This window comes from Burkholderia sp. Bp9015, from assembly GCF_003853505.1.
Taxonomy (GTDB): Bacteria; Pseudomonadota; Gammaproteobacteria; order Burkholderiales; family Burkholderiaceae; genus Burkholderia.
This window is the reverse complement of the sequence record NZ_QTPZ01000020.1, coordinates 57232-114902: the sequence shown is the minus strand read 5'-3', so window position 1 is coordinate 114902 and position 57671 is coordinate 57232. Positions and strand designations below refer to the sequence as shown.

Sequence of the window (57671 nt, the reverse complement as noted above, 5' to 3'; positions counted from 1 at the left end):
GTAAACGCCACGATTGGCAGAGCATATTGGTGTGCGCCGAACGCCGTATATAACACCAATACACCCACCGTAAACATCATAGGCTCCACGAATATCCACATGAACCCGATATTGTGTCGCCCATAACGAGTGAGAATTTCGCGCATCAGTAGCGCCCCGACAATGCGAGCCTGAATTTTCAGGGACCGACGAATGTCGACCATGCGCAGATCTGTGTTGTTCATGGACGTTCTTAATCCACATGTTCCTTGACGGCAGCCATTGTCAAGGACAAGACACCCCAAACAATCATGCCGAGCAGAAACGTCGCAACAACGCCTCTCAGCCGATGAGGCTCGTTCGTTGAGTCCGGCTTGCTGGGCTGGGCGATCCGCTCGAGGTAGAGTTGCTTGCGCTGCGCTTCGCTTCTCGCCTGCTCGAGCGTGGTCATGGCGCTTGCCAACAATTTGTCCGCGAACTCCTTCTCGAGCGCCAACCGCTGATACTCAGGCGCCTTGCTGGCAAGCGACCGATCACCGCCGCCCGCTACATGCCGACTCTCTTGCTCGACTTCTTTTTCGAGCAGAGCAATCTGAGCGTTCAGGGACGGAATTCGCGGGTTGTCTTTCGCCAAAGTGAGCATTTGATTCAGTTGCACCTTGGCGGCAATCAACTGATTCTGCAGTTCGGCCACCTGCTGAAGCGGAATGACCGACTGCTTCTCCGGATCGATCACTCCCTTCTGGTTGCGGTAAGCCGCAAGCGCTACTGCCGCAGCCTTGACCCGTTGCTCGGAACTCGCCACTTCCTGGTTGGCAAACTGGATCGTATCCGACTGTGCACGCTGGTTCAGCTCATTGACGCGATCCTCGGCCAGTTCGAGAAGGCGCTCATTGATGAGATGCGCGTCCGTGGCGGTATAGGCACGAACGGTCAGAGTGGAAATCGAAGACAGCGAGTCAATCTGAAGATCGAGACGCTTTTGAAAATATCGATAAAAGGTCTCAAAACTTTTATCCCAGTCCAGCGTCCCGAAGCGCGCAAATATATCGATATTCGGGTTGCTGTACGATTCCATCACGCGATCTTTCTTCTCCAATGACTGCAGCGCGTCGCGCGAGAGAATATAGTCCTGCACCACATAGGCATCGTCCTGCCCTCTTACCAGGCCCGTACCGCTCAGAATCTGTCCAAGGGGGGATGCCACCTGCCGCGCCGGGCTGCGCACGACAAACAGCGATTCCGAAACATATATATCGGACGCGACCAGTCCGAAATATACCGCCGAAACCAATGTTGGAATGACAACGGTTCCAGCAAATAATTTGTTGATCTTCTTGGGAAAATTCATCGTTAACTAGCCGATATCTGTATCGTTAAAGGCTCAAATGCCACCGCGACGCACATCTCCCTGAAGAGCCGCCAACGCAAAGCTTTTGATGGTTTAACCGCGACAATCCGTTCTCCGTTCCAGGCGGAACCCTGACTCAATATGCACGAATCACGTTCGTCACCGGGAATACAACCGAGAACACGAGATTCAGGAATTTCTGAAGCTCGGCAACAGGTGCATTCGATATGTAGATAAGGTCATGATTATTTACCTGAAATGACTGAGCGACGAAGAAGCTGGCCGGATCCTTCAGGTTCATCCTGTAGATGACCGGAACCTTCCCATCGGCAGTCTCGATAACCGGCTTGTTCGTCCATTCCAGCGCATTGCTCGGCTCAAATCGGAAAATGAATACGCCCTTGGGATCGGACCTGCCGTCATTCAGGCCGCCGCTACGCGCGAGAGCTTGTGAAAGCGTAATCCCCTGAGCCTCGAAATTGATTTCGTCGTTCTTTCCGGACGCGCCAAGGACTGTAAAGCTCGATGGCTGGAACAGCGCGGTAATGACATCGCCGCTTCGCAGCGATACATTTTGTCGGGGGTCTCGAATAATGTTCTGCAAAGGCAACGCTTCGACCTTGTCACCGCGCGTCATCTGAATCGTCGTCTTGTCGACAGGCTGACGTACGCCGCCGGCCGCGGCGAGTGCGTCCAGCACTCGCTCGCCACCTGGACTCAATTCGAGTCGCGTACTGTTGTTCACATCGCCGACAATCGTCGCGTAGGACGTCGCATTCTTGACTCGCCGCGCCACTACCTGTGGCTGGTTGGCCTTGCCTTTCAAGAGATTTGCGACCAATTGCGACAATTCGGTTGTCGTACGCCCTGCTGCCGCGACTGGTCCGACGAATGGAATGTCGATATTGCCATTGACGTCGATCGTCTGCTGCGGTAGTACCGTCGCGCGTGCGCCACCAGAAGAAGTCGAATCACCCGGTAACGCGCTTGCTCCGAACAGCATGGCTGGTGGAGCCTCCCAGATTGAAAGCTCGACCACATCGCCCGGGCCGAGTTCTTGTTGCGCGCCGAGTTGCTGGCCAAATGTGCCTGCAAAATCAACGACCTTGCGCTCCGCGACGAGTTTGCGCGCAACTGAATCGGTAAGATCCACAATCTGGATGCCATGGACATTACCTGCATCCTTCCCCTCCACGACCTGCGACGCCGTTGGCCCCGACGAAGGAACGATCCCACACGAAGCCAGACAACAGAGAACCGGAAAAATTGTCAATTTTGCGGTAATTCGACGTAAATTCATGTATTCGCTGCTCTTGCACGTAATGGTTTCTGATGCGGGCAATCTACCGTATCGCGGGTGACCCTGGCACTCGAGATCCAAGTGGCGTTCCGATTGCCCCAATCGGACACCGCGATGCTCCGGACTAAGCAAAAGCCTATCCGGCCACTCGCGCTAAGTGGGAGTTGAGGGGATGGTCTCTCGCTTCGGCGCAGGAGTGTCTCCTAACAATCCGGACAGCCTGCTAATATACGGGCGCGACAAGCGCGCGCCGTGAATTTTGGCACAATCGTGAACAAGATGTTAGGCTTGGTCGCCAGAATTTTCGCTTCGAGCCGGTTTGACCGTGACATATCGATATTTCACAAATTTACAAGACTCATAAGCGCGTTTGCAGCGCGACTCCAAAATTGTCAGCCATACTCCTCGATGTGTCCCGTTTAATTGGCAGGCTGATCGATCACACTCTGCCGACTGGTGTCGACCGGGTTGGGCTCGAATACATCCGACATTACGGGCATCGGCAGTCTACTCGCGCCGTTATCAGCGCCAACGGCTTCAGCGCCGTGCTTTCGCGCGCCGATTCGCGGCGCGCCTTCGAACTACTCCTAGAACAGGATGTTGCACGCACCCTTCCCACACGCATGCTGATGGCGAAAGCGCTTCTTCGTGCTGCTCGCCGAGAACGCTTTCCACGCGGCATCCTCCTGCATACGAGTCACTCCGGTATTGAAAATGCTCGCTATTTTCGATCCATGGAAAATCGCGGCGTCCGATCGGTAGTCATGATTCACGACATTATTCCGTTGACTCACCCCGAATATTGTCGTCCGACTACCAAGAATATTCATCAATGCCGCATTCGCAATACGATGGCACATGCGGCCGGAGTAGTGGCAAATTCTCAGTTCACGATCGAAACGCTTAAATCCGAAGCAAAATTGTCCGGAACCCCAATGCCTCCGTACACCGTCGCGCATCTCGCTCCCGGTATTTCGGAACGGAGACACAGTGTGCGGCCGATCGAAATGCCATACTTCGTCATGCTTGGCACAATCGAGCCGAGAAAGAATCATTGGTTCATACTGCATGTATGGAGACGGCTCGCGGAAATCATGGGCGACGCCACGCCCCGGTTGGTCATCATCGGCAGACGTGGCTGGGAATGCGAAAACGCTGTCGACATGCTCGAGCGCTGCGATGAATTGAAAGGCATTGTAATCGAAGAGACAGCTTGCACAGACATCCGGCTCCACGCCTATCTTCAGCATGCGCAAGCGTTGCTGTTTCCGTCGTTCGTCGAAGGCTATGGCATGCCGCTTATCGAGGCGCTTAAGGTACATACGCCGGTCATTGCTAGCGGCCTCGGAGTCTTTCGCGAGATAGCTGGTGATATTCCCGAATATCACGATCCGCTGGATGGCCCAAACTGGTTAGCGGCCGTCCAGGAATATGCGCGCAATGACAGCCGCGCTCGTACTGCCCAACTCGCCCGTATCGCGCGCTTTAACCCGCCCAGTTGGGCCGAGCACTTCGAGTGCGTCGACGGATTTCTGGATGATCTACGTTAAATGAACCGGCGCTTGAAATCCCGATGCGGACATTCGGACATCGATGACGATCTTCGCAACGTAAATCATCGCGACTCGAAAGCGGACGCGATCGGCAGTCGGCAAAGCACTTCGTGTATCGCCCGACGGAAGGAAGCAATAGGATTGACGTTCAAGCGGGGCCGCGACGTGTCAGTAAATACCGTTTGGCCCGGCCCGATCTGGTCGGACACGCCATCGGGTGCCCCGGGCCTCTCCTGGTTCAGCCTACCAGCAACCGGTATGGCCGGACCCGGCGCACTCGCAACCGCAATCGATGCAGAGCTCATGCGGGACTCCTCGGCTGGAACATCGAGTGAGATCGACATGCTCATGCAACGGGTGGTCGCCACCGCCGCGACCCGAGCGCGTAACGCCTTCCCGCAATGCCCGCCGGCGTTACTCGAAGCACGTCGCGCTCCAAGGGTTCTCGTTATTGACGAACGCTCTCGCGCCAACGGAGCTTGCCTTTCGGCGACAACGATCAGCTTCGAATTGTTCTCGAACATGGTCGATTCGGCAAAGAGGCGGCATCCGAATGCCGAATTCTGGATTGCACGATCCGGGGATTCCGGTTCCGGCCATTGGCTGTCGTCCCGTTGCCGTAACCTCCCCTCTGACACGAAGCGGATCGGCGCAGAACATTCACTTTGCGCAGCCTTGCCACACATCGATCACGTTTATACGATCAACGCCTCCGAGGGAATGAACGCCCTGCTCTCGGGCGCGAATGTGCATGTTTTCGGCTCACCGTATTACGCAGGATGGGGCCTCACGACAGACAATCTGGACATCGCGGACCGCACGTCACGCCCTTCACTTCGGGCGCTCTTTGACGTCGTTTTCTTACGTCTTACCCGTTACGTGAATCCGGCTACCCACGAATCGGGAACACTCGGCAATCTGCTCGATTGCATCGAACTGCAACGCACCGTGCATCAACGCTTTGCCCACCTGCAGCGAGTCGCAGGCATCCGGTTTCAGCGATGGAAGCGGCCGTTCGCTACACCATTCCTGACGGCTGGCGGGGGGGTGCTGCGGTGGGCCGACAATATTGAATCCGCGGCACCCGGCGAATGGGTCGCTCTTTGGGGAGCGAGAGACGCGCACCGCTCATTCGCTCCTACACCGATCGTTCGCATCGAAGACGGCTTCATTCACTCGACAGGCCTCGGTTCCGACATGATGGCGCCGTACAGCCAGGCGATTGATTGCACCGGAATATATTTCGACGCGTCGAAACCCAACGATTTACTCGCTACTCTGAACGAAGCCGAATTCAGCGAAAGCGAGCTGATCCGGGCCCGCGCTCTGCGGGAATCGATCGCCGCGCTCGGCATTACCAAATACAACCTGGGCCGCCGCCGGCCGACATGGTCCGCGCCCGATGGCCAAAGAATCGTGCTCGTACCCGGCCAGGTCGCCGACGATGCGTCGATCCGATTCGGGACGGGAAAAATCTCGTCGGCGGAAGAGCTTTTGAGGGAAGTACGCGCACGCCGCCCCGAAGCATTTATTGTTTACAAACCACATCCCGATGTACTGTCTGGGAATCGCAACGGCATAGTGAATGTTGATCACGCCGCCGATTTTGTCGACACCGATTCCGACTTACTTTCGCTGATCGAAATTGCTGATGAAGTCCACACTCTGTCTTCCCTTTCCGGCTTCGACGCACTTTTGCGAGGTAAAGCAGTATTTACTTATGGCTTTCCGTTTTATGCGGGCTGGGGACTGACGCACGATGCCCTGGCGCCAATTCGATGGCGCCAGCGCAAACTGTCAATTGATATGCTGACCGCCGGCGTATTATTACGCTATCCGATATATTGGGACTGGCGCATGCGGCTGTATACTACGCCCGAAGCCGTCATTCGACTAATCGCACCTTGCGTGGGCCGTCCGCTCGGGAAAATTCGCGACAGCCGGATGAGACTACTTACCAAGGCGATCCGCTGGAGTCGAAACGTACTTCACTACGCCGCCTGGAAATTGAATCCAAACGCTCGAGGGAAAAAACCTTCTTTTAGACCGGGTATAAAAAGTACGTAATTTATCAGAAGAGAAAGAAAGAGAGAAAGAAATGAATATATATCCAGTCATTCTGTGCGGTGGTAGCGGAACCCGCCTCTGGCCGATGTCTCGAGGCGGCTATCCGAAGCAGTATCTGAAGCTGACCGGTGAAGCGACGCTCGTCCAGCAAACCGCATTGCGGCTTCGCGCGATTCCCGATGTTTCGGCCCCGATCGTCATCACAAATCTCGAACAGCGATTTCTGGTCGCGGAGCAGCTTCGCCAAGTCGGAGTCACACCGTCGTCGATAGTGCTCGAACCGGTCGGCCGAAATACGGCGCCGGCCATCGCGATCGCAGCACTGTTGGCGATGCATGAATGGCCTGATGCTCTGTTACTCGTTCTTCCTTCGGATCACGTCATCCTGAACGAATCCGCCTTCGTGACGGCCAGTCAAAAAGCGGCGGCGATTGCGGCGGATCAATATTTGGTCACGTTTGGCGTCGCTCCGACCGAACCACATACCGGTTACGGCTATATCCGCCGGGGTCCGCGGATTGCCGAAGATCAGGATGTCCATCACGTCGACGCGTTCATCGAGAAACCGGACGCTCAAACGGCCGCAAGCTTCGTGACCGACGGCGGATACTGCTGGAACAGCGGCATGTTCATGCTCAAGGCATCGACATACTTCGAGGAATTGCAGCGCCACGCCCCGGACGTCGCCCACCATGCCGAGCTTTCGCTGAAAGCCGCGCAACGTGACGAAGACTTCATCCGCCTGGACTCGAAGGTGTTCGCGGCCAGTCCCAATATCTCCATCGACTACGCGGTGATGGAGCGGACCGACCGTGCGGCAGTGGTTGCCTCCGCCGACCTTGGATGGAACGACATCGGGTCATGGAGCGCGCTGGCGGAGATCGCGACGACCGACGCTCAACGCAACGCGCTGATCGGTGACGTCTTCACCGAAGGCGTCGAGAATTCGTACATCCGCGCAGAGCATCGCATGGTCGCGGCACTCGGCCTTGACAACGTCGTGATCGTCGAAACCGCCGACGCAGTGCTCGTCGCGCACCGCGACAAGGCACAAGACGTCAAGAAAGTCGTCGAGTGGTTGAACGCCTCGGGCCGCCAGGAATCGGTTACGCACCGACGCGTCGTTCGTCCATGGGGGTCATACGAAGGCATTGATCAGGGCGACAGATTTCAGGTGAAACGGATCATCGTCAGCCCTGGCGAAAAGCTAAGCCTTCAGATGCACCACCATCGCGCCGAGCACTGGATCGTCGTGAAGGGCACGGCGCTCGTCACGAATGGCGACAGGGAAATCATGCTGACGGAAAATCAGTCGACCTACATCCCGCTCGGCGCCACGCATCGCCTGAGCAATCCGGGCAAAATCCCGCTGGAGTTGATCGAGGTTCAATCGGGCGCCTATCTGGGCGAGGACGACATCATCCGATTCGAAGATACCTACGGCCGAGCCCCCGCCAAGTAAGACCTGCGGATCTTCTAGTGCATTCGCACCGTTGTCCCGGCGTCGACATCACGATCAGGGCGTCATGCACGCGCATGACGCCCGAGCGCCACACAATTGTTCCCGCCCTGAAGTTTTCGCTGCGCCAGTGCATCTGGCAATAGCCGCATTCGTGTAGCGAGATGCCGCCGCAATCGTCGGTCGCGCAGCAACGCGACAGCATGTCATCGGTTGCTCAATCGCGCCCGATAAATTTATAAACGCTCAGTCTCAAGTCGCTCGTTTCCCCCTCACTCAGGAGCCCCCATGCTGAACCTGGAATCCACCCAACAATTCCTGATGACCCGCGGCCTCGACTTCGGCCTCAACCTCCTCGCCGCGATCGTCCTGTGGTTCATCGGCCGCTGGGCGATCCGCCTCGGCACGCGCCTGCTGGGCAAGGTGGTACGCCGCAGCGGCAAGGTCGACCCGACGCTCACCGACTACCTGACCTCCGTAGTCAGCGTGCTGCTGACGATCCTGCTGATCCTCGCGATCCTGCAGATCTTCGGTGTTCAGACCACGTCGTTCGCCGCCCTGCTCGCCGGCCTCGGCCTCGCGATCGGCACGGCCTGGGGCGGCCTGCTCGCGCACTTCGCCGCCGGCGTGTTCATGCAGGTACTGCGTCCGTTCAAGATCGGCGACGTGATCAGCGCGGGCGGCGTCACGGGCACGGTGAAGGAACTCGGCCTGTTCGGCACGACGATCATCACCGCCGACAACGTCGTGACGATCGTCGGCAACAACAAGATCTTCTCGGACAACATCGCGAACTACAGCGCGACGCCGCATCGCCGCGTGGACCTGACCGCGAAGATCGCGAACGGCGTCGACGCGGCCGATGCGATCAACCGCCTGAAGACGCAGATCCAGTTGATCCCGAACGTGATGAAGGTGCCTGCGCCGGACGTCGGCGTGCTGCAGTTCACGCCGGAAGGCCCGCTGCTGTTCGTGCGTCCGTCGACGCAGCCGGAGAACTACTGGCAGGTGTACTGCGACACCAACCGCGTGATCCTCGAGACGTTCCGCGACGCGCAATACCCGACGCCCGAAACGCCGATCTTCCATCGCACGACCTGACAGAACGGTGCCACCCAACGGTTCGCAGGATTCCGACTGAAGCTGCCGGCGTCGAGCAGCCGGATCGGCCGATACCGCACATCGGCAATCGATCGGACCGCACGAACCGCACGGACGAAAAAAAAGCGTGGCAACTGCCACGCTTTTCACTGCGCCGAAGCGGAAAACGCGCAGGCTCAGCGGCCGCGCGTGTTCTGCGTACCGCCCGAATGCCGCCCGCGCACCAGCTTCCAGAGCGCGCCGAGCGCGACCGGCACGATCGCCGCGCCGATCCCCGCCAGCACGATCACGTTCAGATACTGGCGGATGAACGGAATATTGCCGAAGAAGTAGCCGAGCAGCACCAGCAGCAGCACCCAGAGCAACGCGCCGATCACGTTGAACAGCTGGAAGCGCGCGACGCTCATCGACGACGCGCCGGCGACGAACGGTGCGAACGTGCGCACGACGGGGATGAAGCGCGCGAGCACGATCGTCTTGCCGCCGTGCTTGTCGTAGAACGAGTGGGTCTTCTGCAGCGCAGCGCGATCGAGGAAGCGCTCGAGCACCGGGATATGCGTATTGAACACCTTGGGCCCGACCCAGCGGCCGATCAGGTAGTTCACGGTATTGCCGGCAATCGCCGCGACCAGCAGCAGCACGATCAGCCCGCCGACGTTCATGTCGCCCGTCGCCGCGAACGCACCGCCGATGAACAGCAGCGAATCGCCCGGCAGGAACGGCAACACGACGAGCCCCGTCTCGCAGAACACGATCAGGAACAGCACCAGATACACCCACGCACCGTACTGCCGGATGAAGTCGCCGAGGAACGCGTCGATATGCAGGACCAGGTTGACGAAATGAAGCAGCGTATCCAAATGCGATTCCTCGAAGGCGAAAGGGCCGGAGTGGCCGAAAAGCGGGAGTGCCCGCCGGACAAGGCGGTGCGCGGAACGCAGTCATCATACCGAAACTACCTTAAGGCTCCGTGAAAAAAACGTAAGCGGCCCCGGCCACGGCATCCGCCGCCGCCTCGCTATAATTCGGCCATGTCCGAAATCACCGAAACGGCCGCAGGCGCCGTGCCCACGCCCGCCGCGCGCCCGCTGCGCGCGATCCAGCCCCTGCCCGACCAGCTGATCAGCCAGATCGCCGCCGGCGAGGTGGTCGAACGCCCGGCGTCGGTCGTCAAGGAATTGCTCGAGAACGCGATGGACGCCGGCGCGACGACGCTGCGCATCGTGCTCGAGGAAGGCGGGGTCAAGCGCATCTCGATCACCGACGACGGCTGCGGGATTCCGCCCGACGAACTGCCACTCGCGCTGATGCGCCACGCGACGAGCAAGATCCGCTCGCTCGAGGAGCTCGAGGCGGTCGCGACGCTGGGTTTCCGCGGCGAAGCGCTCGCGTCGATCGCGTCGGTCGCCGAGATGTCGATCACGAGCCGCACGGCCGAGGTCGCGCATGCGACGAAGATCGACGCGACCACGGGCGCGCTGTCGCCGGCCGCCGGCGCGATCGGCACGACGATCGAGGTGCGCGAGCTGTACTTCAACACGCCCGCGCGCCGCAAATTCCTGAAAAGCGAGCAGACCGAGTTCGGCCACTGCCTCGAAATGATCCGCCGCGCGGCGCTCGCGCGGCCGGACGTCGCGATCTCGGTGCTGCACAACGGCAAGGCCGTCGAGCACTGGAACGCGACCGAACCCGCACAGCGCGTCGCGAAGATCCTCGGCGACGGCTTCGCGACCGCACACCTGCCGCTCGACGAGCAGGCCGGGCCGCTCGCCGTCTACGGCTGCGCGGGCCTGCCGACCGCGAGCCGCGGCCGCGCCGACCAGCAATACTTCTTCGTCAACGGCCGCTTCGTGCGCGACAAGCTGCTCACGCACGCGGTGCGCGCGGCGTACGAGGATGTCCTCCACGGCGACCGTTACCCGTCGTACGTGCTGTTCCTCGATCTGCCGCCCGAAGCCGTCGACGTGAACGTGCACCCGTCGAAGATCGAGGTGCGGTTCCGCGATTCGCGCTCGATCCACCAGTACGTCTTCCACGCGGTGCAGCGCGCGCTCGCGCGCCATGCAGGCGCGTCGCCGGAAACCACCGTGGGCGGCCATGCCGCACAACTCTCACCGGCGCCGAGCGGCCCCGCGTCGTTCCTGAATACGCCGCTCGGCCAGGGCGCGGCCGCCGGCACGGGCGGCAGCGGCTTCTCGTCGCCGTCGTCCTCTTCGTCGTCGGGCAACACGTGGATGCGCCAGGCGCGCATGACGCAGGGCACGCTGCCGGTCGCGCAGCCGCTCGCGCTCTACGACGCGCTGTTCGGCCGCAAGGACACCGGCGCGGGCACGCCGGACGGCACGACGATCGTCGCGCGCGACGCGGCCGATGCAGCGGCTGCGCCGGCCGCGCCGGCCGCGCCGCTGTCGGGCTTCGTCGCGTCGCCGCTCGCCGTCACCGCGCACGACGAGCAGCCGCTCGGCTTCGCGCTCGGCCAGATCCACGGGATCTACGTGCTCGCGCAGAACGCGCACGGCCTCGTGATCGTCGACATGCACGCGGCGCACGAACGGATCCTGTACGAACAGTTCAAGAACGCGCTCGCCGACCGCACGGTCGCCGTGCAGTCGCTGCTGCTGCCGATCTCGATGACGGCGACGCCGGTCGAGATCGGCACGGTCGAGGAAGAACGCGACACGCTCGAATCGCTCGGCTTCGACCTCGCGGTGCTGTCGCCGACGTCGCTCGCGATCCGCGCGGTGCCCGCGCTGCTGAAGGACGCGGACCTGCAGTCGCTCGCGCGCGCGGTGCTCGCCGACCTGCACGCGTTCGGCGGTTCGCGCGTGCTCACCGAACGCCAGCACGAGTTGCTCGGCACGCTTGCGTGTCACCACGCGGTGCGCGCGAACCGGCGCCTGACGCTCGACGAGATGAACGCGCTGCTGCGCCAGATGGAAGCGACCGAACGTGCGGACCAGTGCAATCACGGCCGGCCGACGTGGTATCAGCTCACGCTGAACGATCTCGACCGTCTCTTCATGCGCGGGCAATGAACGCTTCACCGCAGTCCGCTCCGACGACGATCGCCTGCCTGCTCGGCCCCACTGCATCGGGCAAGACGGCCGCGGCGCTGGCGCTCGCCGCGCGCCGTCCGATCGAGATCGTCAGCGTCGATTCGGCGCTCGTCTACCGCGACATGGACATCGGCACCGCGAAACCGACGCGCGACGAGCGCGCGAGCGTGCCGCATCACCTGATCGACATCATCGACCCGGCCGACGCATATTCGGCGGCCGAATTCCGCGCGGACGCGCTGCGCCTGATCGGCGAGATCGCCGCGCGCGGCCGCACGCCGCTGCTCGCGGGCGGCACGATGCTGTACTACAAGGCGCTCACGCAGGGCCTCAACGACCTGCCGACCGCCGATCCCGCCGTGCGCGCGGAGCTCGACGCCGAGGCCGCGCGCGACGGCTGGCCGGCACTCCACGCGCGGCTCGCGCAGGTCGACCCCGCGACGGCCGCGCGGCTCGCACCGAACGATTCGCAGCGGATCCAGCGCGCGCTCGAAGTGTTCCTGCTGAGCGGGCAGCCGATGTCGGTGCTGCTCGCCGCGCCGCGGCGCGCGGACGACGCGGCCGCGGCCTATCGCTTCGTGCCGGTCGCGCTCGAACCGTCGGACCGCGCGGTGCTGCACGCGCGCATCGCGCAACGCTTCGACGCGATGCTCGACGCGGGCTTCATCGACGAAGTCGAACGGCTGCGCCGCCGCGAGGATCTGCATCTCGGCCTGCCGTCGATGCGCTGTGTCGGCTACCGGCAGGCATGGGAATTCCTCGACGGCAACACCGACTACCGGACCATGCGCGACAAAGGCATCTTCGCGACGCGCCAGCTGTGCAAACGGCAGATCACGTGGCTGCGCGCGATGCCGGAGCGGATCGTCGTCGACTGCGTCGCGCCGGATTCGACGGCGCAGGCGCTCGACACGCTCGAACGCGTGCTCGACGGCCGCATCGACGATCAATAACGGGGCAGGATCGCCGCGCATCGATCCTGCTTGCGCGCGATACCCTCGTCTTCGGTCAGCGTCGTTCCTCTTTCGGGCCGCCCGCCAATACGCCAAGCGCCACGCCAGAAAAAAAGCCGCCCGGATCGACTCCGGGCGGCTCTCCTTGCTGCATCCTGCGTGCGCTGCGTCAGACCACGACCGTCTGCGCCTCGCCTTCGCGGCTCGCACGCACGGTGCCGATCTTCCACACCTGTTCGCCGGCGGCCGTCAGGTCGGCGATCGCCGCGTCGGCATCGGCCGCCGAGACGATCACGGCCATCCCGATCCCGCAGTTGAACACGCGGTGCATTTCCGCGTCGGCGACGCCGCCGTGCTCCTGCAGCCACTTGAACAGCGGCGGCAGCGACCACGCGTTCTGGTCGAGCTCGGCCGTGAGGCCTTCGCGCAGCACGCGCGGAATGTTCTCGACGAGGCCACCGCCGGTGATGTGGGCCATGCCCTTCACCGACAGCTTCTGCATCAGCGCGAGCAGCGGCTTCACGTAGATGCGCGTCGGCGCCATCAGCGTGTCGGCCAGCGAGCGGCCGTGGAAATCGGCCGACAGGTCGGGGTTCGCGCGCTCGATGATCTTGCGCACGAGCGAGAAGCCGTTCGAGTGGATGCCGCTCGAGGCAAGGCCGAGCACCACGTCGCCTTCGGCGATCGTGCTGCCGTCGATGATCTTGCTCTTCTCGACCGCGCCGACCGCGAAACCGGCCAGGTCGTATTCGCCGTCCGGGTACATGCCCGGCATTTCGGCCGTTTCACCGCCGATCAGCGCGCAGCCCGACAGTTCGCAACCATGCGCGATGCCCTTGACGACGGTCGCGGCCGTGTCGACGTCGAGCTTGCCGCACGCGAAGTAATCGAGGAAGAACAGCGGCTCGGCGCCCTGCACGAGGATGTCGTTCACGCTCATCGCCACCAGATCCTGGCCGACGGTGTCGTGTTTGTTCAGATGAAAGGCCAGCTTGAGCTTGGTGCCCACGCCATCGGTGCCCGATACGAGCACGGGCTCCTGGTACTTTTTCGGCACTTCGAACAGCGCGCCGAACCCGCCGATGCCGCCGAGCACGCCGTCGCGCAGGGTTTTCTTCGCAAAAGGCTTGATCTTGTCGATGAGCGCGTCGCCCGCGTCGATGTCGACGCCTGCGTCGCGGTAGGACAGACCTTGGGCGTCGGGAGCGGATTTCGGAGGATTCATGGGGGAATGCGAGAAGGTCGGTAAAATGCGATTTTACCCGAAGCCGGCCCGTTGGCCGGAATTCCCAGCACCGAATCGTCAGGGATTGCATCTTGGTCGACACGTCCCCGTTTTCATCGCCCCGCGAGCCGCGCCGGAAACCGCGCGCCGCCGTGCGTGCGGCCGCGTGTTCAGGCACCGGAGCAGCCCCCCGCGCGTGCCCGGCGTACGGCGCGCGTTTCATCAACCGACCTGCATTGTGACTGTTGTGTCCCGTCAACTGACGCTCGATCTCGGCACGCCGCCGCCCGCCACGTTCGACAACTTCATCATGAATGAGGAGAACGACGAGCTCATCTCGCGGCTCCAGAAGCTCGACCTCGCGCTCGCGGCGGGGCCCGTGCCGGACCGGTCGTTCTACATCTGGGGCGAGCCCGGCAGCGGCCGCACCCACCTGCTGCAGGCGCTCGTGAGCGACGCGTCGTACGGCTACGCGCGCTATCTGACGCCGCAAAGCCCGCTCGGCGCGTTCACGTTCGACCCGCGCATCGGCATCTACGCGATCGACGACTGCGACAAGATGAGCGACACGCAGCAGGTCGCGCTGTTCAACCTGTTCAACGAGGTCCGCGCGCACCCGTCGAGCGCGTTCGTCGCAGCGGGCCCCGCGGCGCCGCTCGCGCTCGACGTGCGCGAGGATCTGCGCACGCGCCTCGGCTGGGGGCTCGTGTTCCACCTGTCGCCGCCGTCCGACGCCGGCAAGATCGCCGTACTGAAGCTCGCGGCGAAGGAGCGCGGGATCGCGCTCACCGACGACATCGCCGCTTACCTGCTCACCCATTTCCGCCGCGACATGCCGAGCCTGATGGCGCTGCTCGACGCGCTCGACCGCTTCTCGCTCGAGCAGAAACGCGCCGTCACGCTGCCGCTGCTGCGCCGGATGCTGGCCCGCCCCGGCGACGACATCGCACCACCGGGCACAGGCCCGAACCGCTTCGAGTAAAATGCGCTTCCATGACTAATCTGGCACTCTTTGACCTCGATCACACGCTGATCCCGACCGATAGCGACCACGAATGGGGCCGCTTCATGGTGAAGCTCGGCATCGTCGACGCGGAAAGCTTCTCGCGTCAGAACGATCAATTCTTCGCCGACTACAAGGCCGGCAAGCTCGACATCCATGCTTACCTGTGCGCGATGCTCACGCCGCTCGCGAAGTATTCGCGCGCGCAACTGGCCGAATGGCACGAGCAGTACATGCACGAGGTGATCCGCCCCGCGATGACGCCCGCCGCGCTCGAACTCGTGCGCAAGCACCTCGATGCCGGCGACCTGTGCTGCGTCGTGACCGCGACCAACGAGTTCATCACGCGTCCGATCGCGACCGCGTTCGGCGTCGACACGCTGATCGCGTGCGAGGTCGAAACGACCGACGGCCATCCCGACTCGCCGTACACGGGCCGGCCGACCGGCACGCCGAGCTATCGCGAAGGCAAGATCGTGCGCACCGAAGCGTGGCTCGCGTCGCTCGGCAAGCACTGGGACGACTTCGAACACAGCTACTTCTACAGCGACTCGCACAACGACATCCCGTTGCTCGAGAAAGTCACCGACCCGATCGCGACCAACCCCGACGACACGCTGCGTGCGCATGCAAGCGACCGCGGCTGGCGCATCCTCGATCTCTTCTGAACGTCGTGATCAAAAAATTCATTCGCAAGCTGCTCGGCCAGGACGGCGCCGAACACACGTCGCCCGTCGAGGCGCCCGCCGTCGAAACGGCCCCTGCCCCGCGCCCCGCGAAGGGGAGCCGCGGCGGCGGCGCCAGGAAGGCGCGCAGCAACCACGAGCCGACCGTCGTGCCGGCCAGCGTGCACCAGATCGATCCGTCGCTGATCTCGCGGAACGCCGTGCGCGTGACCGACACGCTGCAGCAGGCGGGCTTTCGCGCGTTCATCGTCGGCGGCGCCGTGCGCGACCTGCTGCTCGGCATCGCGCCGAAGGACTTCGACGTCGCGACCGACGCGACGCCGACCGAGGTGCAGCGCCTGTTCCGCCGCGCGCGCCTGATCGGCCGCCGCTTCCAGATCGTCCACGTGCAGTTCGGCCAGGAACTGATCGAGGTGTCGACGTTCCGCGCGCTGGTCGACGCGCCGCCCGAAGCCGCCGCGGCCGAGCCGCCGAAGCGCCTGAAGCGCGACGAGCTCGACCGCCGCACGCATGCGGTGGACGCGAGCGGCCGCGTGCTGCGCGACAACGTGTGGGGCGAACAGCACGAAGACGCCGCGCGCCGTGACTTCACGATCAACGCGATGTACTACGACCCGTCAACGCAGACGGTGCTCGACTACCACGACGGGATGGCCGACATGCGCGCCCGCCTGTTGCGGATGATCGGCGACCCGGCCACGCGCTTCCGCGAGGATCCGGTGCGGATGCTGCGCGTCGTGCGCTTCGCGGCGAAGCTCGGCTTCGAGATCGAGCCGCACACGCGCGAGCCGATCAACGCGCTCGCCGACCTGATCAACAACGTGCCGGCCGCGCGCCTGTTCGACGAAATGCTGAAGCTGCTGCTGTCGGGCCATGCGCTCGCGTGCCTGCAGCAGCTGCGCAAGGAAGGCCTGCACCACGGGCTGCTGCCGCTGCTCGACGTCGTGCTCGAGCAGCCGCAGGGCGAGAAGTTCATCACGCTTGCGCTGAACAACACCGACGCGCGCGTGCGCGCCGGCAAGCCGGTGTCGCCGGGCTTCCTGTTCGCGACGCTGCTGTGGCACGACATGCGCCAGCGCTTCGAGCAATACACGGCGGAGGGCGAAATCCCGGTGCCGGCGCTCCATCGCGCGATGGACGACGTGCTCGACATGCAGACCGAGAAGCTCGCGATCCACAAGCGCTACTCGGCCGACATGCGCGAGATCTGGGGCCTGCAACTGCGCCTCGAAAAACGCTCGGGCCGCAGCGCGATGCGGCTGCTGGAACACCAAAGGTTTAGAGCGGGGTATGATTTCCTCCTGTTACGCTGCGAATCCGGCGAGCTCGATGCGGAAGTCGGACAGTGGTGGACGGATTTCATCGAAGGCGACGCGGCCGCCCGTGAGGCACTCCTCACGCAGGGCGGCTCGAAGGAAAAATCGCCCCGCAAGCGGCGCCGCCGCGGCGGTGCGCGAAACCGCAAGCCGGGCGAAGGCGCCGCCGAGCAGGCGCCGGACACCGCGGGCGGTTCCGACGACTGACGCGCTCGCCGGCGAACGACGTAGGAAGTGATGCCATGACGGTTGCATATATCGGACTGGGGGCGAATCTCGGCGATGCGCGCCAGACCCTGAAGGACGCGGTGGTATGCCTCGCGCAGCAGCGCACCATCTCGATCCTCGGCAAATCGAGCCTGTATCGCACGGCGCCCTTCGAAGCGGGCGGCGACGATTACTACAACTGCGTCGTCAAGCTCGACACGACGCTGTCGGCCCGGGAGCTGCTCGCGCTCTGCCAGAAGATCGAACATCACTTCGGGCGCGAGCGCCCGTATCGCAACGCGCCGCGCACGCTCGACCTCGACATCCTGCTGTTCGGCTCCGATTCGATCGACGAACCCGACCTGATCGTCCCGCATCCGCGCCTCACCGATCGCGCATTCGCGCTCGTGCCGCTCGTCGAAATCGAACCGGCGCTCGACATCCCCGCGCGCGGCCGCGCCGATGCGTTCCTCGCCGCCGTCGCCGATCAGCGCGTCGAGAAGGTGCAGACCTGCCAATGCCTGATGCAGAAGGCCCTTGCCGCCGGCGCTGACGCCGACAAGAACCCCTGCCGATGAACACCACTCCGCTGACCGTCACCGCGCCCGACCTGCGCGCCCCGCATCGCTACCTCGTGATCGAAGGCCCGATCGGCGTCGGCAAGACGACGCTCGCGCGCCTCTTCGCCGAGCGCTGGTCGATGCAGGCGCTGCTCGAACGCCCGCAGGACAACCCGTTCCTCGAACGCTTCTATCGCGACACCGCGCGCTACGCGCTGCCCGCGCAGCTGTCGTTCGCGCTGCAGCGCGCGCAGCAGGCGCGCGAACTGATCGGCGCGCTCGATACGGGCCGGCCCGTCGTCGCCGATTTCATGCCGCAGAAGAACGACATCTTCGCGCGGCTGAACCTGCCGGAAGACGAATGGCAGCTGTACCGGTCGATCGCGACGCACCTCGACGTGCCGCAGGCACCCGCGCCCGATCTCGTCGTCTACCTGCAGGCGAGCCCCGAGGTGCTGTTCTCGCGCATCCAGAAGCGCGGGCTGCCGATGGAGCTGCAGATCAGCGACGCGTACCTGCGCTCGCTCGTCGATGCATACAACGAATTCTTCTATCACTACGACCGCACGCCGGTACTCACGGTCGCAGCCGAACACCTGAACCCGCTGGATTCCCCCGAAGACCTCGCGCTGCTGGTCGAGCGCATCGACACGATGCGCGGCCGCAAGGAATTCTTCGTCAAGGGCGAGACGACGCGCTGACGCGTCCTCGCCTGTCGTTCCTCCCCATCGAACCGGATTTCCCATGACCTATCTCCAGGAATCGAGCCGGCCTGCCGTCACGGTGCCCAAGCTGCAGGCAATGCGCGAAGCCGACGAGAAGATCGCGATGCTCACCTGCTACGACGCGAGCTTTTCCGCGCTGCTCGATCGCGCCGGCACCGACGTGCTGCTGATCGGCGATTCGCTCGGCAACGTGCTGCAGGGCCACACGACCACGCTCCCGGTGTCGCTCGACGACATCGCGTACCACACCGCATGCGTCGCGCGCGTGCAGCCGCGCGCGCTCGTCGTCGCCGATCTGCCGTTCGGCACGTACGGCACGCCGGCCGAGGCGTTCGCGAACGCGGTCACGCTGATGCGCGCCGGCGCGCAGATGGTGAAGCTCGAAGGCGGCGAATGGCTCGCCGACACGATCCGCTTCCTCGTCGAACGCTCCGTGCCGGTGTGCGCGCACCTCGGCCTCACGCCGCAGTCGGTGCATGCGTTCGGCGGCTTCAAGGTGCAGGGCCGCACGGAAGCCGGCGCCGCGCAGTTGCTGCGCGATGCGCGGGCGATCGAAGATGCGGGCGCGCAGCTCGTGGTGCTCGAGGCGGTGCCGACGCTTGTCGCGTCCGAAGTCACGCACATGCTGAAGATCCCGACGATCGGCATCGGCGCAGGGCTCGATTGCTCGGGTCAGGTGCTGGTGCTGCACGACATGCTCGGCATCTTCCCCGGCAAGCGGCCGCGTTTCGTGAAGGATTTCATGCAGGGCCAGCCGAACATCCAGGCGGCCGTCGAGGCGTACGTGAGCGCGGTGAAGGACCGCACGTTCCCGGGCCCGGAACACTCGTTCTGACGCGCGGCCGGCGGCGCGTGCGCCGCTACCCGTTCGATACAAAAAAGCGCGGCGCCCTTTGCGGGCGCCGCGCTTTTTCCTTGGATGCCGTAGCGGCGGGTCATGGGGCACGCGGCCCGGACGCCGTCATGGCGTCATTTCAATACCGCATCGAGCGCGCCGCGCAACGCATTGGTCAGCAGCAGCGCCTCCGCGCGCGCCAGATCGTCGCGCGTGACGACCCGCTCCACGGCGCCGAATGCACGATCGTCGAGCAGCACGCCGCGCATCACGCCCGGCAGCACGCCGCTCGCCAGCGGCGGCGTCACCCACTGGCCGTCGAGCTTCACGAACACATTCGACCGCCCGCCTTCAGTCACCTCGCCGCGCTCGTTCACGAACAGCATGTCGAAGCCGCCGAGCGCTTCCGCCGCCTGCCACGCGCGGTCGTATTCCGCGCGGTGCGTCGTCTTGTGCAAGAGCAGCGCATCGTCCGCGCGGGTCGGCGCGAAGCCGTGCGCGGACGCGAGCATCACGCCGACCGGCCCCGCGGGCAGCGGCTTCAATACCGCGGCCGTGATGTCGACCGTGCCGTCCTTCGCGAGCGCGAGCTTCATCCGGTACGGACTGTCGCCGTCGAGCGCCGCGCAGCGCGCTTCGATCTCGCGGCACAACGCGTCGGCGTCGAGGCGGAAGCCGAAAGCATCCGCGCTGCGCTGCAGCCGCGCGAGATGGCGCTCGAGATGCCGGATGCCGTCCGCACGTGTCGCGGCCGTGGTTTCGAACAACTGGAAGCCGGGATCGGCATCGGTCAGGAATCGCGCTTTCAATTCGCACTCCGCATATTCGTCGGCGGCGACGCTGTCGAGCACGATGCCCGCGCCGACACCCATCCTGCCGCACCGCCGGCCGCTAGCGGCCGTTGCCGCGTCGCGCGTGTCGATCGTTGCGGCCGCATCGACGGCGATCGCATCGAGCGTCAGCGTCCGGATCGCGACCGACAGGCAGAAATCGCCGCAGCCGGCCACGCCGTCGGGCACCGCAGCGCCTGCCGAAGGGCCTTCCTTCGGTGCATCGAGCCAGCCGATCGCGCCCGTATAGAGCCCGCGCGGCGTCGACTCGATTGCGTCGATCAGTTCCATCGTCTTGTGCTTCGGCGCACCGGTGATCGATCCGCACGGAAACAGCGCACGCAGCATCTGCGCGAACGTGGTGCCGTCGCGCCAGCCGGCCTCGACCGTCGACGTCATCTGCCACACCGACGCATACGGCTCGACCGAGAACAGCGCCGGCACCTTGACCGTGCCCGTGCGCGCGATCCGCGACACGTCGTTGCGCAGCAGGTCGACGATCATCACGTTTTCCGCGCGGTTCTTCGGATCGTTCGCGAGGAACGCGGCAGCCGCCGCATCGTCGCGCGGATCGGCCGAGCGCGGCGCGGTGCCCTTCATCGGCCGCGCGCGCAGCAGGTCGCCGTGCTTCTCGACGAACAGCTCCGGCGAGCACGACACGACCCACGCGCCGTCGGGCAGCGCGATCAGCGCGCCGTAACGCACGGGCTGACGCGCGCGCAGCCGCCGGTACAGCGCGAGCGGCGTGCCGAACATGTCGAAATTCAACCGGTACGTGTAGTTGATCTGATACGAATCGCCCGCCCGCAGCGCGTCGTGCACCGCGGCGATCGCCGCGTCGAACGCGTCGCGCGACACGCTCTTCGCGACGTGCGCGACGCCCGCGATCGACGGCGGGCCGCCGCCGTCCTGCTGCGCGAGCCACGCATCGACTTCGTCGCGCGACAGGCGCTCGCAGCGCGCATACAGCAAAAAGCGCAGCGGGGCATGGCCCGGCTGCGCTCTGTCCAGATTGCGTCCGAATTCGTAGTCGCCGACGACGATCGCATGCAGCCCGTCGCGCAGATCCTGCGCCACAGCCGCATCGACTTCGTCGAGCCGTGCCGGATCCGTGCACACGCGTTCGCGCACGAAACCGGAATACAAACGACTCGACCGCGCGGACGCGGTCGAGTCGCAATCGTCCAAGAGCGCGAACGACGCGCTCTCGTTGCCTTCAGTCATGCCGTTACTCGAAGAAGCTCTTCACCCGGTCGAACCAGCTCTTGCTCTGCGGGCTGTGACGCGCACCGCCCTCGGCCAGCGACTTCTCGAACTGCTTGAGCAGATCGCGCTGCTGGTCGGTCAGCTTCACGGGCGTCTCGACCTGCACGTGGACGTACAGATCTCCCGCGATGCTCGAACGCAGACCCTTGATCCCCTTGCCGCGCAGGCGGAACGTCTTGCCCGACTGCGTGCCTTCCGGCACCGGGAACGACGCACGGCCGGCCAGCGTCGGCACCTCGATCTCGCCGCCCAGTGCGGCGGTCGTAAACGGGATCGGCATCTGGCAGTGGAGATCGTCGCCGTCGCGCTCGAACACCGAGTGCGGCTTGATGTGGATCTCGACGTACAGGTCGCCCGGCGGCCCGCCGTTGATGCCCGGCTCGCCGTTGCCGGCGGAGCGGATCCGCATCCCGTCGTCGATGCCGGCCGGGATCTTCACTTCGAGCGTCTTGGTTTCCTTCACCTTGCCCGAGCCGTGGCAGTGCACGCACGGTTCCGGGATGTAGGTGCCGGTGCCGTGGCACTTCGGGCAGGTCTGCTGGATGCTGAAGAAGCCCTGCGACATGCGCACCGTGCCCTGGCCGTGACAGGTCGGGCAGGTTTCCGGCTTCGTGCCGGGCTTCGCGCCCGACCCGTGACAGACTTCGCACGATACCCAGCTCGGCACGCGGATCTGCGTGTCGTAGCCGTGCGCGGCCTGCTCGAGCGTGATTTCCATGCTGTAGCGCAGGTCGGCGCCGCGATACACCTGCGGACCGCCGCGGCCGCCGCGCGCGGCACCGCCCGCGGCCTGGCCGAAGATGTCGCCGAAGATGTCGCCGAACGCGTCCGCGAAGCCGCCGAAACCCTGTGCGCCCGCACCGCCCATGTTCGGATCGACGCCCGCGTGGCCGTACTGATCGTACGCCGCGCGCTTCTGGTCGTCCGACAGCATTTCATAGGCTTCCTTCGCCTCCTTGAAATGCTCTTCCGCATCCTTGTTGTCCGGATTGCGGTCAGGGTGATACTTCATCGCAAGCTTGCGATACGCCTTCTTGATTTCGTCGTCGCTCGCGTTCTTCGCGACGCCCAGAACCTCGTAGTAATCCCGTTTCGCCATATCGATTCACTGTGCCGTCGCGCGTCACGCACGCGGCGGCTCCTTTCGCCCGCAGTAAAGTCTCTCGACTCGTCTGGCGCTGCGCCGTCCGCGGACGGCTCGCGCAGCACCCGCCAAAAAACAAATGTGCCCGGAGGGCCGCGAAGCCCGCCAGGCGTGGAGTCGATCCGGCCATCCGGAAGGAAAGACAGACCGCTTTCAGTCGTTGGTCAACCGCGCCGCGCGCGTTTCCACGCGCGGCGTACGGTGCCATTGCAACCCGGCTTAGTCCTTCTTCACTTCCTTGAACTCGGCGTCGACGACGTCGTCGGCAGCCTGCTGCGCACCGCCCGCCTGGGCCGCGCCTTCCGCTGCACCCGCCGCGCCGGCTTGCTGCGCCTGCATGTCGGCGTACATCTTTTCGCCGAGCTTCTGCGAAGCCTGACCGAGTTCCTCGACCTTCGCGTCGATCGCCGCCTTGTCGGCCGACGTATCCTTCAGCACGTCCTCGAGCGACTTCAGCGCCGCTTCGATCTTTTCCTTCTCGCCCGCGTCCAGCTTGTCGCCGTACTCGGTGAGCGCCTTCTTCGTGCTGTGGACCAGCGCGTCGCCCTGGTTGCGCGAATCAGCCAGCTCGCGCAGCTTGTGGTCTTCCGCTGCGTTCGCTTCCGCGTCCTTGATCATCTGGTCGATTTCAGCGTCGGACAGGCCCGAGTTCGCCTTGATCGTGATCTTGTTTTCCTTGCCGGTCGCCTTGTCCTTCGCGCCGACGTGCAGGATGCCGTTCGCGTCGATGTCGAAGGTCACTTCGATCTGCGGCACGCCGCGCGGCGACGGCGGGATGCCTTCGAGGTTGAACTCGCCGAGCAGCTTGTTGCCTGCCGCCATCTCGCGTTCGCCCTGGAACACCTTGATCGTCACGGCCGACTGGTTGTCGTCCGCCGTCGAATACACCTGAGCGTGCTTCGTCGGGATCGTCGTGTTCTTGTTGATCATCTTCGTCATCACGCCGCCGAGCGTCTCGATACCGAGCGACAGCGGAGTCACGTCGAGCAGCAGCACGTCCTTGCGGTCGCCCGACAAGACCTGGCCCTGGATCGCCGCGCCGACTGCGACGGCTTCGTCCGGGTTCACGTCACGGCGCGGATCCTTGCCGAAGAACTCCTTCACCTTCTCCTGCACCTTCGGCATGCGGGTCTGGCCGCCGACCAGGATCACGTCGTCGATGTCCGACACCTTGACGCCGGCGTCCTTGATCGCGATGCGGCACGGTTCGATCGTGCGCTCGACCAGATCCTCGACCAGCGCTTCCAGCTTCGCGCGGGTGATCTTCAGGTTCAAGTGCTTCGGACCCGATGCGTCGGCCGTGATGTACGGCAGGTTGATTTCGGTCTGCTGGCTCGACGACAGCTCGATCTTCGCCTTTTCAGCGGCTTCCTTCAGGCGCTGCAGCGCGAGCACGTCCTTCGACAGGTCGACGCCCTGCTCCTTCTTGAACTCGCCGATGATGTAATCGATGATGCGCTGGTCGAAGTCCTCGCCGCCGAGGAACGTGTCGCCGTTGGTCGACAGCACTTCGAACTGCATTTCGCCGTCGACGTCCGCGATCTCGATGATCGACACGTCGAACGTGCCGCCGCCGAGGTCATACACGGCGATCTTGCGGTCGCCCTTCTCGGCCTTGTCGAGGCCGAACGCGAGCGCGGCTGCCGTCGGCTCGTTGATGATCCGCTTGACTTCCAGGCCCGCGATGCGGCCGGCGTCCTTGGTTGCCTGGCGCTGGCTGTCGTTGAAGTACGCCGGCACCGTGATCACGGCTTCCGTGACCGGCTCGCCGAGGTAGTCTTCGGCCGTCTTCTTCATCTTGCGCAGCACTTCAGCCGAAACCTGCGGCGGCGCGAGCTTCTCGCCGTGCGCTTCGACCCATGCGTCGCCGTTGTCGGCCTTGATGATCGCGTACGGCATCAGGCCGATGTCCTTCTGGACTTCCTTCTCTTCGAAGCGGCGGCCGATCAGGCGCTTCACGGCGAACAGCGTGTTCTTCGGGTTGGTCACGGACTGACGCTTGGCCGGCGCGCCGACGAGCACTTCGTTGTCGTCCATGTAGGCGATGATCGACGGCGTCGTGCGCGTGCCTTCCGAGTTCTCGATGACCTTGACCTGGTTGCCTTCCATGATGGCGACGCACGAGTTCGTGGTGCCGAGGTCAATACCGATGATCTTTCCCATTTTTCCTAATCTCCAGAAATGCTTGTTTGCTGCGCGAAACCCCGCGTTTTTGGGCAGTTTCGCGCGCCAGAATTCAACTCTGTTCCCGAAATGCGTCCGGCCGATCCGTTTTCAAGACCCGCCAAGCGATGCGGATATTAAATTTTTTCAATCGCCGCCGGTAGCCGGATCGTACGAACCGGCGTCGCGGTCCGACGGCGCGCCGGCCGCCGCGGCGATCTTCGCGCGCGCCGCCGACACCGCCGCCTGGAACTGCGCGAGGCCATGCCAGCCGGTCGCGCGGCCGAGCCGCTTGCCGCGGTGGAAGAAGAACCACGTCGGCACGCCGTGCAGGCCGAAGCGGCGCCCCAGCTCATGATGTTCGTACACGTTGCAATGGAACCACTTCAGATCCAGCGCGCGGATCGCGTCCGGCTGGGCGAGCATCGCCTTCTTGGCGATCTCGCAGTTGAAGCAGTCGACGCCCCAGAAGAACACCACGGCGAGCGCATCACCGGCGCCGGCGATCGCGGCGTCGAACGTGTCGGCCGCCAGCGCCTGCATGTCGAACGCGTCGAACGCGGCCGGATCGACGCCGGCGGGAACCATCGCGTCGGCCTTACTTCGGCTGGGCGACCGTGACGAGCGCCGGGCGCAGCACGCGGTCGGCGATCATGTAACCCTTTTGCAGGACGGTCACGACGGTGTTCGGCTCCTGCTCGGCCGGCACCATCGAAATCGCCTGGTGCTGGTGCGGATCGAACTTCTCGCCGACCGGGTTGATCGCGACGACGCGGCCCTTCTCGAGCGCGCTCGTCAGCTGGCGCAGCGTCAGTTCGACGCCTTCGCGCACCTTCGTGATGTCGCCGGACGTATCGCCGACGGCAGCCTCGAGGCTGTCCAGCACGGGCAGCAGGTGCTCCGCGAAGCCCTCGATCGCGAACTTGTGCGCCTTCGAGACATCTTCCTGCGCGCGGCGGCGGACGTTCTCGGTCTCGGCCTTCGCCCGCAGGAAGCTCTCCTGCAGCTCGGCGACCTTGGCTTGAGCCTCCGCGAGCGCCGCGTCGGCTGCTTCGGCGGCGGGCGCCGCGCCTTGCGCCGCCTGCTTCTCGCTGCCGATGTCTTCGGCCGATTGGGTAGCCGGGTTCTCTTGCGTGTTTTCCATGTCGCTGAAAGTCGATTAGAGGTTGAAGCCAAATCGGCAACCGCCGGACCGTATGTCGGCGGCACCGCACATTGTTGGTGCAAATAAGGGCGAAAACTGCGATTTCAAGGGGGTTATTCACCGGCATTCGCCAATGCCGTGAAACAACCGCGCTGCACGCCGCCGATTACGTGCATTTGTCGCCGGATCGGACGAAACGACCGGTAACAACGCTTACCAGGCAAGTACTAGCTCGGCACAGGGGGGTGCACTACACTCCATTCAAGCGTCGAAAAAGCGCGTTTACCCTAGCTTACCGGCGCCTGACATCCACCTGGCGCTGCATTCACAGTCCCATCGAGGCGCGTACCGTGAAACTGACCTTTGCCATATCGGTGGTCGCGCTGGTACTGATTGCCGGCACCACCACCATCTGCCTGTCCGGAGCCGTCACCGACCGCACGACCGAATACGGAAGCGCGCGGGCGACGTTCGACCAGATGTTCAGCTCCCACCAGAAAATCTGTCGATGATGCGCCGGTCGCGCTTGGTCGGCCGGCCGTGCAGTTCCGCCGCCGGCTCGCGATAGGTGCGGCGCCGTTCCAGTTCGGCGAGCCGCGCGACGCGCCCCGCTTCCGTTTCCTCGTAAAGCGTCTGCGCGATGCTCGCGGGCCCGCGCACGTCGCAAATGCCAAGCACGGCAATGTGCCAGACGACACCGTCGATCGCAATCTCGACCTCGTCGCCGACGCGCACGTCCTTGGCCGGCTTCACCGCCGCGCCGCCGATCTTCACGTGGCCCTTGTCGACCGCGTCGGACGCGAGCGAGCGCGTCTTGAAGAAGCGGGCCGCCCACAGCCATTTGTCGATGCGCAGCTTCGCGCCGGGTTCAGTCGAAATCCTGTAGTTCATCGCGTTCAACTCACCGTTTCGGGCTGCGCGGCCTTCACCGGCCAGCCCTGCAGATTCTCGGCGACGATCTCGCCCAACGCGCCGATCCACGCGGGCGCGCCGTTCAGGCACGGAATCCGGTGGAACGCCTGGCCGCCGCCCGCGATGAACTCGTCGCGCACCTCCATCCCGATCTCCTCGATCGTCTCCAGACAATCGGCCGTAAAACCGGGACAGAACACGTCGGCCCGCCGCACGCCCGCCTCGCCGAGTTCGCGCAGCGTCGGCGCCGTGTAGGGCTGCAGCCACTCGGCCTTGCCGAAGCGCGACTGGAACGTCACGCGGCATTCGAGCGTCGACAGCCCGAGCGCGGCCATCAGCAGCGCGCCCGTCTGCTGGCACTGGTCGTGATAGGGGTCGCCCAGGTCGAGCGTGCGCTTCGGCACGCCGTGGAAACTCAGCACGAGCTTGTCGCCGGCCGCGAAGTCGGGCCGGCCATGCTGCGCCCAGTACTGGCGCACCTGTTCGGCGAGCGCGTGGATGTAGGCCGGATGGTCGGCGTAGTGCCGCACCGTGCGCACTTCCGGCTGGTTGCGCATCCGCGCGAGCGCGGCGAACGCGGCATCGAATGCCGTCGCGGTGGTGGACGCCGAGTATTGCGGGTACATCGGCATCAGCAGCACGCGCTCGACGCCAGCACGCTTGAATTGCGCGAGCGCCTGCGCAATGCCCGGGCTGCCGTAGCGCATCGCGTAGTCGACCGTCACCTGATAGTCGTTCGACGCGAGCAGGTGGCGCACGCCGTCGGTCTGGCGCTCGGTGTATACGCGCAGCGGCGAGCCTTCGGGCATCCAGACGGCCGCGTACTTCTTCGCGGACGCGCGACCGCGCAGCGGCAGGATCAGCGTGCGCAGCAGCACCTGCCAGACGACCTGCGGGATTTCGACGACGCGCGGGTCCGACAGGAACTCGGCCAGATAGCGCCGCACCGCGCGTGGTGTCGGGGCGTCGGGCGTGCCGAGATTGATCAGCAGCACGCCGATGCGATGGGCAGCTGCGACGCTCGAAGGCGGCTCAAGATCGAAACGCATGGGCAGGAACGTGCTCGGGGCACGCAGTCGGACGGCCCTCAATTATAGCGGGCCGTCTCGCCCGGGTCGGCTGGCCGTTCGGCCGACTGGCGGTACGCACGGCGCCGCGGCACGATGGCGGGACGGTATCGGTCGGGTTACTGCTGGCTCAGCGTGAGCGACAGCAGCCGCGCGGTGATGTCGACGATCGGGATCACGCGGTTGTACGCCATGCGGGTCGGGCCGATCACGCCGAGCGTGCCGACGATCTGGCCGTTCACCTCGTAGGGCGCGGTCACGACGCTCATTTCCTCGATCGGCACGAGCGTCGATTCGCCGCCGATGAAGATCTGCACGCCCTGGGCGTGGCTCGACACGTCGAGCAATTGCAGGAGGCCCGTCTTTTGGTCGAACACGTCGAACAGCTTGCGCAGCCGCGCCATGTCGGACGACAGATCCGCCACTTCGAGCAGGTTGCGCTCGCCGGAAATGAGCACGGTGTCCTCGGTATCGGGCACCTCGGTGCTGGCCGTCACGGCCGCATGCATCAGCGTGGTCATGTCGCCGCGCAGCTGGTCGATCTCGTCGCGCAGGCGGCGGCGCACCTCGTCGAACGACAGCCCGGCGAAGTGCGCGTTGATGTAGTTGGACGCCTCGGTGAGCTGCGACGGCGAATAGTCGCGCGGCGTCGCGAGCATCCGGTTCTGCACGTCGCCCTCGGGCGTGACGATGATCAGCAGGATGCGCTTGTCCGACAGCCGCATGAACTCGATCTGCTTGAACACGTGGCTGCGGCGCGGCGTCAGCACGACACCCGCGAACTGCGACAGGTTCGACAGCACGCTCGCCGCGGCCGCCACGACCCGCTGCTGCGGTTCGCCGGCCTGCAGCGTGTTCTGCACCTGGCGCGCGACGGCCTCGGCGTCGATCGGCGCCTCGACCGTCAGCATCGTGTCGACGAACAGCCGGTAGCCGCGCGGCGTCGGCACGCGGCCGGCCGACGTGTGCGGGCTCGACACGAGGCCGAGCTCCTCCAGGTCGGACATCACGTTGCGGATCGTTGCCGGGCTCAGTTCGAGCCCGGAATAACGGGACAACGTGCGCGAGCCGACCGGCTGACCGTCGGCGATATACCGTTCGATCAGGGTTTTCAGGAGGGTTCGTGCGCGAGGATCTAGCATGGTGGAAAATTTTAGCGCAACCGCGCGAGCACGGCGAGTGGCCGCGGCCACTGTCGCCCGGGCCGACCGATCCGGCCCCGTTCGCGCACAGCCGGTTCTTTTCGTCAACGAGCTATGGTGTAATGCCGGCATGAAAACCGGTAATCAGTTCAACACCGTCGCGCTCGTCGGCCGGAGCAACACGCCCGGCATCGCCGAGCCGCTCGCCACGCTGGCTGGCTGCATCGCGAAGCTCGGCTTCGAGGTCGTGTTCGAAGCCGAAACGGCGCGCGAGATCGGCATCTCCGGCTATCCGGCGCTCACCCCGGCGGAGATCGGCGCGCGCGCGGACGTGGCGGTCGTGCTCGGCGGCGACGGCACGATGCTCGGCATCGGCCGCCAGCTCGCGCCGTACAAGACGCCGCTGATCGGGATCAACCACGGGCGGCTCGGCTTCATCACCGACATCGCGGCGGCCGACATGCAGGCGCGCGTCCCGGTGATCCTGTCGGGCAAGTTCGAGCGCGAGGAGCGCTCGCTGCTCGAGGCCCGGATCGTGCGTGACGGCGAACCGATCTACCACGCGCTCGCGTTCAACGACGTCGTCGTGAACCGCAGCGGCTTTTCCGGGATGGTCGAGCTGCGCGCGTCGGTCGACGGCCGGTACATGTACAACCAGCGTTCGGACGGCCTTATCGTCGCCACGCCGACCGGCTCGACCGCCTACGCGCTGTCGTCGGCCGGCCCGATCCTGCATCCGCAGCTCCAGGGCATCGTGCTCGTGCCGATCGCGCCGCACGCGCTGTCGAACCGGCCGATCGTGCTGCCCGACGATTCGAAGATCGCGATCCAGATCGTCGGCGGCCGTGACGTCAACGTGAACTTCGACATGCAGTCGTTCACCTCGCTCGAACTGAACGACACGATCGAGGTGCGCCGCTCGAAGCACACGGTGCCGTTCCTGCACCCGGTCGGCTACAGCTACTACGCGACGCTGCGCAAGAAGCTGCACTGGAACGAACACGCATCGAACGAAGACGACAAGGCGTCCTGACGCACCCACGCCCGACACCATGCTCCGCCACCTCTCGATTCGCGACTTCGTCATCGTCGCCGCGCTCGATCTCGAATTCGACAGCGGCTTTACCGTCTTTTCCGGCGAAACCGGCGCCGGCAAATCGATCCTGATCGACGCGCTGGCCCTCGCGCTCGGCGAACGCGCCGACGCGAGCGTCGTGCGCGCCGGCTGCGGCCGCGCCGACATCACCGCCGAATTCACGCCGCACGACCGCGTCGCGCGCTGGCTCGACGAACACGCGTTCGACGCCGAGGACACCGTGATGCTGCGCCGCGTGATCGACGCGAACGGCCGCTCGCGTGCGTTCATCAACGGCACCAGCGCGACGCTCGCGCAGCTGCGCGAGCTCGGCGAGATGCTGGTCGACATCCACGGTCAGCACGCGCACCAGCTGCTGATGCGGCCCGACGCGCAGCGCGAGCTGTTCGACACGCACGCGGGGCTCGTGGCCGATGCCGCGAACGTCGCACGCGCGTGGCGCGTCTGGCGCGACGCAACGCAGGCGATCGACGCCGCGAAGGCGCATGAGCGCGAACTGCAGCTCGAACGCGAGAAGCTCGCCTGGCAGCTCGCCGAACTCGACAAGCTCGCACCACAACCCGGCGAATGGGACGAAGTCGGCAGCGAGCACAAGCGCCTGTCGCATTCGGCGAACCTGATCGCCGGCGTGCAGGGCGCGCTCAACGCGCTGTCCGAGGCCGACGACGCGATGCTCCCGCAGCTCGGCGCGATCGTGTCGAAGCTGCGCAGCCTGGCCGACTACGACACGGGGCTCGGCGATGCGCTCGCGTCGCTCGAACCGGCCGAAATCCAGCTGCAGGAAGCCGTCTATTCGCTGTCGCACTACGCGCAGCGCCTCGATCTCGACCCGGCCCGGCTCGCGCAGGTCGAAACGCGCCTCGACGCGCTGCACTCGACCGCCCGCAAGTTCCGGCTGCCGCCCGACACGCTGCACGAGGAACATGCGGCACGCCGCGCGCAGCTCGCCGCGCTCGACGCGGCCGCCGATCTCGGCGCGCTCGAAGCCGCGCAGGCGAAGGCACGGGAAGCCTATCTCGCCGACGCGAAACACCTGTCGACGGCCCGCGCGCAGGCCGCGAAGGCGCTCGGCACGGCCGTCACGGCCGGCATGCAGGAACTGTCGATGGCGGGCGGCAGCTTCGAAGTCGCGCTCGTGCCGCTCGCCGACGGCGGCCCGCACGGGCTCGAACAGGTCGAATTCCGGGTCGCCGGGCACCCGGGCGTGCCGCTGCGGCCGCTCGCGAAAGTCGCGTCGGGCGGCGAACTCGCACGGATCAGCCTCGCGCTGGCCGTGATCGCAAGCGCCGCCAGCCCGACGCCGACGCTGATTTTCGACGAAGTCGACACGGGGATCGGCGGCGGCGTCGCCGAGGTGGTCGGCCGCCTGCTGCACCAGCTCGGGCGCGACCGCCAGGTGCTGTGCGTGACGCACCTGCCGCAGGTCGCCGCACGCGGCGACCATCACTTCCAGGTCGCGAAAGGCGCCGACGAGCGCGGCGGCACCGTCTCGTCGGTCGTCCCGCTCGACAAGGCGAGCCGGGTCGAGGAAGTCGCGCGGATGCTCGGCGGGCTCGAGATCACCGCCACCACGCGCAAGCACGCGAAGGAAATGCTGGCGGCCTGACGCCGGCTTCGTCGGCCGAAATGCAGAAGATCGACGCATGCGCCGGTCCCGGACCGCCGACGAACCCCACGTTATTCGGAACGTGGCGTGTCGCCTTTCCCGGAACAGGCCTGCAGCGGCAGGGCGAGCAGGCAGACAGATCTGCCGGTCGAACCGCTCGCACGGCGCAGTTTTTCGATGGACGGGCGCCGCCCGAGCGCCGCCCGCCCTACCCCGCGGATTCGAGCGTCCTGCCGCGAACGCGGGATTCAAACGTCCGCCTCAAACGCCCGTTTCGACTGCGCCGAACACACGCTCCCACAACGCCGTCACGGCCGCCCGCTCGTCGGCCACCAGCGCCGGATCGACCCGCGCCTTCTCCATCCCGTCGAGCCGCAGCTTGTGCTGCAGCTTCCGGTACTTGCGGTACGCGGCGCCGACGCGCTCGGCCTCGTCCTCGCCCATCAGCCCGAACCGCGCGACCTCGCGCAGCAGCGCGATGTTGCCGGTGTTGCGGATCAGCTCGGCGTCGCTCGACGCATGCAGCAGCACCCAGTACTGGACGATGAACTCGATGTCGACCATCCCGCCGCGATCGTGCTTCAGGTCGAACAGCTCGGTCTGGTTCGGATGGCCGGCGAACACCTTGCCGCGCATGTCGACGATTTCCTTCGCGAGCACCGCCCCGTCGCGCGGCGTCGTCAGCACCTGCTGGCGGATCGCCTCGAAATCGGTGCCGATCTGCGGGTCGCCCGCGCTGTAGCGGGCGCGCGTCAGCGCCTGGTGTTCCCACACCCACGCGGTGTTGGCCGCGTCGCCCTCGCGCAACTGGTAGCGGCGGAACGCGTCGAGATCGGTCACGAGCAGCCCGGCCTCGCCGTTCGGCCGCAGCCGCAGGTCGATGTCGAACAGCGCGCCCGCGCCGGTCGCGGTCGTGAGCCACGTGATCAGCCGGCGCGTGAACGTCGTGTAGACGTCCGCCGAGCGCTCGTCGGGGTCGTCGTACAGGAAGATCAGGTCGAGATCGGATGCGTAGCCGAGCTCCTTGCCGCCGAGCTTGCCGTATGCGATCACCGCAAACTTCGGCACGTCGCGGTGGCGCTTCGCGAGCTGCGACCAGACGACTTCGATCGTCACGTCGAGCACCGCGTCGGCGAGCTCGGACAGGCGGTCGCTCACATGCTCGACCGACAACTGGCCGGCCAGGTCGATCAGCAGGATGCGGAACACTTCCGCGTGCTGCGCGTGCCGCAGCAGGTCCATCTGCTGCTCGGGGCCGTCGGCGGCCGCGAGGCGCGCACGCAATGCGTCCTTGAACGCAGGCCAGTCGAACGGGCTCGCGATCGCTTCGTCGTCGAGCAGTTCGTCGAGCAGCTGCGGATGGCGAATCAGGTAGCCGCCGCCCCAGCGCGTCGCGCCGAGCACCGACAGCACGCGGTCGAGCGCGGCCGGATACTCGGTCAGCAGCGCGAGATAGACGCCGCGCCGGCTGACCGTCTCGAGCAGGTCGAACAGCCGCACGATGGTGTCGTCGCGGCGCGCGGCGTCGATCCGCGGCGCGGCCTCGAGCGCGCGCTGCGCGACGCTGTCGAAGCGCTGCCGGCTCTTTTCGGGCAGGCCCGCGTAGCGCGACGACTGCCAGATCGCGCGCAGCCGCGCGAGCACGGCCGCCGGATCGGTGAAGCCCACGCCGTCGAGGCGCGCGAGCAGCGCGTCGTCTTCGCCGTCGTCGGCGAGCGCCCCGCTCCAGATCCACGTGGCGGCCGTGTCCTCGCCCGCCGCGCAGGGGCCGCCGTTCACCTTGTCGGCAAAGATCTGGTCGAACTGCGCCTCGACGAACGTCCGGTGACCGTCGAGCACCGTCATCAGCGCCGCATAGTCGGCAAAGCCGAGCGACGCGGCCAGCACCGCCCGCTCGCCCGCATCGACCGGCATCGCGTGCGTCTGCGCGTCGTCGCGGTACTGCAGCCGGTGCTCGAGCGTGCGCAGGAAGTTGTAGGCGTCGGTCAGGCGCTCGCGCACGTCCTCGCCGATCAGCCCGCGCGCCTGCGCATGGCGCAGCACCGCGAGCGTCGGCCGCACGCGGAATTCCGCATCCTGGCCGCCGCGGATCAGCTGGAACACCTGCGCGCTGAATTCGATTTCGCGGATCCCGCCGCGCCCGAGCTTGATGTCGTCGGCCTTGTCGGGCCGCATCGACGCGCGGCGCGCGGCTTCCTGGCGAATCTGCTGGTGCAGCGCACGGATCGCGCCGATCACGCCGAAGTCGAGATAGCGGCGGTATACGAACGGCTTGACGATCGATTCGAGCTGCGCCGCCAGCCGCCGCGCCGCGTCGCTGTCGCCTTCGGATACGAGCCGCCCCTTGATCCACGCGTAGCGCTCCCATTCGCGCCCCTGCACGTAGAAATACTCCTCGAGCATCCCGAGACTGCAGACGAGCGGCCCCGAATCGCCGTTCGGGCGCAGCCGCATGTCGACGCGAAACACGTAGCCGTCGGCCGTGACCTCGGACAGCACGCCGATCAGGCGGCGGCCGAGCCGCGTGAAATATTCCTGGGTGGACAGCGGCGAGCGCGTGCCGCCGGCCGTTTCGCCGTCGTCCTCGTAGACGAAGATCAGGTCGATGTCCGACGACACGTTCAGCTCGCGGCCGCCGAGCTTGCCCATCCCGACCACGCCGAGCACGACGCGCTGGCCGTCGGCGCCGCGCGGCTCGCCGTACATCGCCTCGAGTTCGGCCGACAGCAGCGCGAGCGAGCGCTGCACGGCCACTTCGGCGAGATCGGTCATCGCGCCCGTCACCTCGGCGACGCTCGCGACGCCGCGCAGGTCGCGCTCCGCGACCGCGCCGAACACCTCTATACGCAACTGCCGCAGCGCACGCTTCAGTTGCTCGTCGCCCGGCGCGGCCGTGCCGGCCGGCGCGGCGAGCAGTTCGGTCAGGCGCGCGTCGAGCTGCGCGCGCGTGAGCGGCGCGGCGGCCCACGCGGCGATCTGGTCGGACAGCGCGGGACGCGCGGCGGCCGCGCGGGCGAGATAGCGGGAATAGGACGTGCTGATCAGGGCGGAAGCGTCGGTCATCGAAAAGCGGGCCTGGCAGTAAGGCCCCGCTGCGGGAACAACGCGTGCGCGCCCCGCTGCCGACAGGCCCCTTGGACTCGGCGCGGTGTCGCGACGCGGGTGCGCCGCCGCGACAACCGCGCGCCGGAAAGCCCGTGCCATGCGGCCTCAACGGCCGCCGGCACGAACCCGTGTGATACATTTCAACGTCAGTCTGCAAAACTACCATATCGCCGCCCTTCCGCCGCATGTCCGACCGTCAGGAATCCGCCGTAGCTGAGCCCGAAGCGGGACCTCCGAAGCACGATCATCCGGTCCTGCGTCGCGTGTTCAGGGTGACGCTGGCAGTCGGGATCGGCACGTACTTCGTCGCGTCCGGCGTGTTCCTCGGGATGCGCTACGTGCTGCTGCCGCGCATCGACGAGTACCGCCCGCGCATCGAGCGCGCGGTGTCCGACAAGCTGCACGCACAGCTTTCGATCGGCAAGCTGTCTCCGCACTGGTCCGGCATGCAGCCGGGCGTCGAAGTCGCCAACCTCACCATTCGCGGCCGTGACGGCCAGATCGCGCTGTCGGTCCCGCACGCGACGGCAGCGCTGTCGTGGATGTCGCTGCTGCGGCTGTCGCCCGCGCTGTCGAGCCTGATCGTCGACCATCCCGACCTCGTCGTCGCGCGCGCCGCCGACGGCTCGCTGAGCGTCGCGGGCGTCGGCGTCGCGACCACCCATGGCGGCAACGACACGTTCGGCACGTGGCTGCTGAAGCAGGAAGCGATCGTGCTGCGCAACGGCACGCTGCGCTGGCGCGACGCGCAGCACGACGCACCGGAACTCGCGCTGTCCGGCATCCGCCTCGCGGTGCTCAACCACGGCCGCGAGCACAAGGCCGCGCTGCAGGCGCCCGCGAACGGCACGCTGCTGCTCGGCCCGCTCGATTTCCGCGCGCGTTTCCGCCACAAGCCGCTCGCGCCGATCGGCAAGCCGACGAACTGGACCGGCGACGCGTACCTGTCGACCGGCCCGGTCGACCTGCAAACGCTCGGCCGCTATCTCGACATTCCGCTCACGATCCACGCGGGCCGGATCGACAACGCGATCTGGGCGACCTTCCAGGACGGCCATCTGCGCTCCGCGGGCGGCGACTTGCAGGGCGCCGACGTCGTGCTGCGCGTCCGGCCGACCCAGCCGCGCCTGGACGTGCCGACGGTCGGGTTCGGCTGGGACATGGCGCTGGACGCCGGCCACGACTACACGCTGCACCTGACGCGCTTCAACGCGGAGCTCGGCCAGCCGCCGCTGCCGGACGGCACGCCGCTCGCCCGTTCGCTCGCGCTGTCGACGCTGACCGCCCGCTACCGCGTGCCGACCGCCGACCAGGGGCAGTTGCTCAGCGTCGTCGGCGACCGCGTCGATCTCGGCATCCTCAGCGAGTTCATCCGCGGGCTGCCGCTGCCCGCGCGGCTGCGCAACGAGCTGATCAAGCTCGACCCGCGCGGGATGGTGTCGAACTATCACATCGAGGTCGAACGCGCGAAGCCGGCGCGGCCCGACCTGGCCGACGAAGAGCGGCGCATGGGCGCCGCGCCGATCGTCCGCTACCGCTTCCTCGGCGATCTGCAGGGCATCAGCGTCGCCGCGCAGGAGCCGCCGCCGGGTCTTTCCCCGCGCGGTCACCCGCGCGCCGGCTGGCCGGGCGTCGAGAATTTGTGGGGCCGCATCGATGCGAAGGAAACCGGCGGCACCGCGCACTTCGACACGGTCAATGCGGCGGTCACGGTGCCCGGCGAATTCGACGAGCCGCGCCTGACCTTCGACCGGCTGCGCGGCAACGCGAAATGGGTGATCACGCCGGCGCCGGGCGAGAAGCACGCGCGCGTCGACGTGACGTTGCCCGACCTGTTCGTCGCGAACCCCGATGCGGAAATCGCGGTGTCGGGCACGTACACGAACCCCGGCCACGGCCGCGGCTCGCTCGACCTGCGCGCGGATTTCGCGCGCGCATCGGTTGCGCGCATTCCGCGCTACCTGCCGACCGGGATGTCCGAGCACCTGCGCGACTATCTCGGCCATGCGCTGCAGGACGGCCAGGTGACCAAGGGAGCCTCGATCGTCGCCCGCGGCCCGCTCGAGAAATTCCCGTTCGAACACGAGCCGGACGCCGGCGTGTTCCACATCGTCGCGCCGTTCACCGGCGGGCGCTTCGAGCCGACGCCGTACCCGCCGCGCAAGCTCGCGAACGGCACGCCGAGCATCTGGCCCGCACTCGACGGAATCGACGGTGTGTTCGAGCTCGCGCAGAACAAGCTGCGCTTCGACATCGCGCGCGCGCACTACAAGCGCGTCGCGCTAACGAAGGTCGCCGGCCGGATCGACGATCTCGGCAATCCGTCGAAGTCGCCGCTCATCATCGACGGCCATGCGCAAGGCCCGCTCGCGGACCTGATCGACTACGCGGACAACAGCTCGCTCGGCGCGATGAGCGGGCACATCGGCCAGCGGATCGATGCGCAGGGGCCCGCGGCGCTCGCGCTCAAGATCACGATTCCGCAGCACGTTCCGCATCCGCATACGCACGTCGAGGGCACGCTCGCGTTCGGCGGCAACACGCTGTCGACCGACGGCGTGCCGCCGCTGTCCGCGCTGCGCGGCAGCGTGCGTTTCAGCGAGGCCGGCGCGTCGCTGCACGAGCTGTCGGGGCGCTTCCTCGGCGGCCCGGTGCGCGCGAACGGCAACTTCCAGTCGCACGGCCCGTACGCGGTGGACGTCGACGGCAAGCTCGCGCTTGACGCCGCGCGCGGCCTGAACCTGCGCGGCACGGCCGCGGCGCTGCTCGAGCACGTGGTCGGCGACGCGCCGTACCAGCTCGCCGTGCGCGGCGCGCCGGGCCGCCTGCCGGAGGTCACCGCGCATTCCGACCTGACGGGCGTCGCGCTGAATTTCCCGGCGCCGTTCGCGAAACCGGCCGGCACGCCGATGCCGTTCCGCTTCACACTGCAGCCGGCCGCCCAGGCCGGCGGCAAGCGCCTCGAGCATGCCGACCTGACGCTCGGGCCCGTGTCTGCGACCTACCTGCTCGACGCCACGTCGGGCCAGCCGCTGCGCGCGGTGCGCGGCGCGATGGGCATCCACCGGATGCCCGACCTGCCGCAGGACGGCGTGAGCGCCGCCGTCGACGTCGACGAACTGGACGCCGACGCGTGGCTCGCGCTCGCCCGCACGCTGCAGCACGACACGCCGCGCGCGCCGGAGCCGCAGGCCGCGCCGCGCGTCGACGTCGCGAGCTTCACGCCGAAGCGCTTCGCGCTCCACTTCGGCACGCTGAAGCTGCTCAAGCGCAACTGGGAAAACGTGATCATCGGCGCGTCGCACGTCGACGAGCTGTGGCAGGCGAACATCGCGTCGAACCAGGTATCGGGCTACCTGTCGTGGGCGCCGGGCGGCGGCCACAACGGTGCGGGCGTGCTGAACGCGCGGCTCGCGAAGCTCGTGATCCCGCAGAGCGCGCAGCACGACCTCGTCGGCCGCGCGATGAACCTGCCGACGCCGACCGACCGGCCGATGCCGTCGGTCGACCTGATCGTCGACCAGGTCGTCGCGCGCGATCACGACATCGGCAGGCTCGTCGTCAACGCGCGCAACCTCGAGGAAGACGGCGCGCCGGTGTGGCAGCTCGACAAGTTCGAGCTGGCGAACCCGGCCGCGAAGCTGACGGCGACCGGCAACTGGCGCACGTCGCGCCGCGCGCTGGCCCGCGGCGTCGACGAAAATGATGCGCCGCGCCGCAGCGTGTTCGACTTCAAGCTCGACGTCGGCAACGCGGGCGCGCTGCTCGACCTCGTCGGCCTGCCGCGCACGCTTGCAAACGGCCACGGCACCGTGACCGGCAAGGTCGGCTGGCGCGGCGGCCCGACCGCGGTCGATCTGCCGTCGCTCGGCGGCCAGGTCGCGCTCGACCTGGAACACGGCCAGATCCTGAAGGTCGATCCGGGTGCCGCGAAACTGCTCGGCGTGCTGAGCCTGCAGAGCCTCGCGCGCTTCCTGACGCTGAATTTCCGCGACGTGATCGGCAAGGGACTGCCGTTCGACAAGATCACGGGCACCAGCCGGATCTCGAACGGGATCGCGCGCACCGACGACTTCTCGATGACGACGGCACCGGCGAACGTGACGGTGCGTGGCGCGGTCGACCTCGGCGCCGAGACGCAGGACCTGCACGCGCACGTCGCGCCGAAGATCGGCGCCGGCACGGCGGCAATCGCGGCCGCGATCATCAATCCGCTGCTGGGTGTCGGCGTGCTCGCCGCGAACTACGCGCTGTCGGAGACGCTGTCGCACGCGTTCGCGCTCGACTACGCGATCACGGGCTCGTGGGCGCATCCGCACATCGAGCGGGTGCGAGGCGATCAGGGTAAGATGAATCACGGTCCGGCCGATGCGGCGAGCCACTGACGCGCGCAGGGTGCCGGGCCGCACCCCATTTATGACGCAACCGATCCAGCGATGACCGATCACACCCGTTTCGCCACGCCCTTTCGGGTCGCCGCGCTGCAGATGGTGAGCACGCCGGACGTCGCACGCAATCTCGCCGAAGCCGGCCGCCTGATCGCGGAAGCGGCCGGCGACGGCGCGCAGCTCGTACTGCTGCCCGAGTATTTCTGCTTCATGGGCCATCGCGACACCGACAAGCTCGCGCTCGCCGAACCCTACCGCGACGGCCCGATCCAGCGCTTCCTGTCGGAGGCCGCGCACCGTCACGGCATCTGGGTGATCGGCGGCACGCTGCCGCTGAAGGCGCCGGAGCCCGATCGCGTGCTGAACACGACGCTCGTGTTCGACCCGAACGGCCAGGAAGCCGCCCGCTACGACAAGATCCACCTGTTCAACTTCGAGAAAGGCGACGAATCGTTCGACGAGGCGCGCACGATCCGCGCGGGCGACACGGTCGTCGCGTTCGACGCGCCGTTCGGGCGGGTCGGCCTGTCGGTCTGTTACGATCTGCGCTTTCCGGAGCTGTATCGCAGGATGGGCGACTGCGCGCTGATCGTCGTGCCGTCGGCGTTTACGTATACGACGGGCCGCGCGCACTGGGAAATGCTGCTGCGCGCGCGGGCCGTGGAGAACCAGTGCTACGTGCTCGCGGCCGCGCAAGGCGGCAAGCACGAGAACGGCCGGCGCACCTGGGGCCACAGCATGCTGATCGACCCGTGGGGCGAGATCGTCGCGGTCCGCGACGAAGGCGCGAGCGTCGTGACCGGCGCGCTCGATCCGCAGCGCATCGCCGACGTGCGCCAGAGCCTGCCCGCGTGGCGGCATCGCGTGCTGGCCTGAACCGCTGAACCGCCCGGCGCTTGAAACGCCGCCCGGCCAACCCATCTGCCCAGAACGCACCCGACAACTTTTTGAGAACCCTCGATACCCGCATGAACATCATCGAACCCGGCATCCGCAATCTTGCGCTGGCGAAGGACATCCTCCTCACGCCGTACGGCCTCGACGAGAGCCTGCTCACGCGCACGATCGCCGACATCTTCACGCATCGCGTCGACTACGCCGACCTGTACTTCCAGGCGACCCGCAGCGAAGCGTGGAGCCTCGAGGAAGGCATCGTGAAGTCGGGCAGCTTCAGCATCGACCAGGGCGTCGGCGTGCGCGCGGTCGCGGGCGACCGCACCGCGTTCGCCTACTCGGACGACCTGTCGCCGGAAGCCATCGCGCAGGCGGCCGCGGCCACCAAGGCGATCGCGGCGGCCGGCGGCGGCCGCCAGAAGATCAAGGCGGCGACGTCCCTGAAGGGCATCTCGGGCCGCGACCTGTACCTGCCGTCCGATCCGCTCGCGTCGCTCGACGCGATCGCGAAGGTCAAGCTGCTCGAGCGCATCGAGCAGATGGCGCGCGGGCGCGACCCGCGCGTCACGCAGGTGATGGCGGGCCTCGCCGGCGAATACGACGTCGTGCTGGTCGCGCGCAGCGACGGCGCGCTCGCGGCCGACATCCGCCCGCTCGTGCGCGTGTCGGTCACGGTGATCGCCGAACAGAACGGCCGCCGCGAGATCGGCTCCGGCGGCGGCGGCGGCCGCTTCGACTACGGCTACTTCACCGACGAAGTGCTGTCGCGCTACGTCGACGACGCCGTGCACGCGGCGCTCGTCAACCTCGACGCGCGCCCCGCGCCGGCCGGCGCGATGACCGTCGTGCTCGGGCCGGGCTGGCCGGGCGTGCTGCTGCACGAGGCGATCGGCCACGGCCTCGAGGGCGACTTCAACCGCAAGGGTTCGTCGGCGTTCGCCGGCCGGATCGGCGAGCAGGTCGCCGCGAAGGGCGTGACGGTGGTCGACGACGGCACGCTGCCGAACCGCCGCGGCTCGCTGAACATCGACGACGAAGGCAACCCGACGCAGTGCACGACGCTGATCGAGGACGGCATCCTGAAGGGCTACATCCAGGACACGCTGAACGCGCGCCTGATGAAGATGCCCGTCACCGGCAACGCGCGGCGCGAGTCGTACGCGGCGCTGCCGATGCCGCGCATGACCAACACGTACATGCTGAACGGCGACAAGGATCCGCAGGAAATCATCGCGTCGGTGAAGAACGGCCTGTACGCGGTGAACTTCGGCGGCGGCCAGGTCGACATCACGAACGGCAAGTTCGTGTTCTCGGCGTCCGAGGCGTACATGATCGAGAACGGCAAGATCACCTACCCGGTGAAGGGCGCGACGCTGATCGGCAGCGGCCCGGAATCGCTGAAGTACGTGAGCATGATCGGCAACGACATGTCGCTCGACTCGGGCGTCGGCGTGTGCGGCAAGGAAGGCCAGAGCGTGCCGGTCGGCGTCGGCCAGCCGACCCTGCGGATCGACAAGATGACGGTCGGCGGTACAGCATAACCGCATCGCGGCGCAGACAATCCGCGCATTTTGACAAAAGCGCGCGGATTCTCCGCATTTTTGAGCACCCCCGGTTGCCAGCGACGCGGCGACCGGGTATAAATTCCGAATCAACTTTTTTGACGAACCGAATCTCCGTCATGTCCGCCAAGTTTTATTTTTACTTTTTTTGGCATCTCAGACCGCTGGCGGATCGAGAGGGTTGATGGCGCGTGAAGCGCAACCGAAATTCCCGAAAAAACCGCCGGCGAACCCGGCGGTTTTTTTTCGCCCTTCGCCACCCGGTCGCCGCCGCAGCGGATCCCGCGGCCCCGACCGAAATCACTGAATCGCTTGAATCGATGAATCTGCCGCACGCGCACTGACCGAACGGCGCCCGCAAAACCAGGAGAAACAGCATGCCCCCGCACAACACCGACGACGTCCGCATCCGCGAACTCAAGGAACTGACGCCGCCCGCCCACCTGATCCGCGAATTCGCGTGCTCCGAGGCCGCGTCCGAGCTGATCTACAACTCGCGCCAGTCGATGCACCGCATCCTGCACGGGATGGACGACCGGCTGATCGTCGTGATCGGGCCGTGCTCGATCCACGATACGAAGGCGGCGATCGAGTACGCGGGGCGGCTCGTGAAGGAGCGCGAGCGCTTCAAGGGCGAGCTGGAAATCGTGATGCGCGTGTACTTCGAGAAGCCGCGCACGACGGTCGGCTGGAAGGGGCTCATCAACGATCCGCACCTCGACAACAGCTTCAAGATCAACGAAGGGCTGCGCACCGCGCGCGAGCTGCTGCTGCAGATCAACGAGATGGGGCTGCCGGCCGCGACCGAATACCTCGACATGATCAGCCCGCAGTACATCGCCGACCTGATCTCGTGGGGCGCGATCGGCGCGCGCACGACCGAGTCGCAGGTGCACCGCGAGCTGGCGTCGGGGCTGTCGTGCCCGGTCGGCTTCAAGAACGGCACCGACGGCAACGTGAAGATCGCGGTCGACGCGATCAAGGCCGCATCGCAGCCGCACCATTTCCTGTCGGTGACGAAGGGCGGCCATTCGGCGATCGTGTCGACGGCCGGCAACGAGGACTGCCACGTGATCCTGCGCGGCGGCAAGACGCCGAACTACGACGCGGACAGCGTGAACGCCGCGTGCGCGGACATCGGCAAGGCCGGCCTCGCCGCGCGACTGATGATCGACGCGAGCCACGCGAACAGCTCGAAGAAGCACGAGAACCAGATTCCCGTGTGCGCGGACATCGGCCGCCAGGTCGCGGCCGGCGACGAGCGCATCGTCGGCGTGATGATCGAGTCGCACCTCGTCGAGGGGCGCCAGGACCTGAAGGAAGGCTGCCCGCTGACCTACGGCCAGAGCATCACCGACGCCTGCATCGCGTGGGACGACAGCGTGAAGGTGCTCGAAGGCCTCGCGGAATCGGTGAAGGCACGCCGCGTCGCGCGCGGCAGCGGGAACTGATCGCCGGCGGGCCCGAGGCGGCACATGCCGCCTGCGGGCTCCGGCCTGCGCCGCAAGAAACGAAGCCCGGCTTGCGCCGGGCTTCTTCATGTGCGAGCAGCCGCCGTCAGATCCTCACTCGAGCGCGCCCGAGCCGAAGATCTCGGTGTTGATGCGTTCCGACGTGACGCCGAGCGCGACCAGCGCATCGCGTTGCGCCTTCATGAACGCGATCGGGCCGCAGATGTAGTAGTCGGCATCCGCAACCAGCGCGTATTGCTTCACGCGTTCCGGCGTCAGGCGCCCTTCGAGGTCGTGATCGATGCCGACGCGATCGTTCGGGCCGACCAGCTCGTACAGCACCGTGCGCTTGACGTTCGCGTGTTCGCGCACCGTATCGTTCAGCCAGTCGCGGAACGCATGCACCGCGCCCGACCGGCATGCGTGGACGAACCGCACTTCACGCGTGCTGCCTTCGCCGACCAGCGTCGAAGCCATCGACACCATCGGCGTCAGCCCGACGCCGCCCGAGATCAGCACGACCGGCGTATCGACGCCGCGCTTCAGCGAGAATTCGCCCATCGGCGCGGTCACCTCGACGATCGCGCCCTCCTCCACGCCGTCATGCATCAGCGTCGACACCTTGCCGGCCGGGATCGCTTCCGGCTGGCCGGCCTCGCGCTTCACCGAGATGCGCAGCCACTTGCCGTGCGGCGCGTCGGACAGGCTGTACTGGCGCGGCTGATCGACGCCGAGATCGCCGACGAAGCGCTTCACCGTGACGTACTGGCCCGGCGCGAAGGTCGGCGCGTCGCCGCCGTCGGCCGGCGTCAGGTAGAACGACGTGATCTCGTCGCTCTCACGCACCTTGCGGGCAACCTTGAACGGACGGAAGCCGCTCCACGCGGCGCCCGCGTACAGGTCGGCCTCGGCGCCGATCAGGATCTGCGCGAGCTGGCCGTACGCGACGCGCCATGCCTCGAGCGTCTGAGCGTCGACCGCATCGCCGAGCACTTCGACGATCGACGCGAGCAGGTTCTCGCCGACGATCGGGTAATGCTCGGGGCGGATGTTCAGGCTCGCGTGCTTGTGCGCGATGTGCGACACCGCCCCGCCGAGCGCGCCGAGGTTGTCGATGTTCGCCGCATACGCATAGACCGCCTTCGCGAGCGTTTCCGGCTGGCTGCCGGTCTTCTGGTGCGTCTGGTTGAACAGGTTCTTCAGTTCCGGATGCCGCGCGAACATGCGCTGGTAGAAATGCTTCGTGATCGTCGCGCCGTGCACGGCGAGGACAGGGGCAGTGGCCTTCACGCGAGCCATCTGGTCAGCGGTGATGTGGGTCATGTTCGTTCTCCGTTAAACATGCGCACACAATACATCTTTAAAAACAGACGTCCGTCGGGCAAATTGTCGCAGCGCGGAAACACGACGCCGGGCGTCAGCGGACGCGCCCGCGCTCCCACAGCACGTCCGAGCCGCCATCCGCGCGGTTCAGCACACGCGCCAGCACGAACAGCAGGTCCGACAGCCGGTTCACGTAACGCCGCGGCGCGTCATTGAGCGTGTCGGTGCGCCCGAGCGCGACGATCGAGCGCTCCGCGCGGCGGCACACCGTCCGGCAGACGTGCGCGAGCGACGCCGCACGCGAGCCGGCCGGCAGGATGAATTCCTTCAGCGGCGGCAGCGTCGCGTTGTAGTCGGCCAGCCACGTGTCGAGGCGCGCGAGGTGCGTGTCGTCGAGCACCGCATGGCCGGGAATGCACAGCTCGCCGCCGAGATCGAACAGGTCGTGCTGGATCGTGACGAGCGCCGTGCGCACGTCGTCCGGCAGCGTCTCGGCGAGCAGCACGCCAAGATTCGAGTTCAGTTCGTCGACGTCGCCGATCGCAGCGATCCGCGCGTCGTCCTTGCCGATGCGCCGGCCGTCGCCGAGGCCGGTGGTGCCGTCGTCGCCCGTGCGCGTCGCGATCTTGCTCAAGCGGTTGCCCATGCGAATGTCCTCTCGTGCGCGGCCGCGATGCGGCCCGGTTGGGTTGGTACGCGATTATCGCAGCCCGCGGCGGCGGGCGCAGCGGGCGTTCCAGCGTAGAATGGGCCGAAGGTTTGACAAGCAGTCGTCAGGAGACATTCGTGAATCACCCTGCCCCGCCGGCCACCACGCGCCGCCCGCTGCCCCCCGCCATGCTCGATGCGCTGCGCGCCGCCTTCGGCGAGCGCGTGTCGACCGCCGACGCCGTCCGCGCCCATCACGGCCGCGACGAATCGCCGTTCGATCCGCAACTGCCCGACGCCGTCGTGTTCGCCCGCAACGCCGATGAAGTCCGCCAAGTCGTGTCGCTGTGCGCGCTCTACAGCGTGCCGCTGATCCCGTACGGCGCCGGCTCGTCGCTCGAAGGCCATCTGCTCGCGGTGCGCGGCGGCGTCTCGCTCGACTTGTCGGAAATGAACCGTGTGCTGTCGATCAACGCGGAAGACCTGACGGTCACGGTCGAACCGGGCATCACGCGCAAGGCGCTCAACGAAGCGCTGCGCGACACCGGCCTGTTCTTCCCGATCGATCCGGGCGCCGACGCCAGCATCGGCGGGATGACCGCGACCCGCGCGTCGGGCACCAACGCCGTGCGCTACGGAACCATGCGCGAGAACGTGCTCGGCCTGACCGCCGTGCTCGCCGACGGCCGCGTCGTGAAGACGGGCTCGCGCGCGCGCAAGTCGTCCGCCGGCTACGACCTCACGCGCCTGTTCGTCGGCTCCGAAGGCACGCTCGGCGTGATCACCGAGATCACGCTGCGCCTGCATCCGCTGCCCGAAGCCGTGTCGGCCGCGATCTGCACGTTCCCGTCGATGGGCGACGCGGTGCGCACGGTGATCGAAACGATCCAGATCGGCGTGCCGATCGCGCGCGTCGAATTCGTCGACGCGCTCGCGGTGCGCTCGATCAACCGCCATTCGAACCTGACGCTCGCCGAAGCGCCGACGCTGTTCTTCGAATTCCACGGCACCGAGGCCGGCGTGAAGGAACAGGCCGAGCTCGTGCAGGCGCTCGCGGGCCAGAACAACGGCCAGGGCTTCGAATGGGCGACCCGTCCCGAGGACCGCACGCGGCTCTGGGCCGCGCGCCACAACGCGTACTTCGCGATGCTGCAGCTGAAGCCCGGCTGCCGCGCGGTGACGACCGACGTGTGCGTGCCGATCTCGCAGCTCGCCGCGTGCGTCGAGGAAACCGAGATCGACCTGCGCGCATCGTCGCTGCCCTGCCCGATCGTCGGCCACGTCGGCGACGGCAATTTCCACGTCGCGATCCTGATCGATCCCGACAGGCCCGAGGAAATCGACGAAGCCGAACGCATCAACGACCGGATCGTCGAGCGCGCGCTGCGCCTCGGCGGCACCTGCACCGGCGAACACGGCGTCGGGCTGCACAAGATGCGCTTCCTGCCGAAGGAGCACGGCGACAACGCGATCGACGCGATGCGCGCGATCAAGCTGGCGCTCGATCCGCGCAACCTGATGAATCCCGGCAAGATCTTCACGTGCTGACACGGCGGCGCGCCGCCGCGCCCCGGCTGGAGACCCAATGAACGCTTCCGTCGAACTGTCGAGCGCGACCCGCGCGCAGCGCCAGCGCGAAGTCGTGCAGGCGCTGATGGCCGTGCTGCCGACGCATTGCCTGCTGTTCCGCGACGAAGACACCGCGCCGTACGAATGCGACGGCCTGTCGGCGTACCGCCGGCTGCCGCTCGCGGTCGCGCTGCCCGAAACCGAATCGCAGGTGCAGCGGATCGTGCAGATCTGCCGCCGCATGGAAGTGCCGATCGTGCCGCGCGGCGCCGGCACGAGCCTGTCCGGCGGCGCGCTGCCGATCGCGAACGGCGTCGTGCTGTCGCTCGCGCGCTTCACGCGCATCGTCGAGGTCGATCCGTACGCGCGCACGGCCACCGTGCAGCCCGGCGTGCGCAACCTCGCGATTTCGGAAGCCGCCGCGCCTTACGGGCTGTATTACGCCCCCGATCCTTCGTCGCAGATCGCCTGCACGATCGGCGGCAACGTCGCGGAAAATTCCGGCGGCGTCCATTGCCTGAAATACGGGCTGACGGTGCACAACGTGATGCGCGTGCGCGCGGTCACGATCGACGGCGAGGTCGTCGAATTCGGCTCGCTCGGTCTCGACGCGCCGGGCCTCGACCTGCTCGCGGTGATGATCGGCAGCGAAGGGATGTTCGCGATCGTCACCGAAATCACGGTGAAGCTGATCCCGAAACCGCAGACCGCGCAGCTCGTGATGGCAAGCTTCGACGATGTCGTGAAGGGCGGCGAGGCGGTCGCCGCGATCATCGCGTCGGGCATCATCCCGGCGGGGCTGGAGATGATGGACAAGCCGGCCACCCAGGCCGTCGAGGCGTTCACGCACGCGGGGTACGACCTCGACGCGAAGGCGATCCTGCTGTGTGAATCGGACGGCACGCCCGAAGAAGTCGCGGAGGAAATCGTCCGCATGACGGCCGTGCTGCGCGAGCATGGCGCGACGCGCATCCAGGTGTCGCGCAACGAAAGCGAGCGGCTGCGCTTCTGGTCCGGCCGCAAGAACGCGTTCCCGGCCGCCGGGCGCATTTCCGCCGACTATTACTGCATGGACGGCACCGTGCCGCGCCGTGCGATCGGCCCGCTGCTCGCCCGCATCGAGCAGCTCGAGACGCGCTACGGGCTGCGCTGCATCAACGTGTTCCATGCCGGCGACGGCAACATGCATCCGCTGATTCTCTACAACGCGAACGATCCGGACGAGCTGCACCGCGCCGAGCAGTTCGGCGCGGAAATCCTCGAATGCTGCGTGGAATTCGGCGGCAGCGTGACGGGCGAGCACGGCGTCGGCATCGAAAAGCTGAATTCGATGTGCGTGCAGTTCTCGCCGCAGGAGCGCGATGCGTTCTTCGCGGTCAAGCGCGCGTTCGATCCGGCCGGGCTGCTGAATCCCGACAAGGGCATCCCGACCCGCGCGCGCTGCGCCGAATATGGCCGCCAGCACGTGCGCGGAGGGCTGCTGCCGCACCCCGACCTGCCGCGCTTCTGAGCGCCGCGCGGTGCGCGGCCCCTGCCGCCGCGCGGGCCGCGATGTGCCGCCCTGCCCGCGCCGGCCGTGCGCGCGGCGACGCCCGCATGCATTCGTCATGCGTGGCTTAGGGATAGTCGCGATGTGGATTCGCGCCACCCCGGTACAATCGACCGGACAACAACGAGGCAGCAATACAACATGGAAGAGGACGACATCGTCGCCGGATGGGCCGAGCGCATCCGTGCCGCCAGTGCCGACGGCCGGCCGCTGCGGATTCGCGGCGGCGGTACCAAGGACTGGTACGGCCAGGCGCTGGACGGCGAAATACTCGACACGCGCGCGTTTCAGGGCGTCGTGTCGTACGACCCGGCCGAACTCGTCGTCACGGTCCGCGCGGGCACGCCGCTCGCGCAGCTTGAAGCCGTCCTCGCCGAGTGCGGCCAGATGCTGCCGTTCGAGCCGCCTCACTTCGGCCGCGCGGCCACCGTCGGCGGCTGCGTCGCGGCGGGCCTCGCGGGGCCGCGCCGCGCGACCTGCGGCGCGCCGCGCGATTTCGTGCTCGGCGTCACGCTGATGAACGGCCGCGGCGAAGCACTGCGCTTCGGCGGGCAGGTCGTGAAGAACGTCGCCGGCTACGACGTGTCGCGGCTGATGGCCGGCTCGCTCGGCACGCTCGGGCTGATGCTCGAGCTGTCGATCAAGGTGCTGCCGGTGCCCGTCGCCGAAGTCACGCTGAAGTTCGAGATGACCGCGACCGACGCGGTGCGCAAGCTCAACGAATGGGGCGGCCATCCGCTGCCCGTCAGCGCGAGCGCGTGGCGCAACGGCACGCTCGTGCTGCGGCTGTCGGGCGCCGAGGCGGCCGTGAAATCGGCGAAGACGCTGCTCGGCGGCGAAGTCGTCGACGCGGTCGAGGCCGAGCGCTTCTGGGCCGGCGTGCGCGAGCACACCGACCCGTTCTTCAACGGCATCCCGCCCGGCTATGCGCTGTGGCGGCTCGCGCTGCCGTCGATCACCGAACCGATGCACCTGCCCGGCACCCAGCTGATGGAATGGGGCGGCGCGCAGCGCTGGTGGATCACCGACGCCGACGCGCAGACGGTGCGCATGAGCGCGAAGCAGGCCGGCGGCCATGCGACGCTGTTCCGCGCGGGCGAGTCCTACGACCGCAGCGCGGGCGTGTTCACGCCGCTGCCCGCGCCGCTGATGAAGATTCACCGCGGGCTGAAGGCTGCGTTCGATCCCGCGCGCATCTTCAACCGCGGCCGGCTTTACCCTGATCTTTAGGGTCTGTTTATATATGGAACGCACATGCGAATGCCCGAAATCGCGCGTAGGGCAAGAAGTGAGGAGCGCCGTTTGGCCGAGCCAAACAAGCGACGAGCGACGCCGCCATACGGGCGATTTCGGGCATTCCCGTGGAATGAATCTTTTGATTAGGGGTTGCCACGAGAACGGCCGCTCGCCGCGTTGCGCTCCTTGCGAATACGCCAGTATTCGCGGCGTCACGCGCCTCGCGAGCGGCCGTTCTCGTGGCAACGCATGCGCGTTCCATATATAAACAGACCCTAAGATCGATGCAAACGAACCTCGCCGATTTCATCCGCAATACGCCCGACGGCGACGAGGCCGACGCGATCCTGCGCAAGTGCGTGCATTGCGGCTTCTGCACCGCGACGTGCCCGACCTATCAGCTGCTCGGCGACGAACTCGACGGCCCGCGCGGCCGCATCTACCTGATCAAGCAGATGGTCGAAGGCGCGCCCGTCACGCGCAGCACGCAGCAGCACCTCGACCGCTGCCTCACCTGCCGCAGCTGCGAGACGACCTGCCCGTCGGGTGTCCAGTACGGCCGGCTCGTCGAAATCGGCCGCAAGCACGTCGAGGCGCAAGTGCAGCGCCCCGTGCAGCAACGGCTCGTGCGCCGCGTGCTCGCCAGCCTCGTGCCGAACGCGGCGCTGTTCTCGCCGCTCATGCGGCTCGGCCAGCACATGCGGCCGCTCTTGCCGAAACGGCTGCGCGACAAGGTGCCGCCGCGCACGCGGCTGCTCGAATGGCCGCAGCGCCCCCATTCACGCAAGATGCTGATGCTCGCCGGCTGCGTGCAGCCGTCGATGCTGCCGAACATCAACATCGCGACCGCGCGCGTGCTCGACGCGCTCGGGGTCGAGACGATCGTCGCGCCCGACGCGGGCTGCTGCGGCGCGATCCGCCTGCACCTGAACTATCACGACGAGGCGCTCGACGACGCGCGCCGCAACATCGACGCGTGGTGGCCGTACGTCGAGCAAGGCGCCGAGGCGATCGTGATGAACGCAACGGGCTGCGGCGCGACGGTGCTCGAATACGCGCACCTGCTGCGCGACGATCCGGCCTATGCGGAGAAGGCGCAGCGCATCGTCGCGCTGACGCGCGACATCTCCGACGTGCTGCTCGCGTTCGAGGCCGAGATCGCGACGCTCGCGCGGCGCCGCGCGATCCATACCGTCGCGTACCACCCGCCGTGCACGCTGCAGCACGGCCAGCAGTCGCGCGGCAAGGTCGAGCGCCTGCTCGAGACGCTCGGCATCGACGTGCGGCTGCCGGCCGACAGCCATCTGTGCTGCGGCTCGGCCGGCACCTATTCGCTGACGCAGCCGTCGCTGTCGTACCGGCTGCGCAAGCAGAAACTGCTGAAGCTGCAGGCACTCGAGCCGCAGATGATCGTGTCCGGCAACGTCGGCTGCATCGCGCACCTGCAAAGCGGCACGCAGATTCCGGTCGCGCACTGGATCCAGCTCGTCGAACATCTGCTGTACGGCTGACGCGGATGGCCGGCCCCGCCGGCGCCCCGTCCGTATAATGGGCGAACCGATGCGGCGCGTGCCGTGCCGCATCCGCTGCCGCATTCGTCACCGCATTCGTCACCGCATTCGTCACCGCATTCGTCGCCGTACTCGCTTCCCGTGCCTGCTTCCGTGCCCGTCATGTCCGATTTCGCCGTTCGTCTCGATTCCGTTCACCGCCGCATCGCCGACGCCGCCCGCGCGGCCGGCCGTGATCCCGCCACCGTCTCGCTGCTCGCCGTGTCGAAGACGTTTCCCGCCGACGACGTGCGCGCCGCGCATGCGGCCGGCCAACGCGCGTTCGGCGAGAACTACGTGCAGGAATCGATCGACAAGATCGACGCGCTCGCGGATCTGCGCGCCGCGCTCGAATGGCATTTCATCGGGCCGCTGCAATCGAACAAGACGCGCCCGGTCGCCGAACGGTTCGACTGGGTCCATTCGGTCGACCGGCTCAAGATCGCGCAGCGCCTCGCCGAACAGCGCCCCGCGCACCTGCCGCCGCTCAACGTATGCGTGCAGGTGAACATCAGCGGCGAGGCGTCGAAGAGCGGTGTCGCGCCGGCCGACGTGGCCGACGTCGCGCGCGCGGTCGCCGCGCTGCCGGCGCTGCGCCTGCGCGGCCTGATGGCGATTCCCGAGCCGGCCGGCGATATCGATGCGCAACGCGTGCCGCATCGCGCGCTGCGCGCGCTGTACGACGCATTGCGCGCCGACGGCCTGCCGCTCGACACGTTGTCGATGGGCATGTCCGCCGATCTCGAGGCCGCGGTGCTCGAAGGCGCGACCATCGTGCGCGTCGGCACCGCGATCTTCGGCGCCCGCGATTATTCGCACTGAGCGCCGCCCTTTTCCGCCTTCCCGTTCACTCACTTGCTCAATTCGACACCATGAAAATCGCATTCATCGGCGGCGGCAACATGGCCGCGGCCCTGATCGGCGGCCTGATCAAGCGCGGCGTCGCCGCTGACGGCCTGTATGCCATCGACGTCAACGAAGACGCCCGCGCGCGCACCGCGCAGCAGTTCGGCATCCGCACCGGCGCGGCCGTCGACGCGACGCTCGCGGACTACGACGCGATCGTGCTCGCGGTGAAACCGCAGGTGCTGAAGGACGTCGCGCAGGCGCTCGCGCCGCACCTGAAGTCGCAGCTCGTGATCAGCATCGCGGCCGGCATCCGCGGCACCGACCTCGCCCGCTGGCTCGGCGACTACGCACGCGTCGTGCGCACGATGCCGAACACGCCGGCGCTGGTCGGCATGGGCGTGACGGGCCTCGCCGCGCTGCCGGGCGTCGACGCGGCCGGTCGCGAGCTCGCGTCGAACGTGCTCGGCGCGGTCGGCGAGATCGTCTGGTTCGACGACGAAGCGCAGCTCGACGCGGTCACGGCGATCTCGGGCAGCGGCCCGGCGTACGTGTTCTATTTCATCGAAGCGCTGCAGGAAGCCGCGCGCCGCCTCGGCATGAACGACGAACAGGGCCGCGCGCTCGCGGTCGCGACGTTCGCGGGCGCCGCGCAACTCGCCGCGCAGTCGGGCGAACCGGCGAGCGTGCTGCGCGAGCGCGTGACGTCGAAGGGCGGCACGACGGCCGCCGCGCTCGCGTCGTTCGACGCGCAAGGCGTGAAGGAAGCGATCGTGCGCGGCGCGCTCGCGGCCGAGGCACGCGCGAAGGAAATGGGCGACGAGCTCGGTCGCGCGTAAGCGCCGCGTCATCGGCCGGGCTTGCCCGGCCGCGCCAACAAAAAAAGCGGCCGCGGCCGCTTTTTTGTTGGCATCGCGCGCCGGCGAGGTGCCCGTACCGCTTCAGTTGGCAGCCGGCCCCGCCAGCAGGTAATGCACGGCGATCCCCGCGAACAGCACGCCGCCGAGCCAGTTGTTGTGCCGGAACGCCGCGAAGCACGGCATCCGCTCGCGACCCTTGATCAGCGTGTAGTGATACAGCGCGCAGCCGACCGCCGCGGCCCAGCCGGCCCAGTACGCGAGACCGAAGCCGAGCGTCACGCCGATCCACACGTAGATGCCGAGCGTCACCGCATAGCACGCCATCACGGCCGCGACGTCGAAGCGGCCGAACGTCAGCGCGGACGTGCGAATGCCGATCTTGATGTCGTCGTCGCGGTCGACCATCGCGTATTCGGTGTCGTACGCGACCGACCAGAAGATGTTCGCCACCAGCATCACCCACGCGAGCATCGGCACCGTGTCCTGCACGGCCGCGAACGCCATCGGGATGCCGAAGCCGAACGCGATGCCGAGATACGCCTGCGGAATCGCGAAGAAACGCTTCATGAACGGGTACGAGCCGGCGACGAACAGCGCGACGACCGACAGCTCCTTCGTCAGCGTGTTGAGCGGCAGGATCAGCAGGAACGCGATGAACGACAGCACCACCGCGATCGCGACGGCTTCCCATGCGCGGATCTTACCCGACGTCAGCGGCCGGTCGGCCGTGCGCTTCACGTGACGGTCGAAATCGCGGTCGGCATAGTCGTTCATCGCGCAGCCGGCCGAGCGCATCAGCAGCGTGCCGAGCGCGAAGATCACCAGCAGCGGCCAGCGCGGATGGCCGTCCGACGCGATCCACAGTGCGTTGAGCGTCGGCCAGAGCAGCAGCAGGCTGCCGATCGGCTTGTCCATCCGGACGAGCCGCAGGTACAGGGGAAAGCGGGCGAGCATGGCGAACCACCGGGAAGAGAATCCCGGCATTTTAGAGCCGAGCGGCGGTTCGCGTCATGTCGGGACGGCCCGCAGCCGGGTGCGGCGGCGCGCGCGCAGGCTGCCCTGGCCCGCTGCACGCGGCCGAGCAGCCGCATACGTCGATCAGGGGACAGATGCATGGGCGGTGCGCAGCCCGCCCTGCCCGACATTCGATGCCGATGCAGGCAATCCGACCCCGCTTCGACTTCGGGACACCGCCCGGTTGCCGATCACCCACTGACACCGGCCGCACGACGCACGGCCAGTCACCCCGGATTCAGGCAAGCAGCGACCGCAGCATCCACGCGGTCTTTTCATGCGTCTGCAGACGCTGCGTCAGCAGGTCGGCGGTCGGCTCGTCGCTCGCCGCATCGGCGATCGGGAAGATTTCGCGCGCGGTGCGCACGACCGTCTCGTGCCCTTCGACGAGCTGGCGGATCATCTCTTCGGCCGCCGGCACGCCGTTCGCTTCCGGCACCGACGACAGCTTCGCGAAATCCGCGAACGTGCCCGGCGCGACGACGCCGAGCGTGCGAATGCGCTCGGCGACCAGGTCGACCGCGAGCCACAGTTCGTTGTACTGCTCTTCGAACATCAGATGCAGCGTGTTGAACATCGGACCCGTGACGTTCCAGTGGAAGTTGTGGGTCTTCAGGTACAGCGAAAACGTGTCGGCGAGCAGACGCGACAGGCCGTCCGCGATCTTCTTGCGGTCCTTGTCGCTGATGCCGATGTTGATCTGCGTGGCGTTGCCTTTCCTGGCCATCTTCGGGACTCCTCATTCGAAATGTTGAACCGGCGAAAACGCGTCGAGCAATCCGCATGCCGCGCCGTGCGGCATCCGTTCGCGACGTGCCAGTCTAGCGCGGCGCGCGATTCGCTGCGCTCAGCCGCCGGCGCTCGACACGAGCGGTGCGAGCGCGTGCAGCGCCTGCGCGACCAGCTCGGCCGCACCGCCGATGACGATCGCGAAACCGACGATACGGCGCGCCAGCTCGGCCGGCGTGAACGCGGCGCGCATGTTCAGCATCATTTGCGTCATGGTCGTCACTCCTTCGACAAGACCTTGAACCGGAAGAAAAAACGGCCGGTCGTGCGACCGGCCGTTTCACGTTACAGCGTGACTGCGTCAGCGCATCGCGACCTTCACGCGAGGTCGAAGCGGTCGAGGTTCATCACCTTGTTCCAGGCCGCGACGAAATCGCGCACGAACTTCTCGTGCGCGTCGGCGCTGCCGTACACCTCGGCCAGCGCCCGCAGCTGCGAGTGCGAACCGAAGATCAGGTCGACGCGCGTGCCGGTCCACTTGACCTGGCCCGTCGCCCGGTCGCGCCCTTCGAACACGTCGTTCACGGCCGACACCGGCTTCCACTCCGTGCCCATGTCGAGCAGGTTCACGAAGAAGTCGTTGGTCAGCGCGCCCGGACGATCGGTGAACACGCCGTGCTTTGCGTCACCGACGTTCGCGCCGAGCACCCGCAGGCCGCCGACGAGCACCGTCAACTCCGGCCCGCTCAGCGTCAGCAGCTGGGCCTTGTCGACCAGCAGCGCCTCGGCCGGCGTCTTGTACGCGTGCTTCAGGTAGTTGCGGAAACCGTCCGCAACCGGCTCGAGCACGGCCATCGCCTCGATGTCGGTCTGCTCTTGCGACGCGTCCATCCGGCCCGGTGCGAACGGCACCGTCACCGCGACACCCGCGTTCTTCGCGGCCTGCTCGACGCCGGCTGCACCGGCGAGCACGATCAGGTCGGCGAGCGACACCTTCTTGCCGCCCGTCTGCGCATCGTTGAACGCCTTCTGCACGCCTTCGAGCGTTTCGAGCACCGCGGCAAGTGCCGCCGGCTGGTTCACTTCCCAGTCCTTCTGCGGGGCGAGGCGGATGCGCGCGCCGTTCGCGCCGCCGCGCTTGTCCGAACCGCGGAACGTGGAAGCCGACGCCCACGCGGTCGACACGAGCTGCGCGACCGACAGCCCCGACGCGAGCACCTTCGCCTTCAGCGCCGCGACGTCGGCGGCGTCGATCAGTGGGTGGTCGACGGCCGGGATCGGGTCTTGCCACAGCAGTTGCTCGGCCGGCACTTCCGGGCCCAGATAGCGCGCACGCGGACCCATGTCGCGGTGCGTGAGCTTGAACCAGGCGCGCGCGAACGCGTCGGCGAACTCGGCCGGGTTCTCGTAGAAGCGGCGCGAGATCTTCTCGTAGGCCGGGTCGAAACGCAGCGACAGGTCGGTCGTCAGCATCGTCGGGCGATGCTTCTTCGCCGGATCGAACGCATCGGGAATCACCTCGTCGGCGCCCTTCGCAACCCACTGGTGCGCGCCGGCCGGGCTCTTCGTCAGTTCCCATTCATAGCCGAACAGGTGCTTGAAGAAGTCGTTGCTCCACTTCGTCGGTGTCGACGTCCACGTGACTTCGAGGCCGCTCGTGATCGCGTCGCGGCCCTTGCCCGATGCGTACGTGCTCTTCCAGCCGAGGCCCTGCTGCTCGATGGCCGCCGCTTCCGGCTCGGGGCCGACGTTCGTGGCGGGGCCGGCGCCGTGCGTCTTGCCGAACGTGTGGCCGCCGGCGATCAGCGCGACCGTCTCTTCGTCGTTCATCGCCATCCGCGCGAACGTCTCGCGGATGTCGCGGGCCGCCGCGACCGGGTCGGGGTTGCCGTCGGGGCCTTCCGGGTTCACGTAGATGAGGCCCATCTGCACGGCCGCGAGCGGGTTCTCGAGATCACGGTCGCCCGAGTAGCGGCTGTTCGGGCCGCCGCTCAGTTCCAGCCAGATCTTTTCCGAACCCCAGTAGACGTCGTCCGGTTCCCATGTGTCGACGCGGCCGCCCGCGAAGCCGAAGGTCTTGAAGCCCATCGATTCGAGCGCGACGTTGCCGGTCAGGATCATCAGGTCGGCCCACGAGATGTTGCGGCCGTACTTCTGCTTGATCGGCCATAACAGCCGGCGCGCCTTGTCGAGGTTGCCGTTGTCCGGCCAGCTGTTCAGCGGGGCGAAGCGCTGTTGCCCGCCGCCCGCGCCGCCGCGGCCGTCGGCGGTCCGGTACGTGCCGGCGCTGTGCCAGGCCATCCGGATGAACAGGCCGCCGTAGTGGCCGAAGTCGGCCGGCCACCAGTCCTGCGACGTGGTCATCAGCGCCTGCAGATCGCGCTTCACCGCCGCGAGGTCGAGCTTCTTGAACGCTTCCGCGTAGTCGAAATCCTTGTCCATCGGATCGGACAGCGCCGAGTGCCGGTGCAGGATGTTGAGATTGAGCTGGTTCGGCCACCAGTCCCTGTTCGACGTGCCGCCGGCCGCCGTATGGTTGAACGGACACTTCGATTCGGTCGACATGCTTTTTTCTCCTTTGCTTGACTCGTAAGCCCCCACTTGCCGGGCGCGGTTCATGGAGCATTGCGGGGGATGAAACGGAACAGGTTGATCCTGTCGTACTACGGGGTGTCAGGCCGCGCGGCCTTCGATGCGGGTTGCGGGACTTCGGACATGCAACGCTCCCTCATGGCTGAACGGCGGTGAGTCGGGGAACATCGAACCTGCATGCAACGGCACTCATCCGCCATACGTACGGTCCGCCAGGTACGCGAACGCAATCGGGCGCAGGCTCCGGGCCGCGGCCCTCGCACGATTGACGACCTCGTCGCGCGACGGGATGTTCCGCTGCGCGTGCTGCAGTACCGACCGCATCATGACATCCTCCTTTGACGCTTGCATTCAACGTGCGAATCGAACCGCCGATCCGACGCAATCCATGGAAATGATTCTAATTACGTCTATCGATAATTTGAATTTAATAAATTTCATCTATTCGATAGGCAAAAATAAACGGGGTCGCCAGACCCCGTTCATCCGCCTGCCTCGGGAGCACTGCTCCCTGATCAGTTCACTCAGTTCATCGTCGCCGGCATGTCGAGCTTCGCGACGCCCGGCAGCTCGCACGCGGCGATCGCCTCGCTGATCGCGTCGATCGCG

Annotated in this window: 46 protein-coding genes (2 of these 46 only partly in view); 25 read left to right on the top strand and 21 right to left on the bottom strand. The window is 66.7% G+C overall.

Translation table 11 applies throughout. From position 1 onward, the window contains the following. The 3 genes from DIE12_RS21785 to DIE12_RS21775 form a co-directional block, all read right to left on the bottom strand. Nucleotides 1-203, bottom strand: partial view of an ABC transporter permease gene (locus DIE12_RS21785; RefSeq protein ID WP_124551371.1) — the start only. The gene continues 577 nt to the left of window position 1, outside the view; the window shows 203 of its 780 coding nt (coding positions 1-203); its start codon is at nt 201-203; its stop codon lies off the left edge, out of view. A gap of 29 nt (nt 204-232) precedes the next feature. Further along, nucleotides 233-1330 (bottom strand): hypothetical protein, encoded by a 1098-nt coding sequence (locus DIE12_RS21780; protein ID WP_124551351.1) that lies wholly within the window; start codon nt 1328-1330, stop codon nt 233-235. A gap of 136 nt (nt 1331-1466) precedes the next feature. Further along, a complete protein-coding gene (locus DIE12_RS21775; protein ID WP_124551350.1) occupies nt 1467-2630 on the bottom strand; it encodes a polysaccharide biosynthesis/export family protein in 1164 nt (387 codons plus the stop codon). Nucleotides 2631-3019: 389 nt separating this feature from the next. Here DIE12_RS21775 and DIE12_RS21770 point away from each other — a divergent pair, with 389 nt between their 5' ends. The 4 genes from DIE12_RS21770 (at nt 3020) to DIE12_RS21755 (ending at nt 8810) form a co-directional block, all read left to right on the top strand. After that, complete coding sequence (locus tag DIE12_RS21770) at nt 3020-4180, top strand: glycosyltransferase family 1 protein (protein WP_124520293.1); 1161 nt, start codon at nt 3020-3022, stop codon at nt 4178-4180. 261 nt (nt 4181-4441) lie between these two features. After that, complete coding sequence (locus tag DIE12_RS21765; RefSeq protein WP_260429038.1) at nt 4442-6250, top strand: capsular biosynthesis protein; 1809 nt, start codon at nt 4442-4444, stop codon at nt 6248-6250. Nucleotides 6251-6281: 31 nt separating this feature from the next. Further along, on the top strand, nt 6282-7712 hold the full coding sequence (locus DIE12_RS21760) for a mannose-1-phosphate guanylyltransferase/mannose-6-phosphate isomerase (RefSeq protein WP_124551348.1): 1431 nt from the start codon (nt 6282-6284) through the stop codon (nt 7710-7712). A 285-nt stretch (nt 7713-7997) separates the two neighbouring features. Continuing rightward, a complete protein-coding gene (locus tag DIE12_RS21755) occupies nt 7998-8810 on the top strand; it encodes a mechanosensitive ion channel family protein (RefSeq protein WP_044844061.1) in 813 nt (270 codons plus the stop codon). A gap of 176 nt (nt 8811-8986) precedes the next feature. On the opposite strand, the gene DIE12_RS21750 is transcribed toward DIE12_RS21755, so the two are convergent. Continuing rightward, nucleotides 8987-9670: a DedA family protein gene (locus DIE12_RS21750; protein ID WP_124551347.1), complete on the bottom strand. Its 684-nt coding sequence runs from the start codon at nt 9668-9670 to the stop codon at nt 8987-8989. 171 nt (nt 9671-9841) lie between these two features. Here DIE12_RS21750 and mutL point away from each other — a divergent pair, with 171 nt between their 5' ends. Then, nucleotides 9842-11845, top strand: a complete 2004-nt coding sequence (gene mutL, locus DIE12_RS21745; protein ID WP_124551346.1) for a DNA mismatch repair endonuclease MutL — start codon at nt 9842-9844, stop codon at nt 11843-11845. Further along, entirely contained in the window at nt 11842-12819 is a 978-nt protein-coding gene (gene miaA / locus DIE12_RS21740; protein WP_124529724.1) for a tRNA (adenosine(37)-N6)-dimethylallyltransferase MiaA, read from the top strand. The genes mutL and miaA overlap by 4 nt, the downstream gene beginning before the upstream one ends. A gap of 169 nt (nt 12820-12988) precedes the next feature. On the opposite strand, the gene purM is transcribed toward miaA, so the two are convergent. After that, the gene (gene purM / locus DIE12_RS21735; protein WP_124551345.1) at nt 12989-14044 is read right to left on the bottom strand and encodes a phosphoribosylformylglycinamidine cyclo-ligase; all 1056 of its coding nucleotides are present in this window, start codon (nt 14042-14044) and stop codon (nt 12989-12991) included. A 247-nt stretch (nt 14045-14291) separates the two neighbouring features. On the opposite strand from purM, the gene hda reads away from it, so the two are divergent. The 6 genes from hda to panB are packed head-to-tail and all read left to right on the top strand — an operon-like array spanning nt 14292 to nt 19376. Then, the gene (gene hda, locus DIE12_RS21730; RefSeq protein ID WP_044844057.1) at nt 14292-15026 is read left to right on the top strand and encodes a DnaA regulatory inactivator Hda; all 735 of its coding nucleotides are present in this window, start codon (nt 14292-14294) and stop codon (nt 15024-15026) included. Nucleotides 15027-15037: 11 nt separating this feature from the next. Then, the gene (locus tag DIE12_RS21725) at nt 15038-15715 is read left to right on the top strand and encodes an HAD family phosphatase (protein WP_044844056.1); all 678 of its coding nucleotides are present in this window, start codon (nt 15038-15040) and stop codon (nt 15713-15715) included. A gap of 5 nt (nt 15716-15720) precedes the next feature. Next, nucleotides 15721-17256, top strand: coding sequence for a polynucleotide adenylyltransferase PcnB (pcnB, locus tag DIE12_RS21720; protein ID WP_124487954.1), 1536 nt, complete (start codon nt 15721-15723; stop codon nt 17254-17256). 35 nt (nt 17257-17291) lie between these two features. Then, a complete protein-coding gene (folK, locus tag DIE12_RS21715) occupies nt 17292-17834 on the top strand; it encodes a 2-amino-4-hydroxy-6-hydroxymethyldihydropteridine diphosphokinase (protein ID WP_044844054.1) in 543 nt (180 codons plus the stop codon). After that, a complete protein-coding gene (locus tag DIE12_RS21710) occupies nt 17831-18517 on the top strand; it encodes a deoxynucleoside kinase (protein ID WP_044844053.1) in 687 nt (228 codons plus the stop codon). Before folK ends, DIE12_RS21710 begins: the two co-directional genes overlap by 4 nt. Nucleotides 18518-18560: 43 nt before the next feature. Further along, the gene (gene panB / locus DIE12_RS21705) at nt 18561-19376 is read left to right on the top strand and encodes a 3-methyl-2-oxobutanoate hydroxymethyltransferase (protein WP_044844052.1); all 816 of its coding nucleotides are present in this window, start codon (nt 18561-18563) and stop codon (nt 19374-19376) included. A 134-nt stretch (nt 19377-19510) separates the two neighbouring features. Here panB and DIE12_RS21700 read toward each other — a convergent pair whose 3' ends face one another. From DIE12_RS21700 to grpE, 5 genes are all read right to left on the bottom strand, one after another. Then, a complete protein-coding gene (locus tag DIE12_RS21700) occupies nt 19511-21430 on the bottom strand; it encodes a chorismate-binding protein (protein WP_124551344.1) in 1920 nt (639 codons plus the stop codon). Nucleotides 21431-21434: 4 nt separating this feature from the next. Continuing rightward, nucleotides 21435-22571 carry a molecular chaperone DnaJ gene (gene dnaJ / locus DIE12_RS21695; RefSeq protein ID WP_044844050.1) on the bottom strand — a complete coding sequence of 379 codons (1137 nt, stop codon included), beginning with the start codon at nt 22569-22571 and terminating at the stop codon, nt 21435-21437. Between the two features lie 264 nt (nt 22572-22835). Then, nucleotides 22836-24779: a molecular chaperone DnaK gene (dnaK, locus tag DIE12_RS21690; RefSeq protein ID WP_044844049.1), complete on the bottom strand. Its 1944-nt coding sequence runs from the start codon at nt 24777-24779 to the stop codon at nt 22836-22838. A 147-nt stretch (nt 24780-24926) separates the two neighbouring features. Continuing rightward, nucleotides 24927-25367 (bottom strand): thioredoxin family protein, encoded by a 441-nt coding sequence (locus tag DIE12_RS21685; RefSeq protein ID WP_124551343.1) that lies wholly within the window; start codon nt 25365-25367, stop codon nt 24927-24929. Between the two features lie 10 nt (nt 25368-25377). Further along, nucleotides 25378-25923 carry a nucleotide exchange factor GrpE gene (gene grpE / locus DIE12_RS21680; protein ID WP_044844047.1) on the bottom strand — a complete coding sequence of 182 codons (546 nt, stop codon included), beginning with the start codon at nt 25921-25923 and terminating at the stop codon, nt 25378-25380. A gap of 350 nt (nt 25924-26273) precedes the next feature. Between grpE and DIE12_RS38165 the strand changes: the two genes are divergently transcribed. After that, on the top strand, nt 26274-26435 hold the full coding sequence (locus tag DIE12_RS38165; protein ID WP_006476841.1) for a hypothetical protein: 162 nt from the start codon (nt 26274-26276) through the stop codon (nt 26433-26435). On the opposite strand, the gene DIE12_RS21670 is transcribed toward DIE12_RS38165, so the two are convergent. The 3 genes from DIE12_RS21670 to hrcA form a co-directional block, all read right to left on the bottom strand. Further along, entirely contained in the window at nt 26407-26814 is a 408-nt protein-coding gene (locus tag DIE12_RS21670; RefSeq protein WP_124487960.1) for an RNA-binding S4 domain-containing protein, read from the bottom strand. The two genes, DIE12_RS38165 and DIE12_RS21670, sit on opposite strands and share 29 nt — an antisense overlap. Nucleotides 26815-26819: 5 nt before the next feature. After that, nucleotides 26820-27884 (bottom strand): ferrochelatase, encoded by a 1065-nt coding sequence (gene hemH, locus DIE12_RS21665; RefSeq protein ID WP_124551342.1) that lies wholly within the window; start codon nt 27882-27884, stop codon nt 26820-26822. 137 nt (nt 27885-28021) lie between these two features. Continuing rightward, nucleotides 28022-29044, bottom strand: coding sequence for a heat-inducible transcriptional repressor HrcA (gene hrcA / locus DIE12_RS21660; protein ID WP_011544637.1), 1023 nt, complete (start codon nt 29042-29044; stop codon nt 28022-28024). A 130-nt stretch (nt 29045-29174) separates the two neighbouring features. Between hrcA and DIE12_RS21655 the strand changes: the two genes are divergently transcribed. Both DIE12_RS21655 and recN read left to right on the top strand, forming a co-directional pair. Continuing rightward, a complete protein-coding gene (locus DIE12_RS21655) occupies nt 29175-30077 on the top strand; it encodes an NAD kinase (RefSeq protein ID WP_124487961.1) in 903 nt (300 codons plus the stop codon). A gap of 19 nt (nt 30078-30096) precedes the next feature. Continuing rightward, a complete protein-coding gene (recN, locus tag DIE12_RS21650; protein WP_124519945.1) occupies nt 30097-31746 on the top strand; it encodes a DNA repair protein RecN in 1650 nt (549 codons plus the stop codon). Between the two features lie 261 nt (nt 31747-32007). On the opposite strand, the gene glnE is transcribed toward recN, so the two are convergent. After that, nucleotides 32008-34809, bottom strand: a complete 2802-nt coding sequence (gene glnE, locus DIE12_RS21645) for a bifunctional [glutamate--ammonia ligase]-adenylyl-L-tyrosine phosphorylase/[glutamate--ammonia-ligase] adenylyltransferase (RefSeq protein ID WP_124551341.1) — start codon at nt 34807-34809, stop codon at nt 32008-32010. 227 nt (nt 34810-35036) lie between these two features. On the opposite strand from glnE, the gene DIE12_RS21640 reads away from it, so the two are divergent. The 4 genes from DIE12_RS21640 to aroG all read left to right on the top strand — a co-directional run bounded on the left by DIE12_RS21640 (nt 35037) and on the right by aroG (nt 43146). After that, on the top strand, nt 35037-39236 hold the full coding sequence (locus DIE12_RS21640; RefSeq protein ID WP_124551340.1) for a YhdP family protein: 4200 nt from the start codon (nt 35037-35039) through the stop codon (nt 39234-39236). A 51-nt stretch (nt 39237-39287) separates the two neighbouring features. Then, on the top strand, nt 39288-40115 hold the full coding sequence (locus tag DIE12_RS21635) for a carbon-nitrogen hydrolase family protein (protein WP_124487965.1): 828 nt from the start codon (nt 39288-39290) through the stop codon (nt 40113-40115). Between the two features lie 92 nt (nt 40116-40207). Further along, nucleotides 40208-41674 carry a metalloprotease TldD gene (gene tldD / locus DIE12_RS21630; RefSeq protein ID WP_124551339.1) on the top strand — a complete coding sequence of 489 codons (1467 nt, stop codon included), beginning with the start codon at nt 40208-40210 and terminating at the stop codon, nt 41672-41674. 398 nt (nt 41675-42072) lie between these two features. Then, nucleotides 42073-43146 carry a 3-deoxy-7-phosphoheptulonate synthase AroG gene (gene aroG, locus DIE12_RS21620; RefSeq protein ID WP_059465445.1) on the top strand — a complete coding sequence of 358 codons (1074 nt, stop codon included), beginning with the start codon at nt 42073-42075 and terminating at the stop codon, nt 43144-43146. A 114-nt stretch (nt 43147-43260) separates the two neighbouring features. Here aroG and hmpA read toward each other — a convergent pair whose 3' ends face one another. Both hmpA and DIE12_RS21610 read right to left on the bottom strand, forming a co-directional pair. After that, entirely contained in the window at nt 43261-44469 is a 1209-nt protein-coding gene (hmpA, locus tag DIE12_RS21615) for an NO-inducible flavohemoprotein (protein ID WP_124551338.1), read from the bottom strand. A gap of 94 nt (nt 44470-44563) precedes the next feature. After that, on the bottom strand, nt 44564-45115 hold the full coding sequence (locus DIE12_RS21610) for a cob(I)yrinic acid a,c-diamide adenosyltransferase (protein WP_044844034.1): 552 nt from the start codon (nt 45113-45115) through the stop codon (nt 44564-44566). A gap of 140 nt (nt 45116-45255) precedes the next feature. Here DIE12_RS21610 and DIE12_RS21605 point away from each other — a divergent pair, with 140 nt between their 5' ends. The 6 genes from DIE12_RS21605 to proC all read left to right on the top strand — a co-directional run bounded on the left by DIE12_RS21605 (nt 45256) and on the right by proC (nt 52706). Then, on the top strand, nt 45256-46665 hold the full coding sequence (locus DIE12_RS21605) for an FAD-binding oxidoreductase (RefSeq protein WP_124487967.1): 1410 nt from the start codon (nt 45256-45258) through the stop codon (nt 46663-46665). Between the two features lie 37 nt (nt 46666-46702). Further along, the gene (locus DIE12_RS21600) at nt 46703-48196 is read left to right on the top strand and encodes an FAD-linked oxidase C-terminal domain-containing protein (protein ID WP_044844032.1); all 1494 of its coding nucleotides are present in this window, start codon (nt 46703-46705) and stop codon (nt 48194-48196) included. 180 nt (nt 48197-48376) lie between these two features. Beyond that, complete coding sequence (gene glcE / locus DIE12_RS21595; protein WP_124519955.1) at nt 48377-49465, top strand: glycolate oxidase subunit GlcE; 1089 nt, start codon at nt 48377-48379, stop codon at nt 49463-49465. Nucleotides 49466-49755: 290 nt separating this feature from the next. Beyond that, nucleotides 49756-50982, top strand: a complete 1227-nt coding sequence (glcF, locus tag DIE12_RS21590) for a glycolate oxidase subunit GlcF (protein WP_044844030.1) — start codon at nt 49756-49758, stop codon at nt 50980-50982. 162 nt (nt 50983-51144) lie between these two features. Continuing rightward, nucleotides 51145-51843 (top strand): YggS family pyridoxal phosphate-dependent enzyme, encoded by a 699-nt coding sequence (locus DIE12_RS21585; protein ID WP_124519959.1) that lies wholly within the window; start codon nt 51145-51147, stop codon nt 51841-51843. A 50-nt stretch (nt 51844-51893) separates the two neighbouring features. Continuing rightward, nucleotides 51894-52706, top strand: coding sequence for a pyrroline-5-carboxylate reductase (proC, locus tag DIE12_RS21580; protein ID WP_124487970.1), 813 nt, complete (start codon nt 51894-51896; stop codon nt 52704-52706). Between the two features lie 102 nt (nt 52707-52808). Here the strand turns inward: proC and ubiA are convergent, their stop codons facing one another. The 5 genes from ubiA to DIE12_RS21560 all read right to left on the bottom strand — a co-directional run. Next, nucleotides 52809-53681: a 4-hydroxybenzoate octaprenyltransferase gene (gene ubiA / locus DIE12_RS21575; RefSeq protein ID WP_124551337.1), complete on the bottom strand. Its 873-nt coding sequence runs from the start codon at nt 53679-53681 to the stop codon at nt 52809-52811. A gap of 298 nt (nt 53682-53979) precedes the next feature. Continuing rightward, nucleotides 53980-54468 carry a non-specific DNA-binding protein DpsA gene (gene dpsA, locus DIE12_RS21570; protein WP_044844027.1) on the bottom strand — a complete coding sequence of 163 codons (489 nt, stop codon included), beginning with the start codon at nt 54466-54468 and terminating at the stop codon, nt 53980-53982. Nucleotides 54469-54588: 120 nt separating this feature from the next. Beyond that, nucleotides 54589-54744: a hypothetical protein gene (locus DIE12_RS38160; protein WP_185500316.1), complete on the bottom strand. Its 156-nt coding sequence runs from the start codon at nt 54742-54744 to the stop codon at nt 54589-54591. Between the two features lie 104 nt (nt 54745-54848). Further along, complete coding sequence (gene katG / locus DIE12_RS21565) at nt 54849-57035, bottom strand: catalase/peroxidase HPI (RefSeq protein ID WP_124551336.1); 2187 nt, start codon at nt 57033-57035, stop codon at nt 54849-54851. Nucleotides 57036-57586: 551 nt separating this feature from the next. Continuing rightward, on the bottom strand, nt 57587-57671 hold the final stretch of the coding sequence (locus DIE12_RS21560) for a hydrogen peroxide-inducible genes activator (RefSeq protein WP_044844025.1). The gene runs 875 nt beyond the window's last position; the window shows 85 of its 960 coding nt (coding positions 876-960); the start codon falls outside the window, past its right edge; its stop codon occupies nt 57587-57589.

What these genes read in the sequence shown, in the direction of transcription:
- glcF (WP_044844030.1), top strand. Translation starts at nt 49,756, where the DNA reads ATGCAAACGAACCTCGCCGATTTCATCCGCAATACGCCCGACGGCGAC.
- dnaJ (WP_044844050.1), bottom strand. Translation starts at nt 22,571, where the DNA reads ATGGCGAAACGGGATTACTACGAGGTTCTGGGCGTCGCGAAGAACGCG.
- miaA (WP_124529724.1), top strand. Translation starts at nt 11,842, where the DNA reads ATGAACGCTTCACCGCAGTCCGCTCCGACGACGATCGCCTGCCTGCTC.
- dpsA (WP_044844027.1), bottom strand. Translation starts at nt 54,468, where the DNA reads ATGGCCAGGAAAGGCAACGCCACGCAGATCAACATCGGCATCAGCGAC.
- DIE12_RS21585 (WP_124519959.1), top strand. Translation starts at nt 51,145, where the DNA reads ATGTCCGATTTCGCCGTTCGTCTCGATTCCGTTCACCGCCGCATCGCC.
- hmpA (WP_124551338.1), bottom strand. Translation starts at nt 44,469, where the DNA reads ATGACCCACATCACCGCTGACCAGATGGCTCGCGTGAAGGCCACTGCC.
- katG (WP_124551336.1), bottom strand. Translation starts at nt 57,035, where the DNA reads ATGTCGACCGAATCGAAGTGTCCGTTCAACCATACGGCGGCCGGCGGC.
- dnaK (WP_044844049.1), bottom strand. Translation starts at nt 24,779, where the DNA reads ATGGGAAAGATCATCGGTATTGACCTCGGCACCACGAACTCGTGCGTC.
- glnE (WP_124551341.1), bottom strand. Translation starts at nt 34,809, where the DNA reads ATGACCGACGCTTCCGCCCTGATCAGCACGTCCTATTCCCGCTATCTC.
- DIE12_RS21760 (WP_124551348.1), top strand. Translation starts at nt 6,282, where the DNA reads ATGAATATATATCCAGTCATTCTGTGCGGTGGTAGCGGAACCCGCCTC.
- DIE12_RS21710 (WP_044844053.1), top strand. Translation starts at nt 17,831, where the DNA reads ATGAACACCACTCCGCTGACCGTCACCGCGCCCGACCTGCGCGCCCCG.
- DIE12_RS21685 (WP_124551343.1), bottom strand. Translation starts at nt 25,367, where the DNA reads ATGGTTCCCGCCGGCGTCGATCCGGCCGCGTTCGACGCGTTCGACATG.
- DIE12_RS21775 (WP_124551350.1), bottom strand. Translation starts at nt 2,630, where the DNA reads ATGAATTTACGTCGAATTACCGCAAAATTGACAATTTTTCCGGTTCTC.
- glcE (WP_124519955.1), top strand. Translation starts at nt 48,377, where the DNA reads ATGGAAGAGGACGACATCGTCGCCGGATGGGCCGAGCGCATCCGTGCC.
- mutL (WP_124551346.1), top strand. Translation starts at nt 9,842, where the DNA reads ATGTCCGAAATCACCGAAACGGCCGCAGGCGCCGTGCCCACGCCCGCC.
- DIE12_RS21700 (WP_124551344.1), bottom strand. Translation starts at nt 21,430, where the DNA reads ATGACTGAAGGCAACGAGAGCGCGTCGTTCGCGCTCTTGGACGATTGC.
- DIE12_RS21600 (WP_044844032.1), top strand. Translation starts at nt 46,703, where the DNA reads ATGAACGCTTCCGTCGAACTGTCGAGCGCGACCCGCGCGCAGCGCCAG.
- proC (WP_124487970.1), top strand. Translation starts at nt 51,894, where the DNA reads ATGAAAATCGCATTCATCGGCGGCGGCAACATGGCCGCGGCCCTGATC.
- DIE12_RS21610 (WP_044844034.1), bottom strand. Translation starts at nt 45,115, where the DNA reads ATGGGCAACCGCTTGAGCAAGATCGCGACGCGCACGGGCGACGACGGC.
- hrcA (WP_011544637.1), bottom strand. Translation starts at nt 29,044, where the DNA reads ATGCTAGATCCTCGCGCACGAACCCTCCTGAAAACCCTGATCGAACGG.
- DIE12_RS21780 (WP_124551351.1), bottom strand. Translation starts at nt 1,330, where the DNA reads ATGAATTTTCCCAAGAAGATCAACAAATTATTTGCTGGAACCGTTGTC.
- DIE12_RS21765 (WP_260429038.1), top strand. Translation starts at nt 4,442, where the DNA reads ATGGCCGGACCCGGCGCACTCGCAACCGCAATCGATGCAGAGCTCATG.
- DIE12_RS21670 (WP_124487960.1), bottom strand. Translation starts at nt 26,814, where the DNA reads ATGAACTACAGGATTTCGACTGAACCCGGCGCGAAGCTGCGCATCGAC.
- DIE12_RS21755 (WP_044844061.1), top strand. Translation starts at nt 7,998, where the DNA reads ATGCTGAACCTGGAATCCACCCAACAATTCCTGATGACCCGCGGCCTC.
- grpE (WP_044844047.1), bottom strand. Translation starts at nt 25,923, where the DNA reads ATGGAAAACACGCAAGAGAACCCGGCTACCCAATCGGCCGAAGACATC.
- DIE12_RS21725 (WP_044844056.1), top strand. Translation starts at nt 15,038, where the DNA reads ATGACTAATCTGGCACTCTTTGACCTCGATCACACGCTGATCCCGACC.
- recN (WP_124519945.1), top strand. Translation starts at nt 30,097, where the DNA reads ATGCTCCGCCACCTCTCGATTCGCGACTTCGTCATCGTCGCCGCGCTC.
- DIE12_RS21635 (WP_124487965.1), top strand. Translation starts at nt 39,288, where the DNA reads ATGACCGATCACACCCGTTTCGCCACGCCCTTTCGGGTCGCCGCGCTG.
- tldD (WP_124551339.1), top strand. Translation starts at nt 40,208, where the DNA reads ATGAACATCATCGAACCCGGCATCCGCAATCTTGCGCTGGCGAAGGAC.
- purM (WP_124551345.1), bottom strand. Translation starts at nt 14,044, where the DNA reads ATGAATCCTCCGAAATCCGCTCCCGACGCCCAAGGTCTGTCCTACCGC.
- DIE12_RS38160 (WP_185500316.1), bottom strand. Translation starts at nt 54,744, where the DNA reads ATGACGCAAATGATGCTGAACATGCGCGCCGCGTTCACGCCGGCCGAG.
- folK (WP_044844054.1), top strand. Translation starts at nt 17,292, where the DNA reads ATGACGGTTGCATATATCGGACTGGGGGCGAATCTCGGCGATGCGCGC.
- panB (WP_044844052.1), top strand. Translation starts at nt 18,561, where the DNA reads ATGACCTATCTCCAGGAATCGAGCCGGCCTGCCGTCACGGTGCCCAAG.
- DIE12_RS21640 (WP_124551340.1), top strand. Translation starts at nt 35,037, where the DNA reads ATGTCCGACCGTCAGGAATCCGCCGTAGCTGAGCCCGAAGCGGGACCT.
- ubiA (WP_124551337.1), bottom strand. Translation starts at nt 53,681, where the DNA reads ATGCTCGCCCGCTTTCCCCTGTACCTGCGGCTCGTCCGGATGGACAAG.
- DIE12_RS21655 (WP_124487961.1), top strand. Translation starts at nt 29,175, where the DNA reads ATGAAAACCGGTAATCAGTTCAACACCGTCGCGCTCGTCGGCCGGAGC.
- aroG (WP_059465445.1), top strand. Translation starts at nt 42,073, where the DNA reads ATGCCCCCGCACAACACCGACGACGTCCGCATCCGCGAACTCAAGGAA.
- hemH (WP_124551342.1), bottom strand. Translation starts at nt 27,884, where the DNA reads ATGCGTTTCGATCTTGAGCCGCCTTCGAGCGTCGCAGCTGCCCATCGC.